This window comes from Algoriphagus sp. AGSA1 (assembly GCF_021390545.1).
Lineage (GTDB): Bacteria > Bacteroidota > Bacteroidia > Cytophagales > Cyclobacteriaceae > Algoriphagus.
This window is the reverse complement of the sequence record NZ_JAJUWR010000002.1, coordinates 173014-230684: the sequence shown is the minus strand read 5'-3', so window position 1 is coordinate 230684 and position 57671 is coordinate 173014. Positions and strand designations below refer to the sequence as shown.

The window sequence follows — 57671 nt, the reverse complement described above, 5'->3', positions numbered from 1 at the left end:
GAGTAAACCTCTTTTATTTGGAAAAGTTGCTCTGAAGGTGATCGTGCCCGTGTTTTTATTAAACTGTCCATCCACCACATCCACTTGTCCCACGTCCGAATACTTGCTATGGTCTGCGAGTATTAAAGTGACCGGTGGAAGGTTTTCGATTTTTTCCGACAAAGTCTCTCCTTCATATTGATCCGTGAACCGGATAAAATCTGTCTCTCCAAGAGCAAAATAGACATGGACTTCATGAACATCGGACAGGGTAGTGAGTGGGCTTTGGTCTGTCGGACCGACGATTGATCCCTGTTTCTTAGGCAATCTACCGATGTAGCCACTTACAGGAGCTTGAATTTTAGTGTAACTCAAATTGATTCTGGCAGACTCTACCTGGGCCTTTGCCTGTTCCAGGCTGGAGAGTGCCATTTGCCGGCTGGCTTCCAGTGTTTTCAATTGAAAATCCGAAACTACTTTTTTCTCTACCAGAGGTGTATATTTAGCCACTTCCAGCTCACTGTGAACTAAAGCGGCCTCTGCGGCATGTTGATTGGCCAAAGCATGATTAAGAGCTTCCCGGAAAGGGAGGTCGTTGATCTCAAAGATGGTTTTCCCCTTCGATACGTATTCTCCTTCATCCACTAATATCCGCTCCAGTGTTCCGCTTATCTGAGGGCGCAGTTCTATATCAACGCTGCCTTCAATGGTGGCTGGATATTCCAAGGAGGTCTCCGCTGACGACTTTTGAATGGAAAATACCGGTAATTCCGGGGGGCTAGTGGCAGCTTGGTCAGTGGAGTGAGCAGGACTGCAAGCGTATAATGCTAGAACAACCCCAAGGCTTAAGAATAAATTTTTCATTAAAATAGTTGATTTAGTAAGTTGATCATTAGACAAATAGACGGGTAGATGGAAAATATTGGAGAACATATAAAACATTATTAATATATTTAACACTGTTAAGTAAATAGCTGATAAGGCGTATGAAATTCGTATAAGAGTTACGTTTTGGGTTTCTAATGGATAAGGGAATAAAAGTGATTACTTCTGTATTCTATCGGTATTAGGAAAATTAACACCGTTAGAAAATGGATAAAAATTTTTTAAATGGTTTTAATAATTCCTATAATGGCATCTTTTAGTATCTGTTTGTTCATTTCTTGCGTAAGTCCTTTTCCTACCAAATTGATTGACAGTAATCCATGGATCACGGAAAAGAAGCTGAAATATTTCTGTTGACAAATGCCGGAGTCTCTATGTCTCTCAGAAAGCAACTTGGTGATTACCGGACAAAATCGCTTAGAAGGCAACTGCGCCTCTGGCACCATCCCAATGCAACAGGTCATTTCCACACCAAACATCACCTGATAGATCTCTCTGTTTCGAAGACCAAATTCCCAAAAAGCCATCCACATGGCCTCAAGCTGTGCTTCGGGAGTACCATGCGCATCTTGGGCCTGCTTCAACACTTCATCCAAATCCTTAAACCCGATACTGGTCAACTCATTTAAAATAGCCTCTTTATTTGTGAAATATTCATAGATAATAGGGGCTGTATATTCAATCCTGTCGGCAATCTTGCGCATGCTCAGACCATTCCACCCATCTTCTTTGACAATCTCAAATGCTGCCTTAAGAATATTGCTTCTGGTCTCTTCTTTTAATCTAGCTATGCGTTCCTTACTTCCCATCACTTTATTGAATTAAACTACTTAACAGCGTTAAGACGTTTTAGTTCCTTAACCTTTATTTTTTTTTAATTATTCTTTGGATAATGTTGGTGAAAGAATCTGAAGACCTGAATAAGTAGGCATGCCATCTTCTAGGTTGTCCCCATTCGAAGTACAAGCATACATCTTCATTCTTCCGTCTTGAACCTGCCCGTCCGGTAGGCAGGCCTGGCATGCCTGAGACTTTTTCAGCAAGCCCTAAGTATTCTAGCTTACTCAATGGCCAAAACTGCTGTAAAAAGTAATCAATTTTACAGCAGTCCTACTCCTTTTCAAGAAACTCTACCATCTCATCGACAAGCTCACCCTTACCTTTTTCCAATCTATCAAGAAATACATAGTGGGTTCCTGGTATTTCAATGATCCGTCTTTCTATAGTTGGGGGCAAGTCCTCATCAAACGCCTTCAAATCTTCAGGACGTGACCAAAAGTCAAGTTCAGTTCTGATTATTAATGATGGAGCGTAAATGTCCCTAGCTGTCCAGTATTTCCGGCCTTGGGACATATAAAAACTCTCCTCTCGGTAGCCGCCTGGAACTGTCATCTTGGTGGTATCCTTTCCAAAACTTACCGCTGTATTCCTATAGCCTTCCATGACCAAAGAATCTCTCCATTCATTTTTATCTGAAACAGGAATGGTCTCCATCCATTTACTCACCAGACCCTGTCTATCCGAAGTCCTGAACAATCCACCCTTTTTGAACTTCGTCGTATCTTCTTCTTGCCAAAAAAACTGTTTTAATTCCCAGGGCGCATCGGTACCATACAGTGAATTCAAGGAGATAAAGTGTGCTAAATCAGCGGAATTCCTTGAGGCAAAATATCCTGCCCAATGCCCGCCTGTAGCCCATCCAAAAAGAGAAATCTTATCCACGTGATCTTTCTCTTTGATAAAATCCACCACACTTTTGATATCATCGTAAGCTTCTTTATGGTTGCCTATTACCAATATGGAGTCATTTTCATCATATTCCGGCAATGTGGATGCTTCCCAGCCTCTAATATTCATCATATACACTTTGATTCCTTTTGCGGCCAATAACTTGGCAAAAGAACCATTAGGAACATCCACATCAAATGAAGCAATGACTCCTGGCCCACCTCCATGAACCAATAAAAGAGGATATGGGAACAAGGTGTCACTTAAGGGATCCTGAAACTCCCTCACAAAAATTTTAACACTGTCCGTGCTATTTATCAAGTAATCTTGATGAGCGTTACGGGTTCCAATCTCGGTTTGCTCACTGCAAGCAATAATGAAAATTGACAGCATAAGTATGAATGGCAGCTCTCTCATAACCTTTTATTTTTAAGTACTCTGAATTTTGGATTATAAACCATCACAGACATTCGCTCATAGTACAATCCTGTGGGATGTGATTGATTTTATTTTTTTTCCTATGGCTAAAGCAGTCTTAAACTCTATAAGGAATTCCATTTTTGGTGAATTCCCACAATTTGGATTTGATACTATGATGGTCATAACTCAGCTCTTTCAGGTTTAAAAGCCTATTTTCCCAATTTATAACTATTCACATTCCCATTAACTGATGAATCAGTCTATCCGCATGGGCTTTTGCGGATCTTGTTATCTCTTCATCGGTGTAGCCATCAGCCTTTGAAGCTCTGAAGGAATAAATAGGGTCAATGAAGTTCATTTGGGCGAAGTAAGAGGTTTGCTCCAGATTCTTGCAAAATTCATAGACCCTAAAGTGGTGCTTTTCCAAGAGTGTATAATCTTTTTCTTTTCCTCCCACTGTAAAACTCGCCAGGAAGTTTTTCCCTTTTAGTTTGTCCCCCTTTGAACCGAAAGCAAATTGGTGCTCAAATACCACATCAAACCACTGCTTCAAAATAGCCGGCATATTGTACCAATAAAACGGATATTGGAACAACACAGTATCATGCCTTACTAAAAACTCCTGTTCCACCTTGGGATCAATTTTAAAGTCAGGGTACAATTGGTGTAAATCCCGTATTTCTATCTCCACATTGCTTTTCTCCAACTCTTCAATAATTGTTTTGTTGGCAACGGACTTTTCGAAAGTCGGATGTGCCAGAATGATCAACGTCATACTATAATTATTATAGTTGCAAAACTATTTTTAGGAATTTACTTTTACAATAACTATCCAAATGGATAGGCGTGAAAAAACACCCTATGAAATCGAGCCTGCCTGCCCTCCGGAAGGCGGGCCTACCGGTCAGGCAGGCATGACGCAAGCGACACACACTGGGATGATTATAATGTATGTGAGATTCCATATGACCATTGGAAAACAATTATAAACACATGAAAACAGAATGCCTCAGCGAATACGTGAAGCTGAACCAAAAAGCCTATCCCTGCACAGTCAGCCTGACGATGGATCTGGTGGGAGGAAAATGGAAAGCGGTCATACTTTACCATCTGAAAGACGGGGCAAAAAGGTATAGCGAACTACGCAAGGAAATGCCTTCGGTGACCGAAATGACCTTGAGCCTACAGCTGAAACAATTGGAAAAAGACGGTATGATATCCAGAAAAGTTCATGGGAAAAAGCCCCCTATTAAAGTGATTTATAGCCTCACTGAACTGGGTAAAAGTTTTGTCCCTATTCTGGAGGCCATCACCCAATGGGGCAACGAATTGGTCATCCGAAAAGGGGAATTTATCCAAAGACAGTAGCGTAATGTTTTTTCACTTTGGTATTAGCCTACCAAAAATTGTTCTGTAGTAATTATATAAGACTGTATTGTTCACAATAAAAACCAACAAACCACACCACTTAGCCAATGCTTGCCAAGAACATAACTGACCAATCCACAATAACAAGTAATGATAGGCTGAGAAAAGAAATCGAAGAAATCATCTGTCTGTCAGATCAGGAGTTCGCTTTTGTCTTGGAGCATTTTCAAAAAAGGCACCTTAAAAAACACCAAATCGTACTTCACGAAGGAGATTTGGCACAGCACGAGTACTTTGTTTTGGATGGTCTGATGAGGGTCACAAAACTGGACTCTAACGGAAAAGAACACATAGTGCAGTTCGGCATGGAAAACCAGTGGATTACTGACTCGGAAGCCTATCACAAACAATCAGCGGCATCTCTGACTATTGATTGCCTAGAAAATACCACAGCCTTTTCCCTGACCTTGGCACAAAGAGAAAAGATGTGTCAGGCACTTCCAAAAATGGAAACATTCTTCTTAAAAAAAACCACACTTAACCTTCTTGCATTACAAAAACGGATTCTTTGCTTTTTAAGCAGCAATGCCAATGACCGCTATCACCATATTCTTTTAGTTTATCCCGGATTGGCCCAAAGAGTTCCCAAGGCGATGATTGCCTCCTATCTAGGCGTAAGCAGGGAGACCCTTAGTCGCCTATCCAAAACGAATGCATGACATGTGATATTCCTCACATCAATTCATTGACAAATGTCCTGTCCAGAAAATCCGGTTATTCAGAATTTTATGAAAAGGATAATGGAATTGATCTGACCCTAAGCCTGTCCCCATTTCAGGGGGCAGATTCTTCCATAGGAAATCAATCCATGATTATCCTTTTCAAAATAAAAATTGACTGTAAACTAGATTGGTATGGAATTTAGAAAATTGGGAAAATCAGGTTTAAGTGTTCCAGTATTAAGCCTTGGAACAGGTACTTTTGGAGGTACAAATGAGTTCTTTAAAAGATGGGGACAAACCGATGCAAGGGAAGCCACCCGCTTAATAGACCTCTGCATTGATAATGGGATCAACTTTTTTGATACAGCAGATGTGTATTCCACTGGAGATTCGGAAATCGTATTGGGAAAAGCCCTTAACGGGAAAAGAAATCAAAGTCTGATTTCTACGAAGGCCACCTTCCAAATGGGAGATCAACCGAACGATAAGGGTTCCTCTCGATACCACTTGATAAATGCATTGGATGCCAGTCTGCATAGATTGGGAACAGACTACATCGATTTATATATAATGCATGGCTTTGACAGCAAAACTCCCATAGAAGAAACGCTTACGACTCTTGACGCTATGGTGAAAAGCGGAAAAACCAGGTATATCGGTTGTTCCAATTTCGCCGCCTGGCAATTGATGAAATCGCTCTCGGTTTCTGAAAAATTAAATCTTGAAAAGTACATCGTTTACCAAGGGTATTACTCCCTGATAGGAAGGGACTATGAGCAGGAATTAATGCCGCTTATGGAAGACCAGGGATTGGGACTGATGGTTTGGAGCCCACTGGGATGGGGCAGGTTGACCGGTAAAATAAAACGTGGAATGGAATTGGAAGAAGGAAGAATCAAATCTGGCGGAGACATTGGATCACCTCCTGTAGAAGAGGAAAGGCTTTATCAAGTGATAGATCAACTAGAACATATCAGCCGGGATACCGGAAAATCAATTCCCCAGATTGCGATAAACTGGCTACTGCAGAACAAGACTGTTTCAAACGTGGTGATCGGAGCACGAAATGAAAAGCAGCTTCTGGCAAATATTGAAGCTGTTGGTTGGCAGCTTTCGGAAGAACATCGGCTCCTTCTCGACGAAACATCGGCTCAAACCCCGATTTACCCGCACTGGGTCGGGGAAAGATAAAAAATTTAATCATTAGATTTAGTTGGATTTAACCAGAAATCAACAAATCATTCCATTGATTTTCTGACGCTTATAAAGAACAATGATTTTGGTCGTTTTGAAATTCTATGATAATTTAGAATAACATGTCCCCAATCCGACATCTCAATCGTCATTAGGATGAACTTAATCAATATAACAAAATGAAAGAATTCGCATTAATTTTCAGACTAAAAGACATCGCAGATTTCAAACCTTCCCCGGAACAAATGCAGGAGCGTATGAACTGGTTGGGAAGCATTGCCGCCCAAAACAAACTGGTAGATAAAGGGAACACTTTGCTTCCAATGCCGGGAAGTGCCAAAACAGTAAAAGCAGATCAGGTGGTGACTGATGGGCCATATACCGAAATCAAGGAATTTATCACAGGATACATTGTCGTAAAGGCAGACACGATCGATGAAGCGGTGGAAATGGCAAAAGGCAACCCCATCTTTAAAATCGGGGGGAATATTGAAGTCAGGGAAGTGTTGAAACGTGATTAGAATTGAAGGGAGCTGAATCACATATAGCACTCATCCCTCACCTTTTCCGACTGGAATATGCAAAGATGACGGCAGTATTATGCCGTCATTTTGGTTTAAAGCACATTGAAATCGCTGAGGATATAGCAAGTGACACTTTTCTTAAAGCATCTGAGCAATGGGCTGTACAGGGCATACCGGACAACCCCACTGCCTGGCTCTATACAGTAGCTAAAAACAAGACTAAGGACTATTTCAAACATCTCACTGTTTTTGAAACCCAGGTCAAGAGTCACATATATCAGGATCTGGTTGAAATACCTGAATCTTTTGATCACCAAGGGCTGATCTCCGACAGTCAGCTGGCAATGATTTTTGCTGTTTGTAACCCCGCCAACTCAAAAGAAAGCCAAATCTGCCTTGCCCTGCAGATTCTTTGCGGATTTAATGTGGATGAAATCTCAAATGCATTTTTAACAAAAAAAGAAACCATAAAAAAACGTCTTCACAGGGCAAGAACCAATCTTAGAGATGACAGTTTTCAATTGGGGGCATTGGGTGAAAAAGAGATTGAAATGCGCTTATCCACTGTTTTAAAAACCTTATATCTGCTTTTCAATGAAGGCTATTTTTCTAATACCAACACCCTGCCCATCAGAAAGGAATTTTGTACTGAAGCTATTCGCTTGACCTTGCTGTTGACCGAAAACCCATTGACTAATTCCTCTGAAGTGAATGCTTTGCTGGCCTTGATGTGCTTTCAAAGCTCCCGATTGGAAGCTAGAACAGATGATTTCGGCGAAGTTATTTTATTTGAAAATCAGGACAGAAACCTTTGGGACAGCTCCCTGATCAATAGAGGGAACTATTATCTGGTTCAGGCAACAGGCGGCGAGGCGATATCAAAATACCATTTGGAGGCTGGAATAGCCTATTGGCATACCACCGAGGGAGAGAATAAATGGCGAAATATACTGCAGCTCTACAATCAGCTGATTGTTATCGACAACAGCCCCATTACTGCCCTAAACAGAATTTATGTCCTTTCACAAGTGCATGGTGAAAAACGCGCAATTGTAGAAGCTGAAAAATCAGAGCTGAACGAAAACAGCTACTATCATTCCTTATTGGGCTATTTGTATTCCAAATCCACTATTGGAAAATCAATCTACCATTATAAGCGAGCGGTGGAGTTGACTAAATCCACATCCGGAAAACAAACGCTGGAAAAAGAGCTCATGAAATTGCAAGAACTTATGCCCGACGATTATCAAATATAAACACACAATGATAAGTTTTTTTGATGCGGACATGCAAAACAATTTCTTTGAACGCATAGAGCGGATCAATGTGAAGAGCCATGCTGCATGGAGATAAATGAATGTTTATCAAATGGCATAGCATAATACCTAAGGCTCCTTGCAATCTACTTAACTCACTGTTAACCAATGGTAGTTTAACAAAAACATAATATAAAAATCCTGAAACCGACTGTTTCCAGCTTTTCCCGGTTTTTGTATGTTAAATTTTTAGTGTTAATACACCTGAATATCATCGGGTTATAAAAACATCAAGAAAACCCAAGTAATCTTGATGAGGATTACGGTTTCCAATATCGATAATTAACTATAAAAACAGGTGATCCCACCTAATAAATGCGGTGTTTCTCTATCTCTCTGACATCTTACATGTATAGTTCGAATACACCCCTCGCAACCTCATCACCAACTGACTATCCGGCGTATTCCTATTCAAAAAATGAATACCCAATGCCAAAACTCAGGGCAAAGTCCTCCAAGTTTTCAAAGTCAATGGTTTTAACGCCTCCCCTGAAATGAACCCGCTTCGCATTGACAATCAGTCCAACTTCTACCATGGGCTTTATAACTTCTCTATCGGTGAGAGAGACCCAATCTGTCTGGTAAAGTACTCCATCTGTATCATACATCGTCATTTTCTGCCACTCGCGAATATAGCTAATGCCTCCGCCAAGATAAACCCAGACCGGATAGCTTATCTTTTTGGTCATGCCAAAAATCACATCCATAGCCCCTGATCTTATATTGCCCTCAGCCCTTACATCTCTATATTCCATGGGACCCGAGAAGGATCCATCTTCGTTCATGGTATAGTCGGCAGAGGACAGCAATACATCGGTGTCCAGACGATAGGTCATGTAAAATCCCAATTTTCTATTCTTCAATCCCCCAAAGCTTATCCCTATATTGGTGACTGTATCGTGTACAAAGGCCAGGTAATTGAGATCAGGTCTATGGTATCGCTTCAGTCTTCTCTCTACAGAACGGATTTCTGACCTGTAGTCAACCTCCGTGTTCAGCTGCCCAGCCCTGTTATAATAGGTGATGGCATTGCTGAGCGGATTATAGTATTTTTCCCTGCTGTTAGCTTTGGCCACCCGTTCATATGTAGCGATGAGTAGCCCATCGGCATATTCCACATCGGCTTGGTCCAGCGCATATTCATCCTTTAATTTATCCAGGTAATATTCCATCCTGTCCACATCTCCTTTGATGGCGTATTCCTCTCCAAACTTGATCATGGAATTTCTCAGTATCTGTTCGGCCTCTCCCCTATGGTTTTTAATTGTACCTCCACTGAGGTATTCCTCAAGGGAATCAATGGTATCGGTCTCCCTTGCCAGTCTCCAGGCCTCCTCATCGGCCGCCTTTGCCAAACCACTCCGCGCATCGGGGTCTGAGGGTCTAATTTCAAGCGCTTGATTAAACCTGCTCATGGCCAGCGCAAAGTTGCCTGAAGCAAGGCTTTCATTTCCGGATTTAACCGCATCTTGGAACTTTTGAACCTGTTGCATTTCCGGTGTCTTGTTGACTGCATTCCTTAAGGGAATAGACGAAGGGTCTTTTTGGATTATGGGATCATCCAGGATTGCCATTGCCGCCTCGTATTCACCGGTGACGATATAAATATCCAGCGCATTTAGGGCATACTCGATTTGGGATTTATCCATTTTCCACAGTTCTTCCCATTGGGCTGCCGACTTTTCAGCCTGCCCCTGCTCTTGCCATTGGGCAGCCTCGGAAACTAAAGCGGTACGTTCTATAAGCTCTTCTAACTCGCTGATTTTTTTATCCAGCTGTTCGTCCGACATTCCTTTTGCTTTTTCCAACCAGTCAGCGGCCTTTTCCAATTCCCCGATTTTCATAAAGCCGTAAGCCGTGTAATAATAGCCATCCCCGCGAAAGGGCTCTTCTATTACCAAGTCGGGTCCGAGAACCAGTACATCGTCCCACTGCTCTTTTTCCATCAGTGCGGCCATCCTGCTTTCCAACCGGACAAATTCGGAAGTCTGCGCTGAAACCATCCCTGCGGAAACGATTGCCAAAAGCGTAAAAAAGATTCTCATATCAGTCGATTAGGGTATTGTACATCAGGTCATATCGGGACTTTGTGATAGAACGCCGCAAAGCTGCCAAGTCAGAATCGGAAAGGTTGCCCTTCAAAGCGGCATAAAACTGATGATAATCCGCACTTTCCTCCGAGCATCCATAGATGCCCACTGACCCATAGCGTGAGGCATCCATGGTGTCAACACAATCGTAGGAATTGTTCCAATTCAGTACAATGGTACCATAGGTGTCACTGCCATAGCAACTGCAGCCAACTTTTTGGCACTCTTTCATAAGCTTTACCCGCTCCTGGTCCACCTGGGATGCCCAAGTCATAAAATCCTGTCTGGCCAGTTCGGTCTTTTCGGCGAGAAGCTCCGCCTTTTGCCTCAGCATTCCGATCCTAGCCTCTTTGCCCTGATGAAGAATTGTTCGTTTGGAAGTAAAAGCATCTTCTATTGCCAGCACTGCCTTATCCTGGTAGTGTGAAAGGTTGGCGGTATAATCCCAGATCTTATCAGAAAAAACTGTGTTCTCTTCTTTGATGGTAGTTTCCTGTTGTTGAAACTCGTCCCGAAATTTAAGTAGTCGCTCTTCTCCCTCCCTTATTTGGGTTCCCAACTGCTTTTGCTGAGCTATAAGCAGAGGATACTCGCCCACCTTCAACTTTGATGTATCCCGAAGCAAGAGTTCCAGCTGGAACAAATCGGATTTCCAGGTCCGCAGTTCATTCTGAAGACTTGAAGTCCGTTCCTGTTGAGCCTGAAAAAGCCTTTGTAATCTGCTTTTATTCTCATCGATCCTATCCTGAAGCTTGGCCTTCTCTCCATCGATTTTTAGAGAGATCTTCTCCCTAGCTTCTTTGACAGTCTTGTCTTCTTCCTCATCCAGTTCCTTCAGTTTCACATTGTACACATCTATCCGGTCTTCCAGATTGTGCTTCTCGGCAAGCAACCTCATCAGCTCACGGATGGGCCCACTATGCCTGGATTTCCCGGTTTTGACCACATTCTCTTTATAATCGCTGCTGTGGGCGACGATTTCCCTTTTCAACCGCTCAATATCATCCAATGCCTGTTCTATTGCGCTGCTAGCATCCGCTATTTTACCTTCCTGTGCCTTACCTGCGTTCCTGATCCTTTCATGGTATTCTTCCAGGACGCCATCCCTATATTCCTCATATTTTTCCCAGGCCACACTGGATGGCACCCTGTGCCAGTGATCGGCAGTGCATATAGGGGGCGGGCCACCTGCACTGCATGTGCCTGGACTGTTCTCTTCCCAGCCAGACCGGGCAGATTCCCGTCTGTTTTTCCAGGATTCACTGTTCTCGATCTCCTCCAGTTTGTCGGCAAGTCGCTGCCGCGCAGATTCAATCATCACCTCTTTTTCCAGTTCCTGCTTGGTTATTTCCTTTTTAAGGTCTTCTATTTTTTCCTGTAAACTAAGAATTCGGTTTGCCTTGCTTTCAATACTGGACAAGTCCGACCCTCCGCCTGTCTGGGCTGATACAGCGGCAGCCATAGAAATCCAAAGCACCATTGAAACACCTATCCTGTATTTAAGTCTGATTCTATTCATACTCTTTGCTTATTTAAAATGTCTGTGGAGTGGATCAAATTGGATGGTTTACACCCATAGAAGTTTACTGTGTTGCGCATGAGCTCTCCTTTAAAAAATGGATACTGATTGTATTGCAGAGTAAAGCCGGATCTCCTGCCAGGAATCCAAGGGATTCCGCACAGGTGCGGATATAGGCTTCATCTTTTTGATAATGGGTTAAATGGATGTTACCGTCATCACAGAGGTACATCCCCAAGAAAATATCAGATGTGGAAGAAAAAAGAAGACAGCCAGGGGAGTCATGGTCAGCATGAAATAAGAAAAGGTCGAATATCTCCTCAAAATCCATCAATTCGAAGCTATATCCAATTGAATCTCCATGGATTGCCCCGTATGACTTAAATCTTTCCCTTTTGGAGGGCGATTCAAATGGGTATTCTGACAGAAGATCCACTTTTAGCCAATGGAGAAGAATCGGTTGGCCTGCGCCCAACGTTTCAAATAACAAAGCCAATCGGGCAGGAAATTCCTTTTCATAGGCTGCTCGGGTAGAGGCAGCCCATCCAAAGGCTGAGAACCCCAAAGGCTCCTTTAGTGTGCTATTGAAGGGATTGCAGTGGTCAAAGCGTGGAAAGTCGAGATCAGTCTCCTCCAACTCCCGTGAATAATAAGCCTGAAGGGAGGCGACATAGCAATCAATAGCGGGAGAATTCTTAAATACGGCAGATCTATCGATGGGCGTCAACATAATAAATAAAATCGGTCAGTAGATAAGTACAGATGATTTGAGGGATGACAAACTTCTTTCCCATCCGGAGGTCGGCTAAGGGAAAATAACTGACTGTGCAAAGATTATAGAAATAGGTTTTTCAAAAAATCCCCTCAAGAGGGGATTTTTTGAAAAACCGCTTAAATAATAATAATGGATGGGTTGAAAGATATTCCTTGTGCAGAAAAAACCACAGAAGTAAACATATCTACCTGTAAAACAAATAATTAACTCAAAAAGAAACATCTATCAAGTCAGGGAGAAGTAAGATTCAGGCTCCTTTCCCCTACCTAGGAAGAGTGTTTCACAGCAATCGAATAGTATAAAAACCGAAAATAGTTTTTATTCCTAGACAGTTAAATGCCAAGGCATCATCTTCAAGCAAAGAAATGGATAAGCTTATTTTAGACCATGCCCAGAAAATCTGGAAGGAAATAGCACAACATAAAACACCGGGTGACCTCAAGCTAGAGATCGAACTTTATAAGAAATTACTCAATATTTTCAATGTTGGGGAGTATTACTATATGGTATTCAATCCACCGGAAATGACAATCGAATATACCAATCAGGCGATACAGCATGTATTGGGTTACCTGCCAGAGGAATTTACGCTTGCTAAATTGATGCAAATAATCCATCCTGATGATTTGCCTTTGTTTTTGGATTTTGAAGCAACTGTAACAGATTTCTGGTCTAAGCTCCCACCAGAAAAAGTAATGAAGTATAAAAGCAGGTATGATTACAGGATCAGAAAAAAGAATGGGAAGTACCTTCGAATTCTACAGCAAATTATTACAATCCAAAGTGATGAAGACGGAGCTGTACTCCGGACATTTGTGGTGCATACGGATATTTCCCATCTTAAAAAAGACAATAAAATGGTCTTGTCATTCATTGGCCTTGAAGGGGAACCATCCTATGTTGATGTAAAACCTATCCGAAAACTCGAACCTCAGAAAGAGCTGTTTACCAAACGTGAGAAGCAAGTGTTAGATCTAATGCTTGCGAATAAGACTTCCAATGATATTGCGATGATGCTGAATGTAAGCAAAAGTACAATCGCCAGCCACCGGAAAAATATTCTAACGAAAACCAATACTCACAATGTGCTTGATCTGCTCAAGTTAGGGCTGGAAAAAGGCTGGATATAGTAATGAATTCCCAGAACACAACCCTCATTCAAGCCACACCGGCTGGGTAAAGGCACCGTTGGCAGCTACATCCCACACTTCCAGCCGGATCCATTTTCTGTCCTTCAGGTCTATAGCAAATTCAAAATCCTGCGAACCGAATGATCCGGTATCACTCATATCTATTTTCTCCCGATATACCTGCTCTCCATCCCCGGAAATAATTTCCACATAATTCAAGGGAAAGGTCCAGTCTATCGTCACCTGTACTTCAGCTTTTCCTCTGCTTCCCAATGCCAGTGTCTCGCCACTTTCTACTCCGTTAACCGTGAAAGAAGGCAGCAACACTTCGCCTGTTCCGGAGAAAAATTTCCCTGTCTGTAGGACATCCAGTACGGATTGCCAGCCCTCCTCAAACTTGGGAAGCTTGTCCAGTTGTAGGTAATTGATATTCATAGGGCCGTAGATTTCATAATCCGGCTCCAATTTGAAAAGGTCAGCTTCCGCGATCACATACTTTCGCTCTCCCCAATTTGCCATGTCATCCATCAGGTCCAGTACTCTTTTGCCCATGCTGGGAAGGGATAAATCGGCAGGGATCACCTTCCAGGCCGCTCCATTGAAACGGTCAGATTTGAAAAACACCTCTTCTTTATACCTATCAGGATAACCAGTAGAGCCTTTGGTTCTGGCATGAGCGACCCAGGCAAGTCCTTTTTCCGCTTCCAAAAGCCGGAGCATCTCTTCCTTGTTTCCTACCCTATATACTTTTCCATAAGCTTCAGTTTCTTCCACAAAAGGCTGTCCCTCTTCCCGTGACATGATCCAATATACCGGCTTGGGAAACATATTCATCCAGTGTCCACCGTAATGCACATTTGGCTCCTCACCGGGAATCATCAAAAAATCACCAGTGGACAGTCTTGCGCTTTCTTCAAACATCAACTCCAGTTCAGGCAACCTTCTCGGCCCTGGATCTCGAGGATTACCTGCCAGATGATATTCGCCCAGATGCATGATATTTACCCCCATGCTTCTCAGAGCTTTCACGTGGCCGGGAATTTCCGGAACGGGTTTGTGGGTAAGAATGTCATCCATGTGCTCCGTGTGAAAATGGCTTGCCATGGTGCGATAACCGTCTAGTGGTTTGTACTGATCCCCATGCGTATAAGCTTTCACATCTTCCATGATCTGCCCGTCTTTGGAGCCAGCTAGGAGCACAAAGAAATTCAGGCGTTGGTGGGAGTTTGGTGGGGCATTGAACCAGGGAACATGTCGATTGTCACCCATCAGATCTTGCCGGATCCCCAGCCCAAACCCATCTGTCAGCGCCCTGTAATCACTTCCAAACCAGACAAACTTTAGATTGTAAGCATTGTCCAAGGGGTAAAAATATTGATGCGGGGCGGGGAACACCGCCAAACTACCCTGCTCACTTTCGCCTATAATTGTACGGTATCTCACCGCAAGATTTTCCGCAGCCTGATTTAGCTCTATGTCTGAGGCTGATTGCAGATACCCATCCGTATCAGACCAGAAAATCTCTTTCCAGGGCCTTTCCTTGCTTACCAATCCTGCATCGTAGATAATAGCCTTAGCATCTTCCTCAGTACTGAGCACAGCTGCCATATTCATCAGTGCACTTCCGTGATAAAGCGTGATCTCCAGCCAGCCATTAAAATCCCCTGCATGCATAGCGTCCACCCTGATAACCGTCCTCTGGCCTTGGCTACTGACATGAAGTTGTTTTTTGTCCAAAGAAACAGGAAAAGCTTCGTGGGGATTGTAGGCTGTCCGGTCAAAAAAGATATTCCAGCCACTTTCCTTACTAAGATCGCGCTGGCCTACTGTCAAAATGAAATGAGGGTCAATAGTTTGGGCAATGTCAAACACGCCTCTGGGATTCTGCAGTTGTATAGCACTGAAAAGTGGAAATTCTGCACGCATATCAAGTCGTAGCACACCTTTTTCACGGGATCCCGTAGGCCAAGATACTTCGACCATACCCTCTTGTTCGGTCACAGAAGCTCCATTTTCCGGTGAAAAATCATTGAGAATTACTTTTCCCTGAGAAAAAGCAAACGGGCTGAATAAAACTAACAAAAAACCCAAGGAAATAAACTTAAAACAGGTCATAGCGCTCTTTTAGTCAAAAATAGGTAAAGACCGAGAAGTGGTACTGGGCTCTCTTCCTGCCACAGTCGGCCAGCCATTAGTCCAGACGATTTTATCCAAGAGTAACACCCGTCGATTGGTACCATTATTAAGTTTAGGCTTTTGCTTATCCATGCCATGGTATAGCAACCAATCTTGCCCTGCGGAATCGGTTACAATTTCAGCATTATGCCCTGGCCCGGCATAACCAATGTGTCCAGCATTTGTGCCCACGACCAAAGTTCCGGAATCTGAGTCCATCATGTCTTTTCCATCCTGATCGATGTAGGGACCGGATAGATTTTCAGATCTTCCTACCAGCACTTTATAGGTACTGTTAGCCCCTTCGCAGCAAGTCCCTGCCGAGCCGAAGAGGTAATAATATCCTTCCTTTTGGAATACATAAGCTGCCTCCAAATGATTACCCGCCAACTGAATCTTCTCACCAGTTGCTTTTTTACCATCATCGGAAAGTTCAACCATATACAATCCATGAAAGCTTCCCCAGATCAGAAATTTTTGCCCGTTTTCTTCTATATAAAATGGATCAATGGAATTGGCCACCCCTATTTCTTTGGAATCAAATACCTTCCCCTGATCTATAAAAGGCCCTTCTGGCTTTTCCGCTATTGCCAAACCGACTCCCGGATTAGGATCTCCCCACGTGGAAAAAGAATAATACATATAGAACTGATCTCCCACTTGAGTGACATCCGGAGCCCATATCCCACCACGTTCCTTCCAATCAGGCTTTTTTTCCATAGAATTACCTACCAAGTCCCAATTTACCAGATCTCTTGACTTGATTACGGGTACCAAGTGGTAGCCCCCCTCTTCTCCCCAGTTGTCCTCTGTACCATAGGCATAAAATTCATCACCGACATTCACTACTGTGGGGTCTGCCAGTACGGGTTCGAAAACAGGATTGATGTATCTGAGCGTGTCGCTCAGGGCGGAATCCTCAACTTCGGGCTTTTGACTTTCAAAAGGCTCAGAGCAAGAGACAAATGCCAGGATGGTACAGATTAAAAGATGCATAGTGTGATTTTTGGTAAACATACTGAAAAAAACCGGGGTCGTCCAGTACCCATCTCACTGGCTGGACGCCCCGGCATATCCATAAGAGGCTTATAGATTTACTTTTGCTATTTCCGAAAAGATCATATCCTCCACTCCTTGGATTCTTACGCCTATCCGGGCATAGCCATAATTTTGGGCAGGAACTCTCTCGGGAACATCCACTTCCAGTGTGATGGCGGATAGATCCTCAAGATCACCTCCACCCCTATTGGCAGTAGCAATACTGGTACGATTATCGACAAAAAACGTCTTACTTACATAAAGGGAAACTTCCTGTATGTTTCTCGAGTCATCTCCGGTAATAATCTGATCCAAATCAAAAGTTGCTGAAACCTTATTGCCTCCGCCACTGATATCAGTATTGCGAATCATGTAATAAGGGAGCACTTCGATGTCAATGGTCTGACTTCCCGTAAGATTAACAGGTATAGTGTCATTACCGGTCTGTTCATTGTTGATTTTCATAAATGGTCCCTGATTATCTGGTATAATCATTTTATAATCTCCCTTAAAAAGAAGCGAGGAATATGAACCATCTTGATCCACGGCCACCCCTATATTCCCTAGCCGCTGCCAGCCAGATTCCCAAAGCTCGATGTACACATCGTTGTAACTGACACCTATGGGTTCGCCTTGATAGACGATCCTGCCATCCAACTGAAAATTTGGCTCATCGTAATTATCATAACTACAGGATATCAGGGAAGCTGCTATCCCCATCATTCCCAGTATATTTTTGAAATTCATAGCTTGTTGAGTTTATAGGAATATTTATTGATTTGGATTTCGAACAATTTTTGGGTTGTTATTACGGACATTATCGCCAATGAATGAGTAATAATTTCCCAGCCTAAAACGGTGCGCATTGAAAACCGGAGCAGGCAAAAATTCCTCAAACATCCATTTCCCGTCATTTGGAGAACCTGGCTCGTAGTATTTGAAAGGCTTTAAGCCAAAAACCCTTGTACTGACCGCCAAAGCATCCCCAGGGTTGTTGGTCAGCGACACGGACTCTCCATTCCAAACACGGTGGGCAAGTCTCCAGCGCTTCTTGTCCCAAAGGACATGGTTTTCAAATGCCAATTCTATTTTACGCTCATGTACGATACGGTCAAAATCAATTTCAGCAGGGGTCAGATCAATAGGAAACCCTGCTCTTCTCCTTACCTGATTCATGTATTCGGCTGCCTTTTCCATATCACCCAGCTCGAACGCCGCCTCAGCGGCATTTAAAAGAATCTCAGCATACCGGAACCTAACCAACCACACAGCTGAGCCAGTTCCTCTTTGGCCTGAGCCTACGGAAGTATCCACATATTTTCTCAGGTAAAAGCCATTCTGTGCGGTCCACTCCATCTGGTCTATCGGCCCATCAAAGCCCACCACCTGAACGGAGGAATTACTGCCCGGAAGTTGTGCCTGTCCGCCTAACTGTCCAGAAGTAACCACCGAACCGTCAGCTAGCTTATACCCCGCCCAAATATCCACTTCCTGTCCTCTGAAGGTAGCTCCAGGCACGATTACCGTTCCCAACAAACGCGGATCTCTTCCTTCGAAAATATCCATAGGATCATCGTAGAATATAGGATTTCCAGAAGCATCCTTTGTCGGAAGTTTTGCAAATGTATTGTCCAGCAGTTCATAGGACTGGACTAGGTTGAGCGAAGGATTCATTTTACCCCCAGACGTATTTTCTTCTCTCAAGGAGCGCGGTATATTTTCTATAGTGAATCCGTGTGTTCTACCCTGCACTAGGAAATCCTTCGCTAAAATGACTTCATTATTGGAATTCTTGTTCAGAAAAATATTGGTATAGTTCTCAGACTTATCAGGCTCTTGATCGAAAAGCCCGTACGTCCCCAAAGCCATCACTTCCTCTGAAGCCCGTAAGGCAGTAGTGTAATACGCATTGGCCATCTCGGCCGGTATCCCCACTTCTCCTCCCGGCAAGGAAACTTCCGGAGTGAGCTGTCCATAATTTGCTATAGACCCAGCATATAGCGCCGCACGGGAAACCAATGCTAGCGCCGCACCTTTGGTTGCTCTGGATTTGGTTCCTCCATTTGGAAGATCATCCTTGACCTCTTCCATTTCAGCAATCACATAATCATAGATTTCGTGTTCTTTGGCTCGTGGGTACTGCAGATATGTTGGGTCCCCGCTGTAATCGTACTCCATAGACTCCAAAATCAACGGTACTCCTCCCATTCGCTTGACATGCTCAAAGTACACCATGGCACGTATGAACTTGGCTTCGGCAAGAAATCTGGATCTGGCATCTGCAGAAATTTCTGTCGCTTCCTCGCATTTTTCAATGAACAAGTTTACGTCACGGATATACCCGTAATTCCACATTCCCCAATCCCCATAGCCATAATCTTGGTTTTGATGCCTCCAATAATCTCCCGCGTTACTGGCAAAGGCCTCATCGAAATTAGCATACTCCCACCAATTCTCTAATCCCTGATAGTCAGGTAATCTGTTGTACAGATCAGCAAGCACAGAAAATACCAGGTCTTCATTTGCCCACACTTGGTCTTCCCCTAATAAATCCGTGGGCTCCCTGTCTAAAAACTCGTCATTGTCACATCCTGCGAAGGCAAGAAAAATGACTAGGTATATATATTTCAAATTTTTCATTATTCGTTGGTTCAGGTTAATTAGAATGATACGTTAAAGCCTACATTCACCACTTTGTTCTGTGGATACTGTAAGCCATTCTCGTCAGCTATTTCAGGATCAATTCCAAACTGATGTACATTATCAAGTGAAAAAAGATTGAAACTGCTCACATATACTCTTGCTCTGGACATGTTCCATCTGTTCAATAGCTTTTCCGGCAGGGTATAGCCCACTTCTAGTATTCTCATTCTGAGGTATTTCACATTGGTAAGCCACCAGGTAGAGTTTCTGTTATAGTTACTGTGACCTCCAGTATTGAACCTCAGCGGAGGATTTTTGCCTGGTACCCAGGGGCTATTGATATCCAGGATATCCTCTCGGTGATATCTGTCGTCATACATGGACCTCAATAGATTACCGCCGTTTTGGTAAGGCCATCTCATCTCCCAGTTTTGATTGTATGAGTACATTCCACCACCTGAGAAATCAGCAGTCAAGTCAAATCCTCTATACTGGAAATTGAAGTTCAAACCGAAGTTTACGCTTGGTTGACCGCCTGACTGGTATCCTATAGGACGCTCGTCATAGCCATCGATTTTGCCATCCCCGTTCACATCTTTGTAAATAAGGTCTCCAGGAAGCAAGGTTCCATTACCCTGACCGTCAATATTTACAGGATGGCTGTTGATCGCTTCGAAAGAGTCAAACTGTCCAACAATTTCGTAGCCCCAGAATATCCCGTTATATCTGTCTTCGCCTGAGTTTCTATAATGGTCCCAGGATGAGCTAAAAGTAGGGTTGTAAGACTGAAGGAATTTGCTCCGTGCATACGATGCATTTGCACCTATCCTGAATACCAAATCCCCAACTTTACCGTTCCAGTTGACCGCGATTTCCGCTCCTGAGTTAGAATCAGAATTTAAATTTTCATCAGTCAAGCCGTAACCAAGCTCCACAGGCAGGAAAACATCGTTTCTTACTCCTCGAAGGCCAGTCCGTTTTCTATTAAAGTAATCCACCGCACCGGTGATTTTTCCGCTTCCAAAAGAAAAGTCCAGGCCTATATCTGTAATTTTACTTACAAACCAAGAAAGATTGTCAATTGGCTGCCCGGTATTCACTGACCCCTGAATATTTTCACCATCTACTATTACTGTAGATACTCCATATTGATAACCTGTCAAGTAATCAAATGGGGTTATAAATCGGGGATCATCTGAAGGGATTCCCATATTGATATTATCATCGCCCAATTGCCCATAGGAAGCTCTGATTTTCAGTTCATCCATATTTAGATTGGAGGCAAAACTGTTCATAAAGCCTTCTTCCGATATTCTCCATCCTGCGGATACAGACGGGAAAAACCCCCAGCGATTATCAGGGGAAAACTTCCAAGAGGCGTCTGCCCGTCCTGCCACTTCCAGTAGATATTTTCCCGCATAATCGTAGTTTAAACGACCCACATAGCCAATTCTAGCCTCTTCCTGTCGCTCATCATTATATGTATCCGTGTCGGCAAACCTGATTATATCCAGGTAATTATTGGTAGGCACCGAATGGACAAAATTATATAGCCGGGTACGTTCAATCCGCTCGTTCAATGCAAAAGCAGCAAAATTATGCTTCTCCCCAAAGGTCTTATTATAGGTCAAAGACAGTTGCCATACATTCTCCATGATCTTGGTCTGCCCACGGTCCCTGTATGGGTTATCATTACCGCCAGAACGGAAATACTCATCAGTTTCTGGATTATATCCGAATACGTCATAGGTATATTCAAAGGTATTGAACATGTTGTCTGCCAGATAATAGGAGTACAACCCTTTCGCTACCAAATCCGGTACGATCTCATACTCTGCGGTAAAGTTGGCCTGAAGCACCTGCCATTTGTTATCATAAAAGCCTGTACGATCATAGTTCAGCAGCGCCCAGTTGGTTTCTATATTATTGATGTTGGCCGGGTAGTCCGGATTATCATTGGCATAGGGACGCTCTGTAGGCCGGTTTCTGAACAATGCGAATCTGGGTTGCCAATAGTCGTCATGGCCAGGCACCCCCGGGTTATTTCTGTTTTCGATCCTTCCGTTGATCTGCATTCCCACTCTGAACTTGTCCGTGATATCTGTGTTGATATTGGATTGGATATTTGTTCTGTTGAATTCAAATTCATCAGAAAAAACAGCTTTCTGGTCGAATCGGGTGACGGATAAATAATAGTTTGTTTTCTCGGAACCCCCGGATACTGAAGCATTGAAGTTGCTTTGGGGAGCGTTTCCCTTTATAATAAAGTCCTTCCAGTCGAAGGATCTATAGCCATATTCAGTTCCCTGCTTCCACTTTTCCAATTCTGCTGCAGTGATATTGGTACTACCAAATTGATTGATGTCTGCATCGGCCTGACCCAACATCCATTCGTACGCATTTACCCCATCAGGAAATCGAGACCAGTTTTGCCAGCCGTAATAGCCATTGATATTGATTGTTGGGGTCTCACCACGCTTGCCTTGTTTGGTTTTCACCACGACTACCCCATTTGCGGCACGTGATCCATAAACAGCCGCCGAGGCATCTTTCAGTATAGTGATACTTTCTATATCTCCAGGGGCAAGATTATTGAATTGACCCTCGTCTTTTTGGATCCCGTCAATTACAAAAAGCGGCGTCCCCATATTCCTGATCTGGAGCCAGGCGCCGGCACCTGGTCGTCCATCGGGCTGGCGAAAGGATAGCCCTGCCATTTTTCCTGCCAGTGCTCCGGAGACGGTGGCTGAGGGCACCTTTTCTATATCACGACTAGTGACATTGGCAATGGCACCTGTGATGGTCTCCTTCTGCTGCTCCCCATAACCTACGACAATTACTTCATCCAGGCTGCCAAGATCACTTGCCAACTGAACCTCAAGTTCGGTCTGGGTCCCTACTATAATCTCCTGGGTTTTGAAACCTATAAACGAGGCTCTTAAGGTAGCGTTGGCACTAGCAAGAGTAAGTGCGAATTTCCCGTCAATATCTGTAACAGTTCCATTTGAGGTTCCTTTCTCAAGGATGCTGACTCCGGGCAGAGGTTCCCCTGAGGACTCCTCTAATATAATTCCGCGGACTGTGGTGCCTTGCTGAGCCATCAGTGGAGTTACCACCAGAACAGCCATAAGAAGCATGAGGCTGGATTTCATGAGAAGAAGTCTTTTCATAAATAATCATTTTGGGTTAAAAACTATGTAATAAATTAGGTCTTCGGTTTTGGCAATAGTTTTCCTGAAGCCTTGAAAAAGGCTCGTTTTAGGATTCGGAAAAAACAAGAAAATACTGCCCTACTTTTTTGACTGGTGGAATTGCCAGAGAATCGGGCTAGGTTGGCGTGAAAATTTTTAGCATATGGATAAGGGTTTATTGTAATTTATATGAGTTCAGAACGCCCCCTCACTTGTTATGACAAAACGCTCTTTCTGATTTCATAAAAGTAAATTATCCCTAAGCGGACTTTTAATAAAAAAACTTCAAAAAATGTAAGATAATCATTTCCGAACCATATTATAAATCTATCATATCCATAAAAACAGAATATTAACACTTAAAATAGAGGTAATACAAAATATAAACTCAATGAAATTAAGCCAATCCGACTAAATCAATTGATTGTTTTAAATCAGGCAATACCAAAAGCCAGCCATTCGAAATCGATTGCGAAAACGAATCTTCTAGGAATAGATTTTGTAACTTTTCAGTCAATGAATAGAAAATAACAAGCAATAATGCTGTGGAGCCTGTAAAAAAAAACAAGAAAAGTGCTTAGGGCAATTGTTTTTGATAATTTCAATTCCATAACCCAAAATCCTATGAACTTGTCCAAACTACTACTGGCAGGTTTCCTCAGCCTCAGTCTTCATTTAAGCATTTCCAGCCAAGCACAGGAAAAGCGTTACTACTTCCGACACTATGATGTTAACTCCGGATTGTCCCAAAACTCCGTTTTTTCCATTTTTCAGGACAGTCAAGGCTTTATGTGGTTTGGCACCAAGTACGGACTGAATAGATTTGATGGGCAACGTTGGAAAAATTACACCACAGACTCAAAAGGAAATCCCCAGGATATTTTAGGAAATGACTACGTGCATGTGATCCACGAAGATCGAGAAGGACTTTTGTGGATAGGCACTGACGAGGGTATTTACTTATTCGACAAGGAACTTGACAAGTTTACCGCATTCCCTTATCTAACTGACAAAGGCATCAAGCCTACTGGGATAGTTTCGTCCATGGCAGAAGACCAATCCGGGAATATCTGGATAGCTGGAAACAACCAAGGAATATTCAGATTTGATTTCGGAAAAAAGGAACTTACTCGTTATGCCCACGATCCTGATAAGAAAGGAAGTATCCCCCCGGGCGATGTCACCTCCGTCAAAGTAGATGAGGGAAACGTGGTGTGGATTTCCATTGCCGGCAGTGGTGTTGGGCGATTTGTGGAAGACACCAAAACATTTTCCATGTATCTGGATGAGGAGAAAAAGCTTCCACAAGACCATATTATTGGACTTCAGGACTGGGGGGATTTTATGCTGATCGGAACCAAAAATGCCGGGGTGAAGAAAATGGAAAAAAGCACCGGCAAAGTGAGTAATCTACTGACAAGTGATAAAAGCGGTGCCCCGCTATTTGTGAGGGACATGTTCCAGTTCAGCAAAAATGAATTGGGAATAGGAACTGAGTCGGGGTTGTTTATCTATGATTTCGTGACCAACACCTACCAGCAGGTGGAGGAAAATGCCGATGATCCTTATTCTCTTGCCAATAATGCCATTTACTCCCTTTATAAAGACACAGAGGGGGGAATCTGGGTAGGAAGCTATTTCGGAGGTGTGAATTACTTACCTAATCAGCCAGTGAAATTTGAAAAATACTATCCTATCACCAATGTAAACACCATCAGTGGAAAACGTGTAAGGGAAATCATAGGAAACGGTGACGGAAAAATCTGGATCGGAACCGAGGATGCAAGCCTGAATCTTTTCGATCCCAAAACAGGTACATTTGAGCAAGTGCCCGTTGGCAATTCTGACCGGGAGCTTTCTTATCGGAATATCCACGGCCTGGCCCGCCAGGGTGATTCACTCTGGGTGGGCACGTTTACAGGAGGTGTCAATATCATCAATACCAAAACGGGAAAAATCACGAAATTCAATTCTAGCACTCCCGAAGCCGGACTTCACACTGATGATGTATTCGCTCTTTTGAATGACAGCAAAAACAGAATCTGGCTGGGCACGCCTTTCGGGTTTTACCGATATGAAAATGATGAAAACAGATTCAGGAAATTTGAGGAGTTCAAAAATTATTTTGTCTATTCCCTACTGGAAGACCATGCAGGGAACATATGGGCCGGGACCTATAATGACGGACTATTTCGTTTCAATCCAGAATCGGGGGAATTAACCCAGTTCAAGCCCGATCCGGACGATCCTGGAAGTATTCCACATCATACTGTCATCGATGTGTTTGAGGATTCGAAGAATACCATCTGGGCAGCTACTACAGGGGGTGGATTTGTCAAATTCAATCCAACAGACCAATCGTTCAAAACCTACACCGTAGCCAATGGATTCCCCGCAAGTACTTATTTCAAAATCTTGGAGGATAACAACGGACTATTATGGATTACCTCCAATAAAGGATTGCTGCAATTCGACCCAACTACTGAGGATGCTCGTCTTTACAATGAAAAAAGCGGTTTGATTCCAAGCCCCTTCAACTATAGATCTGGCTATAAAGCCGAAGACGGCACTTTATACTTTGGTTCACAGGGGGGATTGATCTCCTTCCATCCGGACAAAATCGAAGTTTCAAATTTTCATCCCAAACTGGTTTTCACAGACATCCGACTTTTCAACGAGGAAATCCCAATCAACCCGGAGGATGGCATCTTACACAAATCGATTATATATACTGATAAGATCACCTTACAACATGATCAGAATTCCCTGACCTTTGAAGTGGCTTCGCTGGGTTATACAAATTCCCAAAGCTGGAATTATTCCTATAGAATGAAGGGACTTGAAGATGAGTGGAGACAGCTTTCCGACTCCCAAATCTTATCGTATTCCTATCTGCCACCGGGAAATTACACGCTTCAGATCAGATCTCCGGAGATCCAATCATCAGGTGACTATAAAGAAGCGCGGTTGGAGATTGAGATCCTACCACCATTTTACCTTACCCCGCTGGCTTATATATTCTATGTAATACTGTCAGTATTGGTGGTATATTGGCTCATCTCTTTGTATAAAACCAGGGTAAACAACCGCCATCAGGTGCAGCTCAACCTTCTAGAGGCAGAAAAGGAAAAGGAACTGTATGAGGCTAAAATCGAGTTTTTCACCAACATCACCCATGAGATCCGAACCCCTCTGACCCTTATCAAGGGACCTATCGAAGATATACTCAGTAAAGACAGAAACTGTGACCCTGAGGTTAAAAACGACCTGCTGATCATTGAGAAAAACACCAACCGGCTGATTGATCTGAGCAATCAGTTGCTTGACTTCCGCAAGACTGAACAGCGTGGGTTCAAACTGAGTTTTCTCAAAACGGAAATCAGCGGGATTTTAGATGAATTATACGCACGCTTTAAGGTCACTGCGGTACAATCCGGTCTGAATTTCACCCTTGAAAAATCCACCCCTGCCCTTTTTGCGGATATCGACAAAGAAGCCGTAATCAAGATTCTCAGCAATCTGCTGATCAATGCCCTTAAAAATGCTGATACCATGATACATATCCGCTTGGTCTATGATCCCACGAACTCCTCGACCTTTAAAATAGATATATCCAACGATGGCACACTGATCCCTGCAAGTCTGGGTAAAAAGATTTTCGAACCATTTTTCCAAATTGACGAAAACTATATTCCTAAAACAAAACAGGGTACCGGACTAGGCTTGCCTCTGGCAAAGTCACTCGCAGAAATGCATCATGGAAGTCTAAGGTTGGATTCCGACCCCGAGCTCAACAGGTTTGTATTAGAATTGCCGATCAAGCAAAAAGAAGCCATCCATCTCGAAGATGAGTCAGAACCCTACATTGAACCAAAGGAAATAGGGGAATCTCCGCATAAAACTGGAAAACAAGAAAAACCTAAGAAAAAAAGTAGCCTTCCCGCCATACTTTTGGTGGAAGACAACAAGGAATTGCTCACTTTTCTGGGTGAAAAGCTCAAAGGGAAATATGTCATTCATAAGGCCGCAAATGGATTGTTGGCAATGGATATTCTGAAAAAGGAACCTATTGATTTGGTTATTTCAGATGTGATGATGCCTGAAATGGATGGTTATAAACTTTGTGAGCACATCAAGTCCAATCTGGACACCAGCCATATCCCAGTGGTGTTGCTCACTGCAAAAAACAATATAAACGCCAAAATTACAGGACTGGAAATGGGTGCTGATGTGTATCTGGAAAAACCATTTTCCCTGGAGTTTCTTTATCTGCAGATCAAAAATCTTCTCCAGCACCGTGACCAGATCAAAAAAGCCTTTGCCAGCCTTCCCTTAGTAAATTCCGATACCATCGCACATTCCAAAGCTGATGAGGAATTCCTGAGCAAAATCAATGAGGCAATTCTGGAAAACATCGAAAATGAGTTGTTTGGGGTTTCCGAACTGGCAGACAAGCTGCACATGAGCCAGTCAAGCCTGCTGCGCAAAATCAAAGGTATCTCCGAACTCACTCCAAACGGCTATATCCGGCTGGTGCGACTGAAGAAATCAGCCGAACTGCTCAGTGAAGGGCTACATAGTATTGCGGAAATCAGCGAAATGGTGGGATTCAACAGTCCCTCCTACTTTACCAAATGCTTCCAGAAGCACTTTGGTGAATTGCCAAAGGATTTTTCCAAAAAAACAGACGTACTGGAGTCTTAGAAGAATAACCTATTTGGCTGGTTTTGAGAGCCACCAGCCAGGTATTTTTTTCATTATCCAAGTATTGCACCCCTGTACTCCGGCAAGGGCAAAACCCAATTCTCTCCAAGACTATCCAATATTCACCAGTTATTCTACCAATACTAGAAAGCACACTTGGAACATACAGGGGAGTTTAAAGTAAAAATCACCCAGAATAATCCCCTAATTGTAAATCAATGGCTTAGGATTAACCTAACCTTCAAAAAGAAGGGAAATTGCTATTTTTTGAAGTTTAGCGACTAATCCAGAAGTGGGTCTATTGGTAGTTTTACAGCCAAAGTTGAATCAACCAGCGGACTAAGGCTTAACTTAGTTCTGATAAACCCTGATAAACCAAAATATTCATGCGATCACATAGACGCTTCAATGTTCTATTTGTGTTGTTTGTGACTTTTATCTCTAGTCTCAGTTACACGCAACTAGCTACAGCAGCTAATTCTGAACCTGCCCCCCGACGTGCAGAAGTCCTTTTTCTAGGTCATGCCAGCGAGCATCATAATTCCCGCCTGTATGCGCCCTGGCTTGCTACCGCACTTTTCCAAAGTGGCATCAACCTTACTTACACGGAGAAACTGGAAGATCTGAACGCCGAAAACCTGGCGAAATACGACGGTTTGGTCATTTATGCCAACCACGATATGCTCTCCAAAGACCAAGAAAATGCGATGAGGAATTTTGTGGAAAGCGGAAAAGGTCTGATACCGCTCCATTCTGCTACGGGATGTTTCAAAAACTCGGATTGGTATATCGAGACTATAGGAGGTCAGTTTGCCTCCCATGGAGAGGGGGAGTTTACAGCCGAGATTACAACTGCAAACCACCCGTTGATGAAAGACCTGAAGCCTTTTGCCACTTGGGATGAGACCTACATGCACCAGCGGATCAACCCTGATATGACCGTGCTTATGGAACGTGTGGACGGTGATCATAGAGAACCTTATACTTGGGTGAGAAATGTGGGGAAAGGACGCGTATTTTATACCGCTTACGGTCACGATCAGCGGACTTGGCAAACACCGGGCTTTCTAGAGCTTCTCCAAAATGGTATTTTTTGGGCAATGGGAGATGAAGTCAAGGCGAATGTGGTGGCATTGAATATCCCCAATGTATCGATCTACGATGAGAAAATCTCTGACTTCACCGCCAGATATGAGGTACCACGGATCCAAGATGCACTTGAGCCCGAGGAATCCAAAAAGCTCATTCAAAAACCTGTTGATTTTACCCTAGAGTTGTTTGCATCCGAACCCGACATCCAGAACCCCATAGCGATGGCTTGGGACGAAAGGGGAAGACTATGGATCGTGGAATCGGTTGATTATCCGAACACATTCAAAGAAACCGATGGCTTGGCAAATGACCGGATCAAAATATGCGAGGATACCAATGGAGACGGCAAGGCAGATAAATTCACTGTCTTTGCGGATGGGCTGAACATTCCGACCAGCATGGTCTTCGCCAATGGTGGGGTGATTGTATCCATGGCACCTGATTTTGTGTTTATGAAAGACACGGATGGAGACGATGTGGCAGATGTGAAGGAAGTAATTATGACTGGCTGGGGAAAAAATGACACCCATGCCGGCCCTTCGAATCTCCAATACGGTTTCGACAATAAAATCTGGGGAGTAAATGGCTACTCAGGATTCAACGGCACTGTCAACGGGGAACAAATGAGTTTTTCCCAAGGACTTTATCGAATGGACCCAGATGGGGAAAATTTCGAATACCTCGCGGGTACCAGCAACAATACCTGGGGCCTAGGCTTCTCTGAAGACAACAATGTATTCATCTCCACTGCCAATAATACCCATGCCGGCTACTATTCCATCCCTGCCAAATACCTGCAGCGTGTTATCCCCAAAGCGACAGAAGACGAAGCCTCACCTGAGTTTGAGATTCAGCCTATCCATAAAATCGACGGGCACTATGATGCACATGCCATGACTCCAAACCTGCGTCAAGTGGATGTAGTGGGTGGATTTACTTCTGCTGCGGGATTTAAGCTCTATACTGCACGGGATTTCCCCAAAGAGTATTGGAACAGAATTGCATTTATCAACGAGCCTACTATCCGATTGACCCACAATGCTATCATCGAACCCCATGGGGCTGGCTTTGCGGAAAGTGACGGCTGGAACCTCCTTGCAAGTTCGGATGAGTGGTTTGGACCGGTCCAGACGGAAGTCGGTCCAGACGGCGCCGTTTGGGTGGCAGATTGGTACAATTTCATCATACAGCACAATGTGTTTGTGGAGCGTCAGGCACCTTCAAGAATGGTATTGCCTTTCGAAGAGCAGCCCCATGGGCAGGGCAATGCCTTCGAAAGCAAGCTACGGGACACCAATCATGGCAGAATTTACAGAGTAGTGTATAAGGGGGCGAGAGATTCCAAAACCCTGAAATTGACAAAAGAAGATCCAAAAGGACTGATTTCAGCATTAAAAAGCGACAATATGTTCTGGAGAATGACCGCACAGCGCCTGCTCGTGGAGTCTGGAAACCAGCAAGTTTTCACTGACCTGTATAAAATCATCAACGACAAATCAGTGGATGAAATCGGGCTAAACAGCCCTGCTGTCCATGCGCTATGGACGCTACATGGCTTGGGTGCATTCTCTGGAACTAATACCGAGGCTTTGCAAACAGCTAAAAATGCCCTTTCACATCCTGCCTCCGGAGTAAGGAAAGCGGCTCTAGCTGTCTTGCCCAATGAGCAAGCGACCACCCAAGCGATCAAGTCGTCAGGTCTCACACAGGACGAAGATCTAAACGTAAGAATGCATGCTATTCTCAAATTGGCGGAAGTTCCTACAAGTACTGAAGCTGGTGCAATGCTCTATCAGGCGAGTTTGGATGAGGTAAATGCCAAAGACGACTGGTTACAAAAATCGCTTTTTGCGGCCGCAGCTGAGCAGGGCAAATTCTTTATAGAGGCAGTAGGAAATGACAAAACAGACCTGACCCGTCGATTAGTGGAAGCCGTAGCCCATGAAAAATATGAACTGGGCAGACGAAGTACACTTCAATATTCTCCAGAGGTGATAGGAAAGGCCATATTCATTTCCACGCAGATTTCTAAAAGAAGAGATGAAGAACCCTTTGGTGTCATCGCTGCGCATGGAGATGCCCAAAATGGCTATACGTTCTACTTGGAAGCAGGAAAACTACACTGGGTAGTGAAGCAAAACGGAAAATCCTTTGAAGCCGTGACCAGCGAAACTTTACCAGAAGGCTATGAAGCGCAGGCAGCCATCGCACAAGATGGCAAAATGGAAATACTCGTGAACGGTAAGACAGCGGCAACTGCTAAAGCTCCTGCCACTTTCACTGGCAATCTTGCTCCTAGCGTACGATCCGGTCGGGACTTCGGAGGAGATAGAAATGTAGGCACCTATCAGGATGAATTCAGTTTTGAAGGTAACCTGAGAAATGTCGTATTAGAATTAAAATAAGCATGCCATGATCAAAGCAACCTTATTTCCTATAGCAACATTGCTGCTAGCTAGTAACTGGTTTTATTTCTCCACAGAAATAAAACCGTCTGTAGCGATTGCTCTTTGCGAAACCAATCCAATAGAAACTACAGGAAAACGAGAAAGTAGTAGTCTTACAACAAGAAATGCAGAAAGGCGAGAGACCACGATTTTGTTGGAAATCGTACCTGAGATGATGAAGTTCGATCAGGACACCTTCACCGTTAAAGCCAGTGACAAAATCATCCTTGAAATCGACAACCTGGATGGTATGGAGCACAATCTTTTGATCACAAAGCCAGGGACTCTAGACAAAGTAGGGGCTGCGGCAGATGCTATGCTTAGGGATCCCAAAGCTTCGGAAAAATTCTATGTACCTGAGATTCCGGAGGTGCTTTTCTCCACTAAAATGATCGGGCCTCAGGAATTGTACACCTTGACTTTCACTGCCCCAACCCAACCTGGACACTACCCTTTCGTCTGCACCTTTCCAGGCCACTGGCGCATGATGAACGGTATCATGAAAGTGGAAAGTTGACCGTAAATTGAGTGACTAATTAGTTTTAACAATACTCAAACCCATTTAACAATGAAAATAACCCGAAAAATCAACCTCCAAACCATTATCCTACTAGGGGTAGGGGTTATCCTATCTTTTGGCCTGATATTCAACCTGTCAGCCGAAGACAAGGAAAAGCCTATTCTGAAAAAGAAGCCGATTAAAGTCCTGATGGTAGGCGGTGACGCGTCCCATGATTTTGATAAATGGTACAAAGAAGTGGATGCCGCTACGCTGGAAATGAAAGGATTGGCTGAAGTCACCTACACCGATGATACGGATAACATCAAGAACTACCTAGAGGGTGTGGATGTTCTTTTTCTCGCCAACAACAAGGCTATCAATGACATTGCCAGTCGAGAAGCAATTTTTGCTTTTGCTGATGCCGGCAAGGGAATCATCATCGCTCATGCCGGGATGTGGTATAGCTGGAGAGACTGGCCAGAGTACAATAAGGAACTGGTCAGCGGTGGTTCCAGAGGGCACGATCGCTATGGCAAATTTGATATCAACCTCAGCGATATCAAGCATCCTGTGACTAAGGGAGTTCCCTCCCACTTCTCCCTTGAAGATGAGTTATACTATCAGAAAGTGGATCCTGATGGCCCCGGAATCGAGGTATTGGCCAATGCAAGTACTGAGGGCAAGGAGCCATTTCCTTCCGTTTTTATCGTGAAGCATCCCAAAGCAAAAATTGTGGGGATCGCCCTAGGCCACGATGCGGCATCCCACGAATTTGAACCATATCAGACCTTGATCAGAAATGCCGTAAAATGGGCCGCCAAGTAAAGCTCCCTGCCAAATTCCTTCCCAGTCTGTGCTTGTCTTCCGCTAGATGGAGCTCCACAGTCCGGGATCATTTGAGCCGATTGGTATCTCAACTCAAAACAAATTAATCTCACCTTTTCAAGCAATAAATCAAAAACCTAAAGCATACAAAAATGAGTCAAAAGCAAATCACCGTAGTGATAGTCGGACTGGGTTTCGGCAAAGAGTTTATCCCTATTTACCAAGCACATCCTAATATCAAAGCTGTTGGAATCTGCACCAGAAATCCAAAAACGATAGATGAATTGGCAACCAAGTTTAACCTTGACCGCAACCTCTGCTTTACTAATTTCGATGATGTGCCTAAGCGTGAGGATGTAGATGCGATCCACATCGTGACTCCCGTACCGGATCATGCCCGCATGACACTGGCTTCACTTAATGCCAATAAACACACCGCTTGCACTATTCCTATGGCGATGACCAAGGAGGATTGCGCGGCGATCGTAGATGCGAAAAGAAAGTCCGGTAAAGTCTATATGATGATGGAAACCGCCCTTTACACGCGTGAATTTCTGTATGGATTAAAGCTGGCCGAGACAGGACAACTGGGCAGAATCCAGATGGTAAGGGGCTCACATATCCAGGACATGAGCATGCCGGGCTGGGATGAATACTGGAAAGGTTTTCCGCCTATGCTGAACGGCACACATGCGATTTCCCCGCTGCTCAGAATCAACAATACCAAAGCCGAAACAGTTGTCTGTCATGGCTCCGGACGCCTGAGCGAGGATTTAGCGAGTCGCTATGGATCTCCTTTCGCAATGGAAACCGCCACTTTCACCCTGAATAACTCCGATGTCATCGCCGAAGCTACCCGTTCCCTTTTTGACGTGGTACGTCAGTATCGTGAGTCCTACGATGTATATGGTACCAAAATGTCCTTTGAATGGGAACAGCTGGAAGATGAAAGCCATGTAATCTTTGATGGTGGGGAAAATGCCCGGAGAATCGATGTGCCTGACACTGACGAGCTGCTGATCGAGCCGATCAAGCATTTTACAAAAAGACAAACCATTGATGATCCAAACCATGTTTCTTTCCTTCAGGGAGCTGGTCATGGAGGGTCTCACCCGCATTTGGTGCAGGAATTCGTCGCAGCCATCGTGGAAGGCCGTGATTCTGCAGTAGATGCCGCCATTGCTGCCAACTATACCTGTGCCGGTATTTGCGCACATGAATCTGCCATGAAAGGCGGAGAGAGAATCCAGGTTCCAACCTTTGATTGATTCGCCATGCAATTTGGAGTAAGCACGTTTTTATGGGTATCGCCTTTCGGTACCCATTCTTTTGACCTCGTCCACAAGGTAAAAGAATTGGGATTTGACATCATAGAGGTTCCTGTAGAGAATAAAGATTTAGTGGACTGGGATGAGCTGAAAAAACTCACCGACGAATTAGGCCTGAAAGTCAGCATAAGTGGGGCTTTTGGAGCTGAGCGGGACATCTCCAGCGAGAATCCTGCTATCCGTGCCAATGGACTGCGGTATATCGAGGATTCCATTAAGATTGCGGCACAAATGGGAAGCCCTCTGTTTGGTGGACCGCTTTATTCAGCTGTGGGTAAGCTACGTTCTATCTCAGCCGAGCAAAAGAAGCTGGAATTTGACTGGTGTGTGACTAACCTGAAAAAGGCATGTAAAACCGCTGAAGAGCATGGAATCACCTTAGGATTGGAGCCGCTCAACCGTTTCGAAAGTGACATGGTCAACACCGTGGATCAGGCACTGGATATCGTGAAAGCTGTGGAATCTCCCTATCTGAAAATCCAGCTGGACACCTTTCACAATAACATTGAAGAGAAAAACATCGCTGCCTCCATCCGAAAAGTCGGTAAGGAACTGCTCTGTCATGTGCAGGGAAATGAAAGTGACCGGGGCACACCCGGTACGGGAAATCTGGCCTGGGATGAGATCAAGGAAGCCCTAGTGGAAATTGGCTATGAAGGTGCGATAGTGATCGAGACATTCGGTGCGGTATCCAAGGAAATGGCGAAAGCCACCTGCATCTGGCGGCCGCTGGCCGCTAGCCCTGATGCATTGGCACGTGAAGGCTTGGCTTTTTATAAAAGGCATTTTGGTAGCTAGACTTTAAATTCTAGTTTTCATGGTCTGTACCCTATCAGCCCGCTCAACCTATTTCGGTCTGTGAGGTCACAGACTGAGGTGATAGAACTAAACTTAAAAATATAGCTTTTCCAACGTTTAAAACTTTGGAAAAGCTAAGATCATTAACCCTTAAAACATGAATTTCACCCACCTCCTCATCACAGTATTTTGGTTTGGTCTAAGCCTTTTTCCAATTGATAAAAAAGAACCAATTCTCCTAGCTGATCCTACGATCTTCTACCACGATCACACATACTATTTGTATGGCACTAGTGGAAAAGACAGCAATCAAGGCTTTGAGGTTTATTTTTCCAAAAATTTTAAATCATGGAAGAAATCGGAAAAGAATGATGGGTTTGCCCTGCGAAAAGGAGAATCATACGGTGACAAAGGCTTCTGGGCTCCGCAGGTTTTTGAGTATGAGGGAAAATTCTACATGGCATACACTGCCAACGAACATATTGCTATCGCAACCTCAGATAGTCCATTAGGTCCTTTCACACAAGCAGAAAAGAAAGACCTGGAAGCTCCTGTAAAGCAGATTGACCCTTATATTTTCATAGATGAGGATGGAAAAAAATATTTGTACCATGTCCGTCTTAAAGAAGGAAACCGCTTATTTGTTGCCGAAATGAAGGATGATTTCTCCGGTATCAAGGAAGAAACCCTAACATACTGTTTCCATGCGGAAGAACCTTGGGAAAACACCCAAAACGTGGAATGGACTGTATCCGAAGGCCCAACAATCATCAAGCACAAGGGATTGTATTACTTCATCTATTCCGCCAATGATTTCCGAAATCCCGACTATGCAGTAGGTTATGCGGTAAGTGAAAGCCCGATGGGACCATGGAGGAAGAGTCCAACTAATCCGATTTTCGACAAAACCGACGCTGGGATCAATGGTTCCGGCCATGGCGATGTATTTGTGGATGCCAAAGGCAAGCTCCGTTACGTTCTTCATACCCATAATTCTGACGAGAAAGTGTCTCCGAGAAAAACTGCCTTGATCGAACTGGAATTTAAATCAAACGGAAATGAACCTGATGTTTTGGAAGTGAAGAAAGGCAGTTTTAAATTTCTTGAAGTGAAGTAAAGAGATGGAAGACGGTAGACAGGAGACGGAAGATAGATTTTAGAACCAAGAACCAAGAATCAAATGTCGGAAGAAAGTTGTAGGAAGTGGTTCGCTTTCTACACCCATCGGCGGAGACAAACCATAAGACTGAGTCAAAGGAGTAAGTTTGGATACTTAAATATTAGAAGGTTTCGTCTTCGCTCAACCAGACAGGAAAACCTGACTATGAAACCGCTCCATTATAGATTGGTATGTGGTCTAGCTCAGTGACACAGACCGAAACTAAATAATAAACAATTGAATGTAAAATGACCCAAAAACCTACCATTCTAATGCTTGGCTGTTTTGACACGAAAGGTGAAATTTTCGCTTTCCTGCGAGACTGCCTGTTGGCTGAAGGAGCCAAGGTATTGGCAGTGAATGTAGGGGTCTTAGGTTCGACAGAGCTTTTTCCTGTCGATATAAAAACAGCGGAAATCTGTGAAGCCGCAGGAGAAAAGTTAGAAGCAGTGAGGATAAAAAACGACCGGGGCTATGCCATGGATATCATGGGGCATGGTGCGGCAAAAATTTTAGCCAATCTTCATCGGCAAAATAAATTTGATGCTGTCATCGGCATGGGTGGAGGAAGTGGTACTTATGTCACGCTGAAGGCTATGCAATTCCTACCCTTGGGATTGCCGAAAATCTGCATTTCCACACTTGCCAGCAAAGATCTATCAGATCTAATCGGAGTTAAGGATATTTTACTAATGCCATCAGTCGTGGATGTGGCAGCGTTGAATAGTATTATCAAGCCCATCATACAGCAAGCCGCCGCAGCGCTGGTAGCCATGAGCAGAGTACAAATCCCACAAGCAACAACCAATACCAAGCGGATAGCAATCAGTATGTTTGGAAACACCAGCACTTGTGTGGACTACTGTACCCAAATGCTGGAAGCGAAAGGCTACGAAGTAATGAACTTCCATGCCAATGGTGTGGGTGGAAAAGCCTTGGAAAGCCTTACTCTGGAAGGATGTTTTTCGGGTATTTTGGACATTACCACTACCGAATTGGCGGATGAGCTTTGTGGTGGTATTTGCAGTGCCGGATCTAGCCGGCTGGAAGCCGCGGGGAAACAGGGAATTCCTCAGGTGGTTGTGCCCGGCTGTATGGATATGGTTAATTTTGGGACTATGGATTCTGTGCCGGAGAAGTATAAAAACCGTCAATTGTATGCTTGGGTACCGACCGTCACGCTGATGCGAACCAATGAAAAAGAAAACCGAGATTTGGGCAAGATTTTGGCAGGGAAGCTAAATCAATCCCCCGGAGAGGTAGCCGTTCTTTTCCCGGAAAAAGGAATATCCCAAATTGATGCGGAAGGGAATGTTTTTCATAATCCTAAATCAAATGAAGAGCTTTCTAAATCCATTCAGGAAAACTTGAAATCCGGGATACCTTTTATCAACTTGCCTTTTCATATTAACGAAAAGGAATTTGCCAGGGCAGCGGTGGAGAGATTGCTTGAGATGATTGAGTGATAGATTTTTCGGTCTGTGAGTACACAGACCGAGACCTTGGTAAGGTGAGGGGGCAAGATTGTAAGCTACATTCAGCTACTAGAGAAGCAGGATAACTTTAGAAGAAGGACAGTCTTAATCAGCGAAAATCCCCCTCTTTTTCTGCGATTATCTGCGGGAAAAATAGAAAAAATAGAAAAATAAAAATTAGAAACTATGCCAAATCCATGGACAGGAAAGGGAAACCCCTACACCAGACAGGAAGTAAGAGACAGACTCAAAGAAACCTTGACCCAGAAGAAAGCCATCATTGCAGCAGGTGCGGGCACAGGCATTTCTGCCAAATTCATTGAAAAAGGAGGAGCCGATCTCCTGATTATTTATAATTCTGGGAGATTCAGGATGTCAGGGCATGGCTCCACAGCTGGATTGATGGCCTATGGCGATGCCAATGCCGTAGCCATGGAAATCGGGGAATTTGAAGTACTTCCCATAGTGGAAGAAATCCCGGTGATCTGCGGAGTGCATGGATCTGATCCACGCAGAAGAATCTGGCATCATCTATTGAAAGTGAAGGAAATGGGCTTTTCCGGGATCAACAATTTCCCTACCCACTCCATAGTTGACGGTCATTTCCGACAGGTATTGGAAGAAACAGGAATGGGATTCGACAAAGAAGTGGAAATGGTGCGTATAGCAGATAAAATGGACCTGTTCTCCATCGTCTATGTGGCGACGGCAGATGAAGCAAGACAGATGGCCGAAGCCGGTGCGGATGCCATCATTTCCCATGTGGGCACCACAGTGGGCGGCTCTATCGGCGTCACCGGAGCGAGCTGCAGTATGGATGAGGCTATAGAAAGAACAAACCAAATCGTAGCCGCTGCCAAAGCTGTCAATCCGCACTTATTCTTTCTGGCACATGGCGGCCCTATCAACACCCCGGATGATGTGCGGGTGATATTGGACAAAGCTGATGTGCATGGCTTCGTCGGTGCTTCTTCACTGGAAAGGATGGGGGTGGAAGAGTCGCTGACCAACCTTACCCGAGAGTTTAAAAAACTAACGATTAAGTAATCTACATTTCTAAAAGAAGGAGAAAATCACTTACTGCATAGATTTTTCCAAGTATCCAATAAAAACAAGAGCCAGACTAGCCCCCAATTAGTCTGGTTTTTGTTCAATATGTGATAAAATGCTTTAATCAACAGTAATCTTCAATACTTCAAGCTCTTCAGGTAGGCAATGCTTTTCGGGAGATTTTCCAATTCCTCATCGCTTTCGTCTTCTAAAAACATATGTTTGATCCCGATTTTGTTTGACTCTCTCAAAATTCCCGGTAGATCCAATTCTCCAGTACCGAGGACAACATCATTTTCTGGACCAGTCAGTCCGGTCATATCCTTAGGTGCGCCCTTTCTAAGATCTTTCAGATGAAGAGAGACCCAACGATCACCGTATTTCTTCAATAAAGCTACCGGGTCAGCACCTCCAAAATGCGTCCACATCACATCCATCTGGAAAGAAACGTATGTGGGATCCGTATTTTCAACCATGTAGTCAAATAAAGTCCCCTTTTGATATGGCTGGAATTCATAGCCGTGAACATGATATTTGAAGATAATGCCATTCTCTGCCAGCACTTTCCCTCCTTCATTAAATGCCTTGATAGCGCGGTCAGCATTTGCTTTGGTGAAGTCACCATCATGTGGGATCCATGCTACCATCACATACTTTGCTCCCAAAGCCTTCGCCTTATCAGCCACTTGCTGGGGATCTGCCTCCAAGGCTTCGAATCCTGTCCCTGTTGATGGAATACTGATCCCTCTCTCTTTGCAAAGCTTTACAAATTCCTCGGCAGACATACCTTTCGGTGCTCCGCCTTCCAGCTCTTTGAATCCCAATTCCTGGATGATATCTAACGTAGCCTCCACTCCGTTTTCCCAATGATTCCGGAAGGAATAGGACTGCACGCCCAAAGGAACCTGAAGCAGTGGGTCGCCTTGTTGCTGGGCAAAAGCGAGGATAGGAACTATACTGCTCAGAAGTATGGAAAGGAAAAATAAATTTAGTTTTTTCATTGAATGTGATTTAATAAATAGGATGGGAAACTAGTAATGGAGTCGTTGATAGAATTCTCAGTCTCAATGGTTAAGGACAAGACATACTTATAAATTTCGCCTGTTCAGCTCATCCACGGCATAATTTGCAGCCCGTGCAGTCAAAGCCATAAAGGTCAGCGTAGGATTTTGCGTACTGGTACTGGTCATGCAAGCTCCGTCAGTGACGAAGACATTTTTGCAATGATGGAGCTGGTTGTATTTGTTCAGCAGAGAAGTCTTGGGGTCATGTCCCATTCGTACCCCACCCATCTCGTGGATATCCGAGCCCGGATCAGCATGAGAATCCTCTACCTTGATGTGGGTAAATCCAGCTTTCTCATACATCAATGTCTGCTGCTCCACAAAATCCACTACCATTTTATCGTCATTTTCTTTCCACTCCACGGACAGGATAATCTGGGGAATACCATATTTATCCACCTGATCAGTACTGAGCCGCATGTGATTATCCTCCACAGGCACAGTTTCTCCCTGCATCCAGGAAGCCATATGCCAGACTCCGTATTGTTGGTTCAGAAGATTATCCCGAAGCTGATCGCCGATCATGCTGGTATCTGAGCCTAAAGCTCTACCTCCTGACATTCCTATCGAATATCCTCGGAGAAAATCTGTGTCTTGCCGGAAAACATTCCTGAATCTAGGCACATAGGCATGCCCCGGATTTCTTCCGTCATTGAATTTGTCCAAAAAACCCTCGAAGCTTGCGCTTCCTTTACCACGGTAATTATGGCAAGCCAAATATTTACCCATCAGTCCATTTTCATTTCCTATTCCTTCAGAAAAAGTAGATGATTTAGAATTGAGGAGAATAGCATTGGAGGCAATAGTAGAGGCATTTACGAAGATGATTTTCGCATAAAACTCTATCGCTTCCTTGGTATTTCTGTCGATGATCCGTACACCTGTCGCTTTGCCTTTAGCATCATCGTAGATGATGGACTCCACTACTGCATCGGGACGGACTGTCAAATTCCCCGTCTTTTCTGCCCATGGCAAAGTAGAGGCATTAGAGGAAAAGTAGCCCCCGTAAACACAACCCCGGTTGCACATGGCCTGATGCTGGCACTTATTTCTTCCTTGTTGTCTGTGGATTTCCTGAGGATCTGTGAGGTGTGCACATCTCCCCTGGATCAGATACCTGTTGTCAAAATTAGCAGCCAGCTGCTCCTTGTAATAGTTCTCAATACAGCTCAATTCAAACCCTGGCATCACATCGGAATCCGGTAACTCGGCCAAGCCATCCTTGTTGCCAGCTATACCCGCAAATTTTTCCACATAAGCATACCAAGGTTCTATATCCTTATAGCGGATCGGCCAGTCCACCGCAAATCCATCCCGTATAGGGCCTTCATAATCAAAATCACTCCATCGCTGGGTTGCCCTGGCCCAGAGCAGGGACTTCCCCCCTACATGATAGCCCCGAAACCAACGAAAGGGCTTTTCCTGTATGATAGGCTGCTCATCCTCTGCCAAAGCCCAATGCGCAGTCTCCTCCCTCAGCCACCGGCTCCCCCCCATTCCTGATCTTCTCTCCAACGGTACAGCACCACGAAATTCGAATTCCCATGGAGCTTTGGAAGCAGTCGGGTAATCTTCAATGTGCCTTACCATCCTGCCACGTTCAAGAACAAGTGTTTTCAATCCCTTTTCTGTTAATTCTTTGGCTGCCCAGCCTCCGCTGGCACCAGAACCTATCACAATCGCGTCATAGGTTCTTTTCTCTTTTGAATCTTGTAGCATGTCGTATCAGGCTTGAAGGGGAAGATCTACACACCCGTGATAAAACCCAGGAGCTACTTTGTAATTGCCATAATCCACCAATACTTCTTTGGCAGTGGTAAACCCTAAAATGCATTCCGTTTTCACCATGTCAAAAAAGGCATTGTCTGATTCGGATTCCGACAAAGCCAACTGCAGCAGTAAGGATTCGCGTTCTTCTTTAGAACTTTTTAAAAAGCCTTTCTTATCCAATATCGAAAGCTGAAATTTGATTTGATCCTGATCTTCCTTCTCATAGCAATGCTCAAAAAGACTAATCATATAAATATCTGTACCTGTGCTGATTGCACCGATTGGCTCGACATCAGGAGCGGGGATTTTTGGAGGTAAGCCTGAAGGGATAATAGTATCAGCGATTGCAGAAATGAGTTTTTCTTCCTTTGCGGAAAAAAAGCCTGTGTGGCCCATGCCATCCAGCAGCTGCCATTTCCAGTCTGCCAGCACCAGCCCTGCAATTCCAACTGCAGTCCCACCTAAGATTTTGAGGGATTTTCTTCGGTTCATAAATAGGTTAGATTGGGTATATCAATTCCTAATATACTGAAAAGTATGGACCGCTACTTGGGTAATACTCAAAAGGTAAAACAACTATTTCAACGGATTTTCCTGAAGCATCACTTTCTAAAACCCTAGTTTTTCCCTGTAAATGATAGAATAATCCAAATTTCAAATTATCTTGAAGTATTTAACAAACAAACCTATTTATGAAATCGAGCATCTCGAGAGCGACACACATTGTGATGATTATAAGCCATGCGAGATTCCACCTGCCTGCCGGCAGGCAGGTGTGACCATTAAAAATCAATTATAAACACATGAAAAACCTATTTAACCTAGTTCCGGCTTGTTGCGCCGTCGTGTTGTTGGCATCCTGTAGCAAAACAACCGAAACGAACGAAACAGTCCCAGAAACGGAGGTAACCGACAGCATCGCTTCCAAGTATCTTTCGCAACCTTTGATTTCTGACCATTACACGGCGGATCCCTCTGCCCATGTTTTTGACGGAAAAATATACATCTACCCTTCTCACGATGTAGAGTCCGAGGTGCCAGAAGATGATCTTGGAGCACATTTCAACATGATGGATTACCATGTTTACTCTATGGATTCGCCCAGCTCGCCTATAGTGGATGCAGGTAAAGTCCTTGGCGTAGATGATATTCCTTGGGCTAAAAGACAACTTTGGGCACCTGATGCAGCAGAGAAGGACGGTAACTATTACCTATACTTTCCGGCAAAGGATGAAAATGATATTTTCAAAATCGGTGTTGCCATGGGCGAGTCACCTACTGGCCCTTTTACCGCCCAGCCCGAGCCTATCAAAGGAAGCTATAGCATAGATCCTTCCGTATATGAAGATACTGACGGGTCTTACTACATGTATTTCGGTGGAATCTGGGGCGGTCAGCTGCAGAAGTACAGAAACAATAAATTCGATGATAAAGGGCCAGCCCCTACTGATGGTCTTCCCGCTGATGATCAGCCGGCTTTGGGACCAATAATCGCAAAAATGAGTGCAGACATGCTCCAATTTGCTGAAACGCCAAAAGAAATCAAAATCCTGGATGAGAATGGCTCACCGATTTTGAATGGGGATAATGACAGAAGGTTCTTCGAAGCCGCATGGGTCCATAAATACAATGGAACATACTACCTATCCTATTCTACTGGAGACACGCACTATATAGCTTATGCTACAGCTGACAATCCATACGGTCCATTCACATATCAGGGAGTAGTACTAAACCCAGTGGATGGATGGACCAATCACCATTCGATCGTGGAAGTGGACGGAGATTGGTATATTTTCTACCACGACACCCAACTATCCGGGAAGACACATCTGAGAAACATCAAGATGGCACCTTTAAAACACTTGGAAGATGGTTCGATCGAAACAATTGACCCGGTTAATCAATCAAACTAAAACTTATCCTTAGGATTGTCAACTAGCAAGCCATTGTCTCACTTCATAGGAGACAATGGCTTTATTTTTTTATGTGATTATCGGCAATGATACCAGTTAGCATATTTTCCTTGCTTTGCTGGATAGAAGACAGCAGAGGGAAGAGGCTTTGATACTAGTGAATGGCTTGGTTGCTATGGGATCCAACACAAGTTAACCACATAATCAAGCATCACGATCACACCCCAGATAAGCAAACTGGCTCCTTGCTTCTTGGCTCCTACCTCCAGTAGGCAAGCTTGACTCTTGATTCTAACATCTTTCTACTTATGACTTCTACTTGTCATACTTATTACTAGTTCTGAGTTCTAAAAATCCATCCTACCTGTCTGAATAATTGAAAGAAAAGCCCAGTGAAAAATAGGCCCTGAGTTTTCGGTCTTTGGAATTAGAACCAAGCCCTGCACTTATAGGCCCCAGTATGGACTGGTAGCTTATGTCTGCACCATAGCCCAAGTAATGGTCTTCTTGCAATACCTGATTGAAAAAATCCGGATCCTGGAAGGGAAGGTGCTCACTGTACCCCAGCATGTTGGCGCCCGCCCTGAGGTAAATCTTTGGAAAGGGGATATACTGAAAATCCGCTCCAACCTTCAGGTAATTACTAGTCTGCACTTCCGCATAGTTCAACCCTCGAAATCGGACATCTGTAAATCGAATGTTCTGATAGCCGCCAACAAAGTTTTGGCTAAAAATCTTTTCCTCTCCTTCACCTGAAAAAACTATTGCCCCCCCAATCTCCGGTATTAATTGCCATTTGAATCCTAGTGAAAAAAACTTGGTGTACCTACCAAGAACAGTTAGATAGGGATTAGGGGTGATTTCCTTTACAAAGTCATCTAATAAACTAACCGGGATTTGTACTGGCCCCGTACCAGAATTGATGTTTACAGAATCTACTCCAGGAAGTAATTTAATTCTAAGCCAGTCTTTGAAATGAAGTGTGGCCTGAAGCAGGCTCTCGGCTCCATTTGTGGGGAAATTACGGTCGTTCTGGGAATTCCTATAATACTGTCCCCTACCGCCTAAAAAATTTTGATGTGCACTTTTCAAATTCTCTACCTCTGACACAGAAAACCTGTACCTGGATCTGTTAAGATCCATCACACCACCCAGATAAAATGCCTGCTTTAGTGAAGAAGTGGTAATTACCTGCATTTCGATTCGTGTGTTCCGTCCTATTTCCACCTGCTCTTCTTCTCCATTTTCATAGATCGGCAACTGCTGTCTGAGGTGATTTACACGGAAATTAAAAGCAAAATTCTTATTTACTCCAGTGTATTTGTAATAATCCAGTCTCAGCTTAGGATTTTCAGACACATCGGCCAACAAAACTGTACGGGAATTATGTCCCAGCACATCTCTGGCCGTAAGGTTTAAAAGCACTCCGGCAGAAAACTGGTCATCATAATGTATAGCAGTGCTTAAAAGAGTACTTGGTTTTTCCTTGATCCGGATTTTCATATCATATTCATCCTCTAGGCCTTTTTCAAGGGTATAATCCACCTTATAAAATCCATTCATTCCAAAAACCCTTCGCACACCTGCTTCCAGTTCTTCCCTGTTCACCTGATCCCCTTCCTTCATATCCAACTTAGACCGGATTAAGTCTGTTGAAAAAAGCCGGTTTCCTACAATCGAAAGCTCTCCCAATCTTACAGAATCTTTAGCCTCTTTCAATCCTTGAACAAAGTATTTTCTTCCAAGACTATCAGCCAGATGCTGAAACTGAGGGTAGAATTCCTCTCCTGTCCTAACCCCTACTTCCAAAATCTCACTATATGCAGAAAAACTTCCCGTAGAAAAGCCCTTTAGATCCGGTTTGATATAAATATCCGTGGCATTAATATGTGCCTGGGTTACACTTAAGGAAGGCGCCATTGCCAGCTGCATCAAAATACCTCCAAAGCCACCAAGCTCGTCAATTTCCTGAAAATCCTCAAAGCTGACATTCACCCCAATAACAATATCAGCCCCCATCTCCCGCACGACATCTACAGGGAAATTATTCACCACTCCTCCATCTACCACTGATGTGCTGTCCAACTGGAAAGCTGTAAAAGCTGTGGGAATAGCAATGGAAGCACGGATGGCATCCTGAAGATACCCTCCATCGAATACCATTGCTTTGCCAGTTCTGATATCAGTAGCCACGCATCGAAAAGGAATTGGGAAATCATCAAAACTCCTGTAGGAATTTGCCGGCCAAGTAAAATAGTGGAGCACATCAGATAGCACCTGACCTTCTATCAAGCCTGAGGGGAAAGCAATTTTCCCCTCCACCATAGGAAATTCAACTAAGTACCTGTTGTAGTATTCTTTCTCCTCGAAAGCAATATCCTTGAAGCTAACCCGGTTACTGATCACAAGACCCCAATCGATACTTTCTATAATCTCTTCAAGCTGATCCGCACTGTATCCCAACGAATAGAGCCCGCCAACTACTGCCCCCATACTGGTACCTACGATATAATCCGGTCGGATCCCTGCTTTCTCCAGAGATTTGAGTATTCCTACATGTGCAATTCCTTTGGCCCCGCCCCCGCTGAGCACCAAACCGATTTTTGGTCCAGCTTCAGTTTCATTAGCCGATTGGGAAATAGCAGGAACCATCCCAAAGCAGAAAAATATAAGAAAGAAAAGCACTGAAAATCTTAACATTGGCTTATACATCAAAACAGCATAAATCTGCCAATAATTATTTAAATGACGATCAAAAATTTGTATTCTTTAAAACATTTAATGGACTGGTCACTCAGAATTTTCGGGTTCCCTATCCATAGAAGCACTGTTTAGGGAAAAGTGCGCTCTCTAATCAAACACTGAAAACTTAACCAACGGAAAGCAACTAACATGTTTAGAACATGAAGTCAAAGGGTATCACTGCTTTTTTATCCAAATACCTGAAAAACAATTTAAACCCTTAAGTAAAATCTAGCCTAGGCGGTAATATTATATTTAATCAAGATTTTTTAAGACGATTCCTTTTTATATAAAATATTTTAACTCACTTATAATCAAGATATTGCAATAAAAAGTAAATTTCATATCAGAAAAAATTTTTAAATATGAAATCAAGCATGTCGCAGGCGACACATAGAGAGATGATTATCTACTATGCGAGATTCCATGTGACCTATAAAAATCAAAAATAAACACATGAAAAAGGCATTTAAAATTCTCTCCTACCTAGCGATTGCTCTTGTTTTACTGGTCATAATAGGAATCGCATTTGTCAGTTTCACCTATCCAAGAGTCAAATCTGCGCCCGACCTGACTATAGACAAAACTCCCGACCGGGTAGCAAGGGGCGCATATCTGGCAAACCATGTGACCGTATGTGTGGACTGTCATTCCACCCGGGATTTCTCCTTGTTTTCAGGGCCCATAGTTCCTGGAACCATAGGCTCAGGAGGCGATGTATTCGATCATAGTATGGGATTCCCTGGGATATTTTATGCTAAAAATATTACCCCAGCAGGAATATCCGATTATACTGATGGGGAGCTCTTTAGATTGATTACTACAGGAGTGACCAATGAGGGAAGGGCAATGTTTCCATTGATGCCCTATTCCTATTATGGCAAAATGGACCCAGAGGATATTTACGATATCATAGCCTACGTCCGGAGTCTGGAACCTGTAGAAAATGAAGTTCCTGAGTCTAAAGCAGATTTCCCGGTTAACATCATTCTCAAAACGATTCCTAAAGACGGCTCACCGGTGGATAAACCTGTGAAAAGTGATCTAATAGCATATGGAAAATACCTAACCAATGCTGCCTCCTGTGCTGAATGCCATACTCCCATCAATCAGCAAGGCGTGATTTTACCTGACAAGTTGTATTCAGGGGGCCGTGAATTTGCTTTTCCTGATGGCTCAGTGGTTCGCTCTTCAAACATTACCCAAGATACTGAATCCGGTATTGGTACTTGGACTGAGGGAATGTTTGTGAGGAAATTTAAACAGTACCTTGACTCAGCGTACCAATTACCAAAAGTGGCTCCTGGGGAATACAACAGTATCATGCCATGGATGATGTATGCCGGTATGGAAGAACATGATCTCAAAGCAATTTATACATATCTTAAAACTATAGAACCAATACCTAATTCGGTAGTAAAATTCTCACCTCCTGTGTCTTCTGAATAAGAAATTCACTCAATTTGTATAGGTTTTTCGTACTGCTTAAAATCATTACAAATTTAAAGGTCTTTTTGTCCACCATATTTCAAATAATCAGCCAGACCTTATAGCTCTAGCTTACAGAAAAAAGCTCAAGAAAATCTGTAGGACATAGACCGAAACCTATTTTATCGTTTCCCGTTGGAAAAATGGGTTTTTATTTCAATGAAGAAATAGCGACCTTTGTACCAATCACGAAAATCATAATCGTCTCAGCAATCCGATATACACTTAAAAAATTTCACAGTTTTAATGAGATCGTTCATTTCCTCCATAATGCTGCTTTTTTTTCTGGCAGGTCAGTTCAATCTGACTTTGGCAGCGCACTATTGTGGTGATGAACTAAAAAGCACAGAGGTAACTATCGTACCGGAAAAGCAAGAATGCTGCGGAGATGAGGGTCGGACTATTGAACCCGATTGCTGCTTTGACGAATACGCCAGCTCAGAGTCTGATGATTATTTCGGCAAAGCGGATTTTCAAATCGAGATTTCCCCGGAATTTATATTAGCCTATGTGCTGACTATCCCAGGCCATCAGTTAGAAGATATTCAGCTTATTGATTCGGATTGTCTTTTTCCCCAAAGGCCTACCCCTGATCTCAACATTCTCTATCAATCCCTGCTGATTTAAAAACTGCTTGATTTTTATTCGCCTTAGGCGAAATGCAATCTATTTCCTAACAAGCAGTAACTAATGAAATCAATAATCCTATTTATTGGATGCATGATTGTTTCTTCTTTGGTCTTGGCACAGCACAAAGTCCATGGTAAAGTACAGTCAGTATCCCAAGAGCCCCTAATCGGGGCAAGCATCAAGGTTTTGGAAAAAACCTATGGTGCCGTGAGCGATGTAAATGGTCATTTCCAGTTAGAAAACATACTAGCTACAGATCGGTTGGTTGTGTCCTATCTGGGCTATGAAGCGGATACTATCACCCCTCAATTTGACAGACATATGACCATTACACTTCAGGAAAATGGTGAAAACCTGGAAGGGGTGACCGTACGTTCACGCTCCGAATCAATAGTTGAAGAGGCTCCATTCCTCAACATTCTTATCACAGAAAGTGAGCTGCAAAAAGCTGCATGCTGCAATCTGTCGGAGAGCTTTGAGACCAATGCTTCGGTGGATGTCTCCTATGCAGATGCTGTCACCGGCACCAAAATGATCCAGATGATGGGGTTGGATGGAAGATATGTGATGATCAGCAGGGAAGGGATCCCCAATATCCGAGGATTGAACTCCCGGCTTGGATTGACTTATGTGCCCGGAACCTGGATCCAATCTATAGATGTGGGCAAAGGTGCCGGAACCGTAATCAATGGCTACGAATCCATGACAGGACAAATCAATGTGGATCTCTTCAAGCCGGAATCAATGGACAAATGGTACCTGAACGCCTACTTAAATTCATTTGGAAGAATAGAAGTCAATGCCAATCATCAACTCCCAATCAATGATAAGTGGAGCTCAGGTGTTTTGTTTCACGCCAGTCAGTTGGCTTCCGAGATCGACGGGAATGACGACGGCTTCATGGATCTTCCTAAATCACGACAAGTGAACTTTCTAAATCGATACAAGTATGAAGGAGATCGCTTAATGGCTCAAGTAGGCGTGAATTTGTTTATGTCAGATAATGCCGGTGGGCAAAAAGGTTTCGGTTTTAATTCTGATCTGGCTACAAGTAGTATGTATGGCTACCAAATGGACACCAGAAAAGCTGAGGTATTTGGTAAGCTGGGAATGATATATCCGGATAAACCGACCCAAAGCTGGGGATTCCAATATTCACTTTCCTACCAGGACTTCAGCGGAGGTGCGGGAAGAAGAATTTATAGCGGTATAGAAAAAACCGCCTATGGTAATTTCATCTATCAGAATATTATAGGTTCCAGTTTTCACCAATACAAGACAGGGGCTAGTTTTCTTTATGATGACTTTGAGGAGAGTTTTGACTCCAATACTGCGACAGGCCTTGATACAGTGATGTATAGAACTGAGAAAGTCCCTGGGCTGTTCTTTGAATATAACTATATCCCAAATGATAAAATCACTCTTGTAGCAGGAGCCAGGACGGATTTCCACAATCTCTTTGGCACCTATTTCACTCCGAGAGTTCATGCCAGATGGGAATTCGTCCCCAAATGGACGCTGAGAGGATCTGTGGGAAAAGGCTACCGCACCCCAAACGCGCTGATGGAAAACAGCTCTGTATGGATTTCTGCCAGAGAATTGGTGTTCAATGCGGAGCTGAAGCCAGAGGAATCCTGGAATAGCGGTATAAGCTTGGCGGGTAGTTTCGCATTGGATGATCGAGCATTAAACATCGTGGCGGATTATTTCTACACGGACTTTGTCAATCAGTTGGTATATGACCAGGACGTAAGTTCAGAACTACTAGTGATCAACAATCTCCACAAGGGATCTTTTGCAAAAAGTTTCCAGATTGAAGCCAGCTATCCACTGACGGAGAGGCTCGAAGCCAAAGCTGCTTACAAGCATTACGAGATGGTAATGACTACCAATGGTATGCTCCAGCAAATACCTCTGCAGAGCAGAGATCGTTTCTTTATGAATCTAGCTTACGCTACAAACTATGACAAATGGAAAGCTGACCTGACAGTAAACTGGAATGGCCCTATGCGTATACCCAATACCAGCGAGAGCCCGGCAGAATTCCGACAACCGGAAAAATCACCGGATTTCTTTATGGTAAATGCGCAGGTAAGCCGTGGATTCCGCTGGGGAAGCATTTATTTGGGAGGTGAAAACATATTAAATTTCAAACAATCAAATCCAATAACAGATCCAGAGAACCCTTTCGGGGAAAATTTCGATGCTTCCATGACTTGGGGGCCAATCGCCGGAAGAGTGATTTACTCTGGAATCAGGTATAAAATAAACTAACTAAAACCATGAAATCGAGCCTGCCTACCGGTAAGGCAGGCATGTCGATAACGACACACACTGGCATGTTTATGAACGCTGCTAGATTCCACCTGCCTGCCGGCAGGCAGGTGTTACCATTAAAAAAACAATTATAAACGCATGAAAAAGCTAATATTAACCCTCTTTATCGCAACGTTCGCTCTTGCGACCCAGGCACAGGTGAAAACAATCGGCATCAAAACCTCCGCCATCTGTGAGATGTGCAAAGCAACCTTGGAAAAGGATCTCACCTTCGAAAAAGGGGTGAAATCCGTAAACCTAGACCTAGATACCAAGGTATTGAATATTGCCTATCTGGATTCTAAAACGGATCCTGACAAACTAAGAAAGCGGATTACCATGGTAGGCTATCATGCTGACTCTATGAAAAGAGACCCAAAAGCATATGCCAAGCTGGATGAGTGCTGTAAAGACGGCGCCCACGATCATGACATCCCACAGAAAAAAGATAATTAAGCGTAAAAATGTGAGAATCCACTTCTTGAAAAAATTTCCATATGGTATTCATTTTCAAATAAATGAAATTTCCATTTATGTATATCCGCTTTCTGCCAGTAAAACAATAAAAGCATCATAGGATTCGGAAAACACCAGCGTCAAGGCCACTTCGGTCACCCGTCTTCGGTCTTCCGTCCAGTAAAGCAAAGAGAATAGGGTTACTGGCATCATTGCGGATAATCACATTTCCATTTTAATAATTGCAGTATTTCACACTTCTCGAAAACCTAAAAATTAACCTCACACCAACACCAAATCAAACGACCGAAATGCATCCAGCATTGGATCTGTAGGGTCAAGTTCTGTCACCAAAGTGTGAACTGCCGTCATATCACAGGTCTTGAATTTTTGCACAGAATGCAGCTTATCAGAAACCGTCAGAATGATCGTCTTCTTTGCAGCCCTGATCATCGCCTGTTTCACTTGTATGACCTCCCAATCAAATTCAGTCAGACCAAACTGGGCATCCAGATATCCTGTTCCTAGTATGCACAAATCCACCCGAAGCTGTGACAAGGAATTCACCACAGTCCCTCCTACAGCAAACTTTGCATCATGCAGCAGCTTTCCCCCAAGAAAAATCACCTCTACGTTTTCATGATCCAGCAGGGCCATAGCCACATGAAGGCTGGGTGTAAAGACTGTTAATTCCAACTTCCTCGGAATTAACTTTGCCACCTCCATATTGGTGGTACCTCCACTCATCAAAATGACCTGACCATCTGTAAGCAGTGATACCGTCTTTTCAGCTATGGATATTTTCTTGGACTTCAGGTAGATATTTCCGTCATCCTTGGTGAATGTCATAAAACCAAAGGATGTCGCTCCACCATGTACTTTTTTGAGTTTTTTTTCTTTGTCCAATTCTTTCACATCCCGTCTCACAGTGTCTATGGACACATTCAGGGACTCAGCCAGATCGTTCAGTAAAACTCTGTGATGCAGGTGAACCTGGTCCAGAATGTATTTTTGTCTCTCTTCTTTAAGCATGTTGTAAGGAGGTTGAATATGGGAAGCTACTAAAAACAGCAAAAACTTGCAAAAATTGGACAGGCGGAAGTTTTCCGGCAAAAAATAGCTAGAAACGCTCCCATTAACTCCATATTTATGGGTAGTTTAGTGGGAATATTATAAATAATTGCCCTTTGCAGGCTAAAAGCTGTCTATGAAATTGAATTCGAATCATCTCAATTGGCACCACATTACGCTCTTAGTGTTTTTGCTTTGTCAAAGTGCCTGCAGTCCAAAATCCACTTTTCGGATTATCGAAAAGCCAATCACCTGGAATAGTGAAAGAGAAGCACTTTCATTACAATACTTAAAGGAAAGGCATGGACTTGACAAAAAAAGTGCGTCTATTGAACCCAAAATGGTGGTGGTTCATTGGACGGCAATCAATACAATAGAGGTTACCTTTGATGTTTTTGACCCACCTGCTCTGGCAGGCAGGGAGGATTTGACCGGGGCAAGCTTGTTAAATGTATCCAGCCAATTCTTAATAGATAGAGACGGCACGATTTTTAGACTATTGCCGGACACTACATTTGCCAGACATACTATTGGACTGAATTATTTAGCCATCGGTGTAGAGAATATAGGTAGTGATAAAATGCCGTTGACCAAACAGCAGCTGAAAGCCAACGAAGAGCTTGTTAGATATTTAAAAAGCAAGTATGAAATCGACTATGTCATCGGCCATCATGAGTACCAAAATTTTCAAACCACTGAGCTTTGGAAAGAAGCGAACCCAGACTATCGTACCATAAAAACTGATCCTGGAGATTCCTTCATGAAAAAACTCCGAAAAAACCTGGAAGATTTAAATCTGAAACCTGTACCAACGCTTTGATTACCCCAACTATGAAATCCCTTTCAAGGTATTTATTTCTCGCCTTGGCTATTGGCCTGTTATTTTCCGCATGTAAATCCAAAAAGAACATCACTACCGGCCCCCAACCTTCCGGTACTATAAATACTACTCCAAGCACAAGCCCAGGGGCCAGCCTTCCTGTAAAAAAGCTCCCCATGGCTCCTGTAGCCCTACAACCACTGAATTATCAAATGCCTGAAATGCCCAGGGAATTCAGAGGAGTCTGGATAGCCACGGTCGCTAATATAGATTGGCCGATCTCACCTACTGATGCTTATGAGAAACAAAAAAGGGACTTTCTGGACATATTGGATTATTACAAAAACCTCAATTTCAATGCTGTAATCGTACAAATACGTACTGCGGGAGATGCTTTTTACCCCAGCAACCTTGCCCCCTGGTCCAAATACCTCACGGGAACACAAGGCAAAGCTCCAAATACCAATGAAAATCCGCTCACGTGGATGATACAGGAAGCGCATGCAAGGGGCTTGGAATTTCATGCCTGGCTAAATCCCTATCGCGCCACGATGAATCTAAACACTACCGATCTCAGCCCTGAACATGATTACAACAAGCACCGGAATTGGATGCTGAAATACGACACTAAATACTATTACAATCCTGGTTTGCCAGAAGTAAAAGCCCACTTACTTGCTGTAATCAAGGAAATTGTGGACAACTATGATATTGATGCCATTCACTTTGACGACTATTTCTATCCCTATAAAGTAGCAAAACTGGATTTTCCCGATAGGGACACGTATAACAAATACAAAAAACCGGGTCAATCTCAAGATGACTGGAGGAGAGAAAATGTCAATCAATTAATATTGGCTCTGAATCAGACAATCAAGCAAAGTAAGCCTTGGGTTCAGTTTGGAATATCCCCTTTTGGGGTGTGGAGAAATCAAGACAAGGACCCAAATGGCTCCCCTACCCGTGCTGGGCAGACCAATTATGACGACCTGTATGCAGATGTATTGCTGTGGATGAAAAACGGATGGGTAGATTACATGGTTCCCCAACTTTACTGGAGCATGGAACATAAGTTAGCCTCCCATAGAATCCTAAATGACTGGTGGGCAAGAAACCACTACAACACGAATATTTACATAGGAAACGGCCCTTACAAGATCAGGGAGGATTCGGATGTAGCTTGGCAGAACCCAAAGGAAATCAACAACCAAATATCCTATACCAGAACGTTGCCCACAATTCAGGGGAATGCTTTTTTTTCAGCGAAATCCATGAAAATCAAGAATCAGGATGTGGCACAATTGCTAAAAGGTGAATTATATAATGAGCCTACTTTACCTCCATCATTTCAGCCTATCGGCACCTCCATCATCGATACTCCTGTAGTGTTCAATGTGGAAGCCAACGCTGAATTGACAACAATCCGCATGGCCAATCCCCTGGACCCCGCAATTCGCTATGCACTTATCCAGGGAGCAAACGAGCTCAGTCAGCTGGCTGAGTCCACAATACATCCTGTCTGGGTGGGTGGCTTGCGTACCAGATCCCTGGAGGTAAAAAGCCTAAACACTAAATACTTAGCCATTCGTTGGATAGACCATTATGGCAGAATCGTACAAAATCAAGTGTATCAAATCCCATAACTGGAATCCATGAAAGACATGCTCGTTCGACTGATCGATTTGCCGGAAGTTTCCAATGAGGAGGCAGTTTTATTGAAGAAAGAAAACATTGTTTTCCGGAAAGCTATAGCACCTGAGAAGCATTTGCTGTGTGCTTGGGTTTTGGAGCATTTCGGGGAATATTGGAAATCCGAAACTGAGGTTGCTTTTTCCAGACAACCTGTATCATGTTGGCTGGCGCAAAGAGGAAACGATATTTTAGGATTTGCCTGCCATGAAAGTACAGCAAGGAATTTCTTTGGCCCCACTGGAACACTGGAGTCCGAACGCGGTAAAGGAATCGGCAAAATCCTACTGATAAAATCACTGGAATCCATGAGGGAAATGGGCTATGTATATGCTATTATAGGGGGAGTTGGCCCGGCTGAATTCTATGAAAAAACAGTCAATGCCAAAACTATAGATGGGTCTGAAATCAGCATTTACAGAAATCTGATCAGTAACTCATGAACAAAATCCCCAATAAAAGTCCTTGGCTATGGGTTCCTTCCTTGTACCTGACAGAGGGGATACCTTACATCATCATCATCTCAGTTTCGGTGATCATGTACAAAAAACTCGGGGTTTCAAACTCTGATATTGGCCTGTACACCAGCCTGCTGTATTTACCCTGGGTGATCAAACCCATCTGGAGTCCCATAGTGGATCTCTTTGGGACCAAGCGGAAATGGTTTTTATCGATGCAGCTGATACTTTCACTGGTATTTTTTGGAGTGGGACTAACTACCGCAGGAAACCAATTTTTCTTCATCACACTTGCATTCTTCTGGATGGGAGCCTTTGCCTCAGCCACCAACGACATAGCCTCAGATGGCATGTATCTCATTGCATTAAAGCCCGAACAACAATCTTTCTTTGTAGGCTTGAGGGGCACATTCTTTAGAATCGGGATGATAACTGGGCAAGGGTTGATCGTAATGATAGCCGGATATCTGGAGACTAACTTGGGCGATACCGGTAAAGCGTGGTCCTATACGATGACTACTGTAGCGTTACTGATGCTATTGTTGACATTGATCAATTCATTAGCCACACCAAAAGTAGAGGAAGAAACTATTCCAAAAACTAAAAGCGAAGCAAGCTTCGGAAAGGTCTTCAGCACCTTTTTCACCAAAAAAAACATAGGGATTTCTCTCGCTTTTGTCCTTTTATACAGACTTGGGGAATCCCAGTTGGTGAAAATGGCATCACCATTTTTGCTGGAAGACAGACAAACAGGAGGTCTAGGGTTAAGCACCTCTGAAGTAGGCTTTTTATATGGTACCATAGGCGTAATTGCACTACTATTGGGAGGGATTCTCGGGGGGATTGCCATTTCCCGTCATGGATTAGGCAAATGGATGATTCCCATGGCACTCTCGCTCAATCTCCCTAATCTGCTCTACATTGGATTGGCACATTTCCAGCCGGACAACATATTCTTCGCTGGCACTGTGGTTGTGATCGAGCAGTTTGGATATGGTTTTGGATTCGCAGCATATATGATCTTTCTGATATACTTGGCCGAAGGGCTATTCAAAACCTCACATTATGCACTGGCAACAGGTTTTATGGCTATGGGCATGATGCTGCCAGGAATGGCTTCTGGCTATATCCAAGAATGGCTGGGCTATACAGGTTTCTTTGTATGGGTAGGGATAGCTATGATTCCCGCTTTGGCTATCGCTGCAAGTGTGGAATATCCCAAGGAGTTTGGGAAGAAACAGCAGGATTGATTTACGACTTGTAATCTACGATTTACGAGCTTATTAGATCCTCCACCGCTCAGCTAAATTTATATCGGCAAGTAATTTTACAATATTCCAATTTCCCAATGAATTCCAAACTTTCCAAAAATCAAAAAATCGCCCAATGCTTTTCTCCTGCAGCATTTATCCATGATTCGGAGGAAAATTACCAAGCAATAGAAAAACTGATCCTGGAACAGGAAATAGGTGGTTTGACTTTTTTCCATAGCCGACATTCCGCAGCTGCGAATTTTGAAAAAAGGGCAGAGGTTTTGGATGTGAGCGGAACATTGGAAAAGATGATAGGGCTGGTCAATCGCTACCAGGCTATCTCAAAAATTCCCTTGCTGATCAGTATAGATGGAGAATATGGCTTGGCAATGCGGATAGAGAATACACCTCATTATCCTTTTGCCATCACCCTAGGAGCTATTACAGAAAATGGCACAACGCTAATCGAAGAAGTGGGATATAAAATGGGACTGGATATGAAAGTCGCCGGTATCCATCTGAACCTTGCTCCATGCTGCGATGTCAATACCAATCCAAACAACCCGGTGATCGGATACAGATCCTTTGGTACAGCCCCTTTAAAAGTGGCTGAGTATGCGATGGATATGTATCAGGGGATGAAAAAAGCAGGGATAGGAGCTTGTCTTAAGCATTTTCCTGGTCATGGGGATACCCAGACAGATTCTCATCTGGGGCTTCCGATCATCCAAAAGTCTAGAGAAGCCCTGCATCAAGAAGAATTGTTGCCATTCCAATATGGAATAGATAAGGGGGTGGAAATGATCATGGTAGGTCATCTGGCAGCTCCGGCACTGTCCGGAGGAAAGGAAATCGCTGCAAGCATCTCAAGGGAGATCATCACTGATCTTTTGAAAACAAAAATGGGATTCAACGGAATAGTGATTTCAGATGCGCTTAATATGAAAGCTGTGGCTGACTTATTCCCAGAACCAGGGCAACTCGAGTGGGAAGCTTTCCAGGCGGGAAATGATATCCTCTGCTTTTCAGATCATGTAAAGGAGGGAATAGACAAAATAGCCCAATTTGCCCCAGAAGCTGAAGTAGATGAGGTTTTTGACAAAATCTGGAAGCTGAAAGAAAAGTTGGGTGTATTTGATTTAAGAAAGGTGGAGGTTCCAGAGTTCGATTGGGAAAAACATTCCGAGCTACAAACTAAACTGGCCAATGAATATGTTTCAGTAGTCTCCGGACAACTAAATGCCACAGAATTGAAAAGACTCGCAGGAGAAGGTAAGCTTACACATCAGCGATTTTTTGGAAATACAGGGTCAATTTTCTCAAAAAAGCTATATGAAATATACGGCTCAGAATTAAGTGAAATTTCACTTGATGAAGCTGAAAAAGTGATTATTTCTCTTTTTGTCCCTTCCCACAAACCATTAAACCAATTCGGTATAGACAGCAAGAATCTGGCAGAAATCAAAAATCTAGCTCAATCAAAATCATGCATTCTGGTGCATTTTGGAAATCCTTTAGCCCTAAGACATTTGGGGAAATTTGAAGTTTTTGAATCAGTAATGTGCGCCTATCAAAGTTTTGATGAGGCTCAGGAAGTGGCTGCAAATCTGTTCATAAGTTCATAAAATAATCCCTGCTTCTGGAGAAGCGGCACAGCCATAAATAAATCATTGCGGCCTCTGTGTTTCCCTCTGTGCCCTCAGCGGTTAAAAAACAAAAAGCCGGCTCCCTTTCGGAAAACCGGCTCTACAGAAATCATTACGCAATTTTAGCTGGGTTAATCAGCCTTAACTACATTCTGATCTCTTGTTTTTAGATCCCTTCAATTTCGATTTCAGCTTTTACCAAAACCGCATCTTCTTTATGATCTCTTATTTTCGCCAAAGTTTTTTCAGCAAAACCTTTTAGTGTGAAGTTTTCC

At 43.6% G+C, this 57671-nt stretch carries 44 protein-coding genes (2 of these 44 only partly in view); 25 read left to right on the top strand and 19 right to left on the bottom strand.

Features of this window, described 5'->3' with window-relative positions:
* The 4 genes from LZF95_RS02090 to LZF95_RS02075 form a co-directional block, all read right to left on the bottom strand.
* Positions 1 to 843, bottom strand: partial view of an efflux RND transporter periplasmic adaptor subunit gene (locus LZF95_RS02090; protein ID WP_233753332.1) — the 5' portion only. 273 nt of this gene lie to the left of the window's left edge; only the first 843 of its 1116 coding nucleotides appear in the window; its start codon is at positions 841 to 843; its stop codon lies beyond the left edge, outside the window.
* 242 nt (positions 844 to 1085) lie between these two features.
* Positions 1086 to 1673 carry a TetR/AcrR family transcriptional regulator gene (locus LZF95_RS02085; RefSeq protein ID WP_233753331.1) on the bottom strand — a complete coding sequence of 196 codons (588 nt, stop codon included), beginning with the start codon at positions 1671 to 1673 and terminating at the stop codon, positions 1086 to 1088.
* A gap of 301 nt (positions 1674 to 1974) precedes the next feature.
* Complete coding sequence (locus LZF95_RS02080) at positions 1975 to 3009, bottom strand: alpha/beta fold hydrolase (RefSeq protein ID WP_233753330.1); 1035 nt, start codon at positions 3007 to 3009, stop codon at positions 1975 to 1977.
* Positions 3010 to 3244: 235 nt separating this feature from the next.
* Positions 3245 to 3787, bottom strand: a complete 543-nt coding sequence (locus LZF95_RS02075) for an NAD(P)H-dependent oxidoreductase (RefSeq protein WP_233753329.1) — start codon at positions 3785 to 3787, stop codon at positions 3245 to 3247.
* A gap of 218 nt (positions 3788 to 4005) precedes the next feature.
* Between LZF95_RS02075 and LZF95_RS02070 the strand changes: the two genes are divergently transcribed.
* From LZF95_RS02070 to LZF95_RS02050, 5 genes are all read left to right on the top strand, one after another.
* On the top strand, positions 4006 to 4380 hold the full coding sequence (locus LZF95_RS02070; protein ID WP_233753328.1) for a helix-turn-helix domain-containing protein: 375 nt from the start codon (positions 4006 to 4008) through the stop codon (positions 4378 to 4380).
* Between the two features lie 107 nt (positions 4381 to 4487).
* A complete protein-coding gene (locus LZF95_RS02065) occupies positions 4488 to 5099 on the top strand; it encodes a Crp/Fnr family transcriptional regulator (protein WP_233753327.1) in 612 nt (203 codons plus the stop codon).
* A 195-nt stretch (positions 5100 to 5294) separates the two neighbouring features.
* Complete coding sequence (locus LZF95_RS02060; protein ID WP_233753326.1) at positions 5295 to 6293, top strand: aldo/keto reductase; 999 nt, start codon at positions 5295 to 5297, stop codon at positions 6291 to 6293.
* A 182-nt stretch (positions 6294 to 6475) separates the two neighbouring features.
* On the top strand, positions 6476 to 6817 hold the full coding sequence (locus LZF95_RS02055) for a YciI family protein (protein WP_233753325.1): 342 nt from the start codon (positions 6476 to 6478) through the stop codon (positions 6815 to 6817).
* Positions 6818 to 6882: 65 nt separating this feature from the next.
* Positions 6883 to 8076 (top strand): RNA polymerase sigma factor, encoded by a 1194-nt coding sequence (locus LZF95_RS02050; protein WP_233753324.1) that lies wholly within the window; start codon positions 6883 to 6885, stop codon positions 8074 to 8076.
* A 467-nt stretch (positions 8077 to 8543) separates the two neighbouring features.
* On the opposite strand, the gene LZF95_RS02045 is transcribed toward LZF95_RS02050, so the two are convergent.
* The 3 genes from LZF95_RS02045 to LZF95_RS02035 form a co-directional block, all read right to left on the bottom strand.
* Complete coding sequence (locus tag LZF95_RS02045; RefSeq protein WP_233753323.1) at positions 8544 to 10181, bottom strand: lipopolysaccharide assembly protein LapB; 1638 nt, start codon at positions 10179 to 10181, stop codon at positions 8544 to 8546.
* 1 nt (position 10182) lies between these two features.
* Entirely contained in the window at positions 10183 to 11745 is a 1563-nt protein-coding gene (locus LZF95_RS02040) for a hypothetical protein (protein WP_233753322.1), read from the bottom strand.
* A 64-nt stretch (positions 11746 to 11809) separates the two neighbouring features.
* A complete protein-coding gene (locus LZF95_RS02035; protein WP_233753321.1) occupies positions 11810 to 12475 on the bottom strand; it encodes a hypothetical protein in 666 nt (221 codons plus the stop codon).
* A 410-nt stretch (positions 12476 to 12885) separates the two neighbouring features.
* Here LZF95_RS02035 and LZF95_RS02030 point away from each other — a divergent pair, with 410 nt between their 5' ends.
* Positions 12886 to 13650, top strand: a complete 765-nt coding sequence (locus LZF95_RS02030; RefSeq protein ID WP_233753320.1) for a LuxR C-terminal-related transcriptional regulator — start codon at positions 12886 to 12888, stop codon at positions 13648 to 13650.
* A gap of 24 nt (positions 13651 to 13674) precedes the next feature.
* Here the strand turns inward: LZF95_RS02030 and LZF95_RS02025 are convergent, their stop codons facing one another.
* The 5 genes from LZF95_RS02025 to LZF95_RS02005 form a co-directional block, all read right to left on the bottom strand.
* A complete protein-coding gene (locus LZF95_RS02025) occupies positions 13675 to 15765 on the bottom strand; it encodes a hypothetical protein (RefSeq protein ID WP_233753319.1) in 2091 nt (696 codons plus the stop codon).
* A gap of 9 nt (positions 15766 to 15774) precedes the next feature.
* On the bottom strand, positions 15775 to 16821 hold the full coding sequence (locus LZF95_RS02020; RefSeq protein ID WP_233753318.1) for a family 43 glycosylhydrolase: 1047 nt from the start codon (positions 16819 to 16821) through the stop codon (positions 15775 to 15777).
* Positions 16822 to 16911: 90 nt separating this feature from the next.
* Entirely contained in the window at positions 16912 to 17610 is a 699-nt protein-coding gene (locus LZF95_RS02015) for a DUF3823 domain-containing protein (protein ID WP_233753317.1), read from the bottom strand.
* A 24-nt stretch (positions 17611 to 17634) separates the two neighbouring features.
* Positions 17635 to 19503 (bottom strand): RagB/SusD family nutrient uptake outer membrane protein, encoded by a 1869-nt coding sequence (locus LZF95_RS02010; protein WP_233753316.1) that lies wholly within the window; start codon positions 19501 to 19503, stop codon positions 17635 to 17637.
* Between the two features lie 20 nt (positions 19504 to 19523).
* Positions 19524 to 22676, bottom strand: a complete 3153-nt coding sequence (locus LZF95_RS02005; protein ID WP_233753315.1) for a TonB-dependent receptor — start codon at positions 22674 to 22676, stop codon at positions 19524 to 19526.
* 645 nt (positions 22677 to 23321) lie between these two features.
* Between LZF95_RS02005 and LZF95_RS02000 the strand changes: the two genes are divergently transcribed.
* The 9 genes from LZF95_RS02000 to LZF95_RS01960 all read left to right on the top strand — a co-directional run bounded on the left by LZF95_RS02000 (position 23322) and on the right by LZF95_RS01960 (position 38074).
* Entirely contained in the window at positions 23322 to 27401 is a 4080-nt protein-coding gene (locus LZF95_RS02000) for a two-component regulator propeller domain-containing protein (protein WP_233753314.1), read from the top strand.
* A gap of 386 nt (positions 27402 to 27787) precedes the next feature.
* Positions 27788 to 30898: a PVC-type heme-binding CxxCH protein gene (locus LZF95_RS01995; protein ID WP_233753313.1), complete on the top strand. Its 3111-nt coding sequence runs from the start codon at positions 27788 to 27790 to the stop codon at positions 30896 to 30898.
* 7 nt (positions 30899 to 30905) lie between these two features.
* On the top strand, positions 30906 to 31457 hold the full coding sequence (locus tag LZF95_RS01990) for a plastocyanin/azurin family copper-binding protein (protein WP_233753312.1): 552 nt from the start codon (positions 30906 to 30908) through the stop codon (positions 31455 to 31457).
* A gap of 51 nt (positions 31458 to 31508) precedes the next feature.
* Positions 31509 to 32267, top strand: coding sequence for a ThuA domain-containing protein (locus LZF95_RS01985; RefSeq protein ID WP_233753311.1), 759 nt, complete (start codon positions 31509 to 31511; stop codon positions 32265 to 32267).
* 152 nt (positions 32268 to 32419) lie between these two features.
* Complete coding sequence (locus LZF95_RS01980) at positions 32420 to 33535, top strand: Gfo/Idh/MocA family protein (protein ID WP_233753310.1); 1116 nt, start codon at positions 32420 to 32422, stop codon at positions 33533 to 33535.
* A 6-nt stretch (positions 33536 to 33541) separates the two neighbouring features.
* Entirely contained in the window at positions 33542 to 34393 is an 852-nt protein-coding gene (locus LZF95_RS01975) for a sugar phosphate isomerase/epimerase (protein ID WP_233753309.1), read from the top strand.
* 157 nt (positions 34394 to 34550) lie between these two features.
* Positions 34551 to 35510 (top strand): glycoside hydrolase family 43 protein, encoded by a 960-nt coding sequence (locus tag LZF95_RS01970; RefSeq protein WP_233753308.1) that lies wholly within the window; start codon positions 34551 to 34553, stop codon positions 35508 to 35510.
* A gap of 290 nt (positions 35511 to 35800) precedes the next feature.
* Complete coding sequence (locus LZF95_RS01965) at positions 35801 to 37018, top strand: Tm-1-like ATP-binding domain-containing protein (RefSeq protein ID WP_233753307.1); 1218 nt, start codon at positions 35801 to 35803, stop codon at positions 37016 to 37018.
* A 195-nt stretch (positions 37019 to 37213) separates the two neighbouring features.
* Positions 37214 to 38074, top strand: a complete 861-nt coding sequence (locus LZF95_RS01960) for a phosphoenolpyruvate hydrolase family protein (RefSeq protein WP_233753306.1) — start codon at positions 37214 to 37216, stop codon at positions 38072 to 38074.
* A 140-nt stretch (positions 38075 to 38214) separates the two neighbouring features.
* On the opposite strand, the gene LZF95_RS01955 is transcribed toward LZF95_RS01960, so the two are convergent.
* The 3 genes from LZF95_RS01955 to LZF95_RS01945 form a co-directional block, all read right to left on the bottom strand.
* Entirely contained in the window at positions 38215 to 39078 is an 864-nt protein-coding gene (locus LZF95_RS01955) for a sugar phosphate isomerase/epimerase (RefSeq protein WP_233753305.1), read from the bottom strand.
* Positions 39079 to 39165: 87 nt separating this feature from the next.
* Entirely contained in the window at positions 39166 to 40860 is a 1695-nt protein-coding gene (locus tag LZF95_RS01950; protein ID WP_233753304.1) for a GMC oxidoreductase, read from the bottom strand.
* Positions 40861 to 40866: 6 nt separating this feature from the next.
* Complete coding sequence (locus LZF95_RS01945; protein ID WP_233753303.1) at positions 40867 to 41403, bottom strand: gluconate 2-dehydrogenase subunit 3 family protein; 537 nt, start codon at positions 41401 to 41403, stop codon at positions 40867 to 40869.
* A gap of 311 nt (positions 41404 to 41714) precedes the next feature.
* Between LZF95_RS01945 and LZF95_RS01940 the strand changes: the two genes are divergently transcribed.
* The gene (locus tag LZF95_RS01940; protein ID WP_233753302.1) at positions 41715 to 42827 is read left to right on the top strand and encodes a glycoside hydrolase family 43 protein; all 1113 of its coding nucleotides are present in this window, start codon (positions 41715 to 41717) and stop codon (positions 42825 to 42827) included.
* 360 nt (positions 42828 to 43187) lie between these two features.
* On the opposite strand, the gene LZF95_RS01935 is transcribed toward LZF95_RS01940, so the two are convergent.
* Entirely contained in the window at positions 43188 to 45527 is a 2340-nt protein-coding gene (locus LZF95_RS01935; protein WP_233753301.1) for a patatin-like phospholipase family protein, read from the bottom strand.
* Positions 45528 to 46025: 498 nt separating this feature from the next.
* Here LZF95_RS01935 and LZF95_RS01930 point away from each other — a divergent pair, with 498 nt between their 5' ends.
* From LZF95_RS01930 to LZF95_RS01915, 4 genes are all read left to right on the top strand, one after another.
* Complete coding sequence (locus LZF95_RS01930) at positions 46026 to 47018, top strand: cytochrome c (RefSeq protein ID WP_233753300.1); 993 nt, start codon at positions 46026 to 46028, stop codon at positions 47016 to 47018.
* Between the two features lie 285 nt (positions 47019 to 47303).
* Positions 47304 to 47684, top strand: a complete 381-nt coding sequence (locus LZF95_RS01925) for a hypothetical protein (protein ID WP_233753299.1) — start codon at positions 47304 to 47306, stop codon at positions 47682 to 47684.
* Positions 47685 to 47747: 63 nt separating this feature from the next.
* Positions 47748 to 49961: a TonB-dependent siderophore receptor gene (locus tag LZF95_RS01920; protein WP_233753298.1), complete on the top strand. Its 2214-nt coding sequence runs from the start codon at positions 47748 to 47750 to the stop codon at positions 49959 to 49961.
* A gap of 141 nt (positions 49962 to 50102) precedes the next feature.
* Complete coding sequence (locus LZF95_RS01915) at positions 50103 to 50459, top strand: heavy-metal-associated domain-containing protein (protein WP_233753297.1); 357 nt, start codon at positions 50103 to 50105, stop codon at positions 50457 to 50459.
* A gap of 75 nt (positions 50460 to 50534) precedes the next feature.
* Here LZF95_RS01915 and LZF95_RS01910 read toward each other — a convergent pair whose 3' ends face one another.
* Together LZF95_RS01910 and LZF95_RS01905 are read right to left on the bottom strand one after the other, a co-directional pair.
* On the bottom strand, positions 50535 to 50672 hold the full coding sequence (locus tag LZF95_RS01910; protein WP_233753296.1) for a hypothetical protein: 138 nt from the start codon (positions 50670 to 50672) through the stop codon (positions 50535 to 50537).
* 69 nt (positions 50673 to 50741) lie between these two features.
* A complete protein-coding gene (locus LZF95_RS01905; protein ID WP_233753295.1) occupies positions 50742 to 51491 on the bottom strand; it encodes a DeoR/GlpR family DNA-binding transcription regulator in 750 nt (249 codons plus the stop codon).
* 175 nt (positions 51492 to 51666) lie between these two features.
* Here LZF95_RS01905 and LZF95_RS01900 point away from each other — a divergent pair, with 175 nt between their 5' ends.
* The 5 genes from LZF95_RS01900 to LZF95_RS01880 all read left to right on the top strand — a co-directional run bounded on the left by LZF95_RS01900 (position 51667) and on the right by LZF95_RS01880 (position 57375).
* Complete coding sequence (locus tag LZF95_RS01900; RefSeq protein ID WP_233753294.1) at positions 51667 to 52350, top strand: N-acetylmuramoyl-L-alanine amidase; 684 nt, start codon at positions 51667 to 51669, stop codon at positions 52348 to 52350.
* Positions 52351 to 52361: 11 nt separating this feature from the next.
* Positions 52362 to 53993, top strand: a complete 1632-nt coding sequence (locus LZF95_RS01895; protein ID WP_233753293.1) for a glycoside hydrolase family 10 protein — start codon at positions 52362 to 52364, stop codon at positions 53991 to 53993.
* A 9-nt stretch (positions 53994 to 54002) separates the two neighbouring features.
* Positions 54003 to 54482 carry a GNAT family N-acetyltransferase gene (locus LZF95_RS01890; protein WP_233753292.1) on the top strand — a complete coding sequence of 160 codons (480 nt, stop codon included), beginning with the start codon at positions 54003 to 54005 and terminating at the stop codon, positions 54480 to 54482.
* Positions 54479 to 55747: an MFS transporter gene (locus tag LZF95_RS01885; RefSeq protein WP_233753291.1), complete on the top strand. Its 1269-nt coding sequence runs from the start codon at positions 54479 to 54481 to the stop codon at positions 55745 to 55747. Before LZF95_RS01890 ends, LZF95_RS01885 begins: the two co-directional genes overlap by 4 nt.
* A 98-nt stretch (positions 55748 to 55845) precedes the next feature.
* A complete protein-coding gene (locus tag LZF95_RS01880; RefSeq protein WP_233753290.1) occupies positions 55846 to 57375 on the top strand; it encodes a glycoside hydrolase family 3 protein in 1530 nt (509 codons plus the stop codon).
* A gap of 187 nt (positions 57376 to 57562) precedes the next feature.
* Here LZF95_RS01880 and LZF95_RS01875 read toward each other — a convergent pair whose 3' ends face one another.
* Positions 57563 to 57671: the end of a DUF4142 domain-containing protein gene (locus tag LZF95_RS01875; RefSeq protein ID WP_233753289.1), read on the bottom strand. The gene runs 482 nt beyond the window's last position; 109 of the gene's 591 nt are visible here — the last part of the coding sequence; the start codon falls outside the window, past its right edge; it ends in the stop codon at positions 57563 to 57565.

What these genes read in the sequence shown, in the direction of transcription:
- LZF95_RS02085 (WP_233753331.1), bottom strand. Translation starts at nt 1,673, where the DNA reads ATGGGAAGTAAGGAACGCATAGCTAGATTAAAAGAAGAGACCAGAAGC.
- LZF95_RS02080 (WP_233753330.1), bottom strand. Translation starts at nt 3,009, where the DNA reads ATGAGAGAGCTGCCATTCATACTTATGCTGTCAATTTTCATTATTGCT.
- LZF95_RS02075 (WP_233753329.1), bottom strand. Translation starts at nt 3,787, where the DNA reads ATGACGTTGATCATTCTGGCACATCCGACTTTCGAAAAGTCCGTTGCC.
- LZF95_RS02070 (WP_233753328.1), top strand. Translation starts at nt 4,006, where the DNA reads ATGAAAACAGAATGCCTCAGCGAATACGTGAAGCTGAACCAAAAAGCC.
- LZF95_RS02065 (WP_233753327.1), top strand. Translation starts at nt 4,488, where the DNA reads ATGCTTGCCAAGAACATAACTGACCAATCCACAATAACAAGTAATGAT.
- LZF95_RS02060 (WP_233753326.1), top strand. Translation starts at nt 5,295, where the DNA reads ATGGAATTTAGAAAATTGGGAAAATCAGGTTTAAGTGTTCCAGTATTA.
- LZF95_RS02055 (WP_233753325.1), top strand. Translation starts at nt 6,476, where the DNA reads ATGAAAGAATTCGCATTAATTTTCAGACTAAAAGACATCGCAGATTTC.
- LZF95_RS02050 (WP_233753324.1), top strand. Translation starts at nt 6,883, where the DNA reads ATGACGGCAGTATTATGCCGTCATTTTGGTTTAAAGCACATTGAAATC.
- LZF95_RS02045 (WP_233753323.1), bottom strand. Translation starts at nt 10,181, where the DNA reads ATGAGAATCTTTTTTACGCTTTTGGCAATCGTTTCCGCAGGGATGGTT.
- LZF95_RS02040 (WP_233753322.1), bottom strand. Translation starts at nt 11,745, where the DNA reads ATGAATAGAATCAGACTTAAATACAGGATAGGTGTTTCAATGGTGCTT.
- LZF95_RS02035 (WP_233753321.1), bottom strand. Translation starts at nt 12,475, where the DNA reads ATGTTGACGCCCATCGATAGATCTGCCGTATTTAAGAATTCTCCCGCT.
- LZF95_RS02030 (WP_233753320.1), top strand. Translation starts at nt 12,886, where the DNA reads ATGGATAAGCTTATTTTAGACCATGCCCAGAAAATCTGGAAGGAAATA.
- LZF95_RS02025 (WP_233753319.1), bottom strand. Translation starts at nt 15,765, where the DNA reads ATGACCTGTTTTAAGTTTATTTCCTTGGGTTTTTTGTTAGTTTTATTC.
- LZF95_RS02020 (WP_233753318.1), bottom strand. Translation starts at nt 16,821, where the DNA reads ATGCATCTTTTAATCTGTACCATCCTGGCATTTGTCTCTTGCTCTGAG.
- LZF95_RS02015 (WP_233753317.1), bottom strand. Translation starts at nt 17,610, where the DNA reads ATGAATTTCAAAAATATACTGGGAATGATGGGGATAGCAGCTTCCCTG.
- LZF95_RS02010 (WP_233753316.1), bottom strand. Translation starts at nt 19,503, where the DNA reads ATGAAAAATTTGAAATATATATACCTAGTCATTTTTCTTGCCTTCGCA.
- LZF95_RS02005 (WP_233753315.1), bottom strand. Translation starts at nt 22,676, where the DNA reads ATGAAAAGACTTCTTCTCATGAAATCCAGCCTCATGCTTCTTATGGCT.
- LZF95_RS02000 (WP_233753314.1), top strand. Translation starts at nt 23,322, where the DNA reads ATGAACTTGTCCAAACTACTACTGGCAGGTTTCCTCAGCCTCAGTCTT.
- LZF95_RS01995 (WP_233753313.1), top strand. Translation starts at nt 27,788, where the DNA reads ATGCGATCACATAGACGCTTCAATGTTCTATTTGTGTTGTTTGTGACT.
- LZF95_RS01990 (WP_233753312.1), top strand. Translation starts at nt 30,906, where the DNA reads ATGATCAAAGCAACCTTATTTCCTATAGCAACATTGCTGCTAGCTAGT.
- LZF95_RS01985 (WP_233753311.1), top strand. Translation starts at nt 31,509, where the DNA reads ATGAAAATAACCCGAAAAATCAACCTCCAAACCATTATCCTACTAGGG.
- LZF95_RS01980 (WP_233753310.1), top strand. Translation starts at nt 32,420, where the DNA reads ATGAGTCAAAAGCAAATCACCGTAGTGATAGTCGGACTGGGTTTCGGC.
- LZF95_RS01975 (WP_233753309.1), top strand. Translation starts at nt 33,542, where the DNA reads ATGCAATTTGGAGTAAGCACGTTTTTATGGGTATCGCCTTTCGGTACC.
- LZF95_RS01970 (WP_233753308.1), top strand. Translation starts at nt 34,551, where the DNA reads ATGAATTTCACCCACCTCCTCATCACAGTATTTTGGTTTGGTCTAAGC.
- LZF95_RS01965 (WP_233753307.1), top strand. Translation starts at nt 35,801, where the DNA reads ATGACCCAAAAACCTACCATTCTAATGCTTGGCTGTTTTGACACGAAA.
- LZF95_RS01960 (WP_233753306.1), top strand. Translation starts at nt 37,214, where the DNA reads ATGCCAAATCCATGGACAGGAAAGGGAAACCCCTACACCAGACAGGAA.
- LZF95_RS01955 (WP_233753305.1), bottom strand. Translation starts at nt 39,078, where the DNA reads ATGAAAAAACTAAATTTATTTTTCCTTTCCATACTTCTGAGCAGTATA.
- LZF95_RS01950 (WP_233753304.1), bottom strand. Translation starts at nt 40,860, where the DNA reads ATGCTACAAGATTCAAAAGAGAAAAGAACCTATGACGCGATTGTGATA.
- LZF95_RS01945 (WP_233753303.1), bottom strand. Translation starts at nt 41,403, where the DNA reads ATGAACCGAAGAAAATCCCTCAAAATCTTAGGTGGGACTGCAGTTGGA.
- LZF95_RS01940 (WP_233753302.1), top strand. Translation starts at nt 41,715, where the DNA reads ATGAAAAACCTATTTAACCTAGTTCCGGCTTGTTGCGCCGTCGTGTTG.
- LZF95_RS01935 (WP_233753301.1), bottom strand. Translation starts at nt 45,527, where the DNA reads ATGTTAAGATTTTCAGTGCTTTTCTTTCTTATATTTTTCTGCTTTGGG.
- LZF95_RS01930 (WP_233753300.1), top strand. Translation starts at nt 46,026, where the DNA reads ATGAAAAAGGCATTTAAAATTCTCTCCTACCTAGCGATTGCTCTTGTT.
- LZF95_RS01925 (WP_233753299.1), top strand. Translation starts at nt 47,304, where the DNA reads ATGAGATCGTTCATTTCCTCCATAATGCTGCTTTTTTTTCTGGCAGGT.
- LZF95_RS01920 (WP_233753298.1), top strand. Translation starts at nt 47,748, where the DNA reads ATGAAATCAATAATCCTATTTATTGGATGCATGATTGTTTCTTCTTTG.
- LZF95_RS01915 (WP_233753297.1), top strand. Translation starts at nt 50,103, where the DNA reads ATGAAAAAGCTAATATTAACCCTCTTTATCGCAACGTTCGCTCTTGCG.
- LZF95_RS01910 (WP_233753296.1), bottom strand. Translation starts at nt 50,672, where the DNA reads ATGATGCCAGTAACCCTATTCTCTTTGCTTTACTGGACGGAAGACCGA.
- LZF95_RS01905 (WP_233753295.1), bottom strand. Translation starts at nt 51,491, where the DNA reads ATGCTTAAAGAAGAGAGACAAAAATACATTCTGGACCAGGTTCACCTG.
- LZF95_RS01900 (WP_233753294.1), top strand. Translation starts at nt 51,667, where the DNA reads ATGAAATTGAATTCGAATCATCTCAATTGGCACCACATTACGCTCTTA.
- LZF95_RS01895 (WP_233753293.1), top strand. Translation starts at nt 52,362, where the DNA reads ATGAAATCCCTTTCAAGGTATTTATTTCTCGCCTTGGCTATTGGCCTG.
- LZF95_RS01890 (WP_233753292.1), top strand. Translation starts at nt 54,003, where the DNA reads ATGAAAGACATGCTCGTTCGACTGATCGATTTGCCGGAAGTTTCCAAT.
- LZF95_RS01885 (WP_233753291.1), top strand. Translation starts at nt 54,479, where the DNA reads ATGAACAAAATCCCCAATAAAAGTCCTTGGCTATGGGTTCCTTCCTTG.
- LZF95_RS01880 (WP_233753290.1), top strand. Translation starts at nt 55,846, where the DNA reads ATGAATTCCAAACTTTCCAAAAATCAAAAAATCGCCCAATGCTTTTCT.